At 73.0% G+C, this 55,385-nt stretch carries 55 protein-coding genes and 1 pseudogene (2 of these 56 only partly in view); 38 read left to right on the forward strand and 18 right to left on the reverse strand.

Annotated elements, in window-relative coordinates:
- Nucleotides 1-335 carry the 3' portion of a hypothetical protein gene (locus ACT01A_RS19380; RefSeq protein WP_445148739.1) on the forward strand. The gene continues 238 nt to the left of window position 1, outside the view, so the window shows 335 of its 573 coding nt (coding positions 239-573); the start codon falls outside the window, past its left edge; it ends in the stop codon at nt 333-335.
- The gene (locus tag ACT01A_RS19385) at nt 332-736 is read left to right on the forward strand and encodes a plastocyanin/azurin family copper-binding protein (protein WP_445148740.1); all 405 of its coding nucleotides are present in this window, start codon (nt 332-334) and stop codon (nt 734-736) included. The genes ACT01A_RS19380 and ACT01A_RS19385 overlap by 4 nt, the downstream gene beginning before the upstream one ends.
- Here the strand turns inward: ACT01A_RS19385 and ACT01A_RS19390 are convergent, their stop codons facing one another.
- From ACT01A_RS19390 to ACT01A_RS19400, 3 genes are read right to left on the reverse strand one after another with little or no spacing between them, the layout of a single operon-like run.
- On the reverse strand, nt 737-1,156 hold the full coding sequence (locus ACT01A_RS19390) for a cupin domain-containing protein (protein WP_445148741.1): 420 nt from the start codon (nt 1,154-1,156) through the stop codon (nt 737-739).
- Nucleotides 1,153-2,082, reverse strand: coding sequence for an SAM-dependent methyltransferase (locus ACT01A_RS19395; RefSeq protein WP_445148742.1), 930 nt, complete (start codon nt 2,080-2,082; stop codon nt 1,153-1,155). The genes ACT01A_RS19390 and ACT01A_RS19395 overlap by 4 nt, the downstream gene beginning before the upstream one ends.
- Before the next feature lie 27 nt (nt 2,083-2,109).
- On the reverse strand, nt 2,110-2,700 hold the full coding sequence (locus tag ACT01A_RS19400) for a calcium-binding protein (RefSeq protein ID WP_445148743.1): 591 nt from the start codon (nt 2,698-2,700) through the stop codon (nt 2,110-2,112).
- A 139-nt stretch (nt 2,701-2,839) separates the two neighbouring features.
- On the opposite strand from ACT01A_RS19400, the gene ACT01A_RS19405 reads away from it, so the two are divergent.
- Nucleotides 2,840-3,688, forward strand: coding sequence for a hypothetical protein (locus ACT01A_RS19405; RefSeq protein WP_445148744.1), 849 nt, complete (start codon nt 2,840-2,842; stop codon nt 3,686-3,688).
- Here the strand turns inward: ACT01A_RS19405 and ACT01A_RS19410 are convergent.
- The 4 genes from ACT01A_RS19410 to ACT01A_RS19425 are packed head-to-tail and all read right to left on the reverse strand — an operon-like array spanning nt 3,651 to nt 7,899.
- The gene (locus ACT01A_RS19410) at nt 3,651-4,100 is read right to left on the reverse strand and encodes an SRPBCC family protein (RefSeq protein ID WP_445148745.1); all 450 of its coding nucleotides are present in this window, start codon (nt 4,098-4,100) and stop codon (nt 3,651-3,653) included. The genes ACT01A_RS19405 and ACT01A_RS19410 overlap by 38 nt on opposite strands.
- 11 nt (nt 4,101-4,111) lie before the next feature.
- The gene (locus tag ACT01A_RS19415) at nt 4,112-4,957 is read right to left on the reverse strand and encodes a MaoC/PaaZ C-terminal domain-containing protein (RefSeq protein ID WP_445148746.1); all 846 of its coding nucleotides are present in this window, start codon (nt 4,955-4,957) and stop codon (nt 4,112-4,114) included.
- A 4-nt stretch (nt 4,958-4,961) separates the two neighbouring features.
- Nucleotides 4,962-6,611: an FAD-binding dehydrogenase gene (locus ACT01A_RS19420; protein WP_445148747.1), complete on the reverse strand. Its 1,650-nt coding sequence runs from the start codon at nt 6,609-6,611 to the stop codon at nt 4,962-4,964.
- 52 nt (nt 6,612-6,663) lie between these two features.
- Nucleotides 6,664-7,899 carry an MFS transporter gene (locus tag ACT01A_RS19425; RefSeq protein WP_445148748.1) on the reverse strand — a complete coding sequence of 412 codons (1,236 nt, stop codon included), beginning with the start codon at nt 7,897-7,899 and terminating at the stop codon, nt 6,664-6,666.
- 85 nt (nt 7,900-7,984) lie between these two features.
- Between ACT01A_RS19425 and ACT01A_RS19430 the strand changes: the two genes are divergently transcribed.
- The 10 genes and pseudogenes from ACT01A_RS19430 (at nt 7,985) to ACT01A_RS19475 (ending at nt 20,194) form a co-directional block, all read left to right on the forward strand.
- Complete coding sequence (locus tag ACT01A_RS19430; RefSeq protein WP_445148749.1) at nt 7,985-8,890, forward strand: LysR family transcriptional regulator; 906 nt, start codon at nt 7,985-7,987, stop codon at nt 8,888-8,890.
- Between the two features lie 12 nt (nt 8,891-8,902).
- Nucleotides 8,903-10,088: pseudogene (locus ACT01A_RS19435) on the forward strand (low temperature requirement protein A).
- Between the two features lie 85 nt (nt 10,089-10,173).
- Nucleotides 10,174-13,089, forward strand: coding sequence for a hypothetical protein (locus tag ACT01A_RS19440; protein WP_445148750.1), 2,916 nt, complete (start codon nt 10,174-10,176; stop codon nt 13,087-13,089).
- Between the two features lie 4 nt (nt 13,090-13,093).
- Nucleotides 13,094-15,487 carry an ATP-binding protein gene (locus ACT01A_RS19445; protein WP_445148751.1) on the forward strand — a complete coding sequence of 798 codons (2,394 nt, stop codon included), beginning with the start codon at nt 13,094-13,096 and terminating at the stop codon, nt 15,485-15,487.
- A 9-nt stretch (nt 15,488-15,496) separates the two neighbouring features.
- Nucleotides 15,497-16,174 (forward strand): response regulator transcription factor, encoded by a 678-nt coding sequence (locus tag ACT01A_RS19450; protein ID WP_445148752.1) that lies wholly within the window; start codon nt 15,497-15,499, stop codon nt 16,172-16,174.
- Nucleotides 16,175-16,258: 84 nt separating this feature from the next.
- Nucleotides 16,259-17,515, forward strand: coding sequence for a S8 family serine peptidase (locus ACT01A_RS19455; RefSeq protein WP_445148753.1), 1,257 nt, complete (start codon nt 16,259-16,261; stop codon nt 17,513-17,515).
- 86 nt (nt 17,516-17,601) lie between these two features.
- The gene (locus ACT01A_RS19460; protein ID WP_445148754.1) at nt 17,602-18,264 is read left to right on the forward strand and encodes a response regulator; all 663 of its coding nucleotides are present in this window, start codon (nt 17,602-17,604) and stop codon (nt 18,262-18,264) included.
- Nucleotides 18,265-18,369: 105 nt separating this feature from the next.
- Nucleotides 18,370-18,933 (forward strand): TasA family protein, encoded by a 564-nt coding sequence (locus tag ACT01A_RS19465; protein ID WP_445148755.1) that lies wholly within the window; start codon nt 18,370-18,372, stop codon nt 18,931-18,933.
- 35 nt (nt 18,934-18,968) lie between these two features.
- Nucleotides 18,969-19,478 carry a signal peptidase I gene (locus ACT01A_RS19470; protein ID WP_445148756.1) on the forward strand — a complete coding sequence of 170 codons (510 nt, stop codon included), beginning with the start codon at nt 18,969-18,971 and terminating at the stop codon, nt 19,476-19,478.
- Nucleotides 19,460-20,194: a hypothetical protein gene (locus tag ACT01A_RS19475; RefSeq protein WP_445148757.1), complete on the forward strand. Its 735-nt coding sequence runs from the start codon at nt 19,460-19,462 to the stop codon at nt 20,192-20,194. The genes ACT01A_RS19470 and ACT01A_RS19475 overlap by 19 nt, the downstream gene beginning before the upstream one ends.
- On the opposite strand, the gene ACT01A_RS19480 is transcribed toward ACT01A_RS19475, so the two are convergent.
- Entirely contained in the window at nt 20,187-20,492 is a 306-nt protein-coding gene (locus tag ACT01A_RS19480) for a hypothetical protein (protein WP_445148758.1), read from the reverse strand. The two genes, ACT01A_RS19475 and ACT01A_RS19480, sit on opposite strands and share 8 nt — an antisense overlap.
- 167 nt (nt 20,493-20,659) lie before the next feature.
- Here ACT01A_RS19480 and ACT01A_RS19485 point away from each other — a divergent pair, with 167 nt between their 5' ends.
- A complete protein-coding gene (locus ACT01A_RS19485; RefSeq protein WP_445148759.1) occupies nt 20,660-21,139 on the forward strand; it encodes a hypothetical protein in 480 nt (159 codons plus the stop codon).
- Here the strand turns inward: ACT01A_RS19485 and ACT01A_RS19490 are convergent.
- Nucleotides 21,123-22,298, reverse strand: a complete 1,176-nt coding sequence (locus ACT01A_RS19490) for an MFS transporter (protein ID WP_445148760.1) — start codon at nt 22,296-22,298, stop codon at nt 21,123-21,125. The two genes, ACT01A_RS19485 and ACT01A_RS19490, sit on opposite strands and share 17 nt — an antisense overlap.
- Before the next feature lie 4 nt (nt 22,299-22,302).
- On the reverse strand, nt 22,303-22,917 hold the full coding sequence (locus ACT01A_RS19495) for a TetR/AcrR family transcriptional regulator (protein WP_445148761.1): 615 nt from the start codon (nt 22,915-22,917) through the stop codon (nt 22,303-22,305).
- A 177-nt stretch (nt 22,918-23,094) separates the two neighbouring features.
- On the opposite strand from ACT01A_RS19495, the gene hutH reads away from it, so the two are divergent.
- From hutH to ACT01A_RS19515, 4 genes are all read left to right on the forward strand, one after another.
- On the forward strand, nt 23,095-24,630 hold the full coding sequence (hutH, locus tag ACT01A_RS19500; RefSeq protein ID WP_445148762.1) for a histidine ammonia-lyase: 1,536 nt from the start codon (nt 23,095-23,097) through the stop codon (nt 24,628-24,630).
- Between the two features lie 51 nt (nt 24,631-24,681).
- Nucleotides 24,682-25,269, forward strand: a complete 588-nt coding sequence (locus ACT01A_RS19505) for a hypothetical protein (RefSeq protein WP_445148763.1) — start codon at nt 24,682-24,684, stop codon at nt 25,267-25,269.
- 76 nt (nt 25,270-25,345) lie between these two features.
- The gene (locus tag ACT01A_RS19510) at nt 25,346-27,346 is read left to right on the forward strand and encodes a glycosyltransferase family 39 protein (RefSeq protein ID WP_445148764.1); all 2,001 of its coding nucleotides are present in this window, start codon (nt 25,346-25,348) and stop codon (nt 27,344-27,346) included.
- Nucleotides 27,347-27,379: 33 nt separating this feature from the next.
- Nucleotides 27,380-27,820, forward strand: coding sequence for a GFA family protein (locus ACT01A_RS19515; protein ID WP_445148765.1), 441 nt, complete (start codon nt 27,380-27,382; stop codon nt 27,818-27,820).
- Nucleotides 27,821-27,832: 12 nt separating this feature from the next.
- Here ACT01A_RS19515 and ACT01A_RS19520 read toward each other — a convergent pair whose 3' ends face one another.
- Nucleotides 27,833-28,948, reverse strand: a complete 1,116-nt coding sequence (locus ACT01A_RS19520; protein WP_445148766.1) for a CaiB/BaiF CoA transferase family protein — start codon at nt 28,946-28,948, stop codon at nt 27,833-27,835.
- A 91-nt stretch (nt 28,949-29,039) separates the two neighbouring features.
- Between ACT01A_RS19520 and ACT01A_RS19525 the strand changes: the two genes are divergently transcribed.
- The 4 genes from ACT01A_RS19525 to ACT01A_RS19540 all read left to right on the forward strand — a co-directional run bounded on the left by ACT01A_RS19525 (nt 29,040) and on the right by ACT01A_RS19540 (nt 31,530).
- Complete coding sequence (locus tag ACT01A_RS19525; protein ID WP_445148767.1) at nt 29,040-30,230, forward strand: acyl-CoA dehydrogenase family protein; 1,191 nt, start codon at nt 29,040-29,042, stop codon at nt 30,228-30,230.
- Nucleotides 30,227-30,874, forward strand: coding sequence for a GntR family transcriptional regulator (locus ACT01A_RS19530; protein ID WP_445148768.1), 648 nt, complete (start codon nt 30,227-30,229; stop codon nt 30,872-30,874). Before ACT01A_RS19525 ends, ACT01A_RS19530 begins: the two co-directional genes overlap by 4 nt.
- Before the next feature lie 72 nt (nt 30,875-30,946).
- On the forward strand, nt 30,947-31,192 hold the full coding sequence (locus tag ACT01A_RS19535) for a hypothetical protein (RefSeq protein WP_445148769.1): 246 nt from the start codon (nt 30,947-30,949) through the stop codon (nt 31,190-31,192).
- Nucleotides 31,189-31,530, forward strand: coding sequence for a hypothetical protein (locus ACT01A_RS19540; protein ID WP_445148770.1), 342 nt, complete (start codon nt 31,189-31,191; stop codon nt 31,528-31,530). Before ACT01A_RS19535 ends, ACT01A_RS19540 begins: the two co-directional genes overlap by 4 nt.
- A 68-nt stretch (nt 31,531-31,598) precedes the next feature.
- On the opposite strand, the gene ACT01A_RS19545 is transcribed toward ACT01A_RS19540, so the two are convergent.
- Entirely contained in the window at nt 31,599-32,807 is a 1,209-nt protein-coding gene (locus tag ACT01A_RS19545) for an MFS transporter (protein WP_445148771.1), read from the reverse strand.
- Nucleotides 32,808-32,887: 80 nt separating this feature from the next.
- On the opposite strand from ACT01A_RS19545, the gene ACT01A_RS19550 reads away from it, so the two are divergent.
- Nucleotides 32,888-33,793: a LysR family transcriptional regulator gene (locus ACT01A_RS19550; RefSeq protein ID WP_445148772.1), complete on the forward strand. Its 906-nt coding sequence runs from the start codon at nt 32,888-32,890 to the stop codon at nt 33,791-33,793.
- Nucleotides 33,794-33,808: 15 nt separating this feature from the next.
- Nucleotides 33,809-34,858 (forward strand): PAS domain-containing sensor histidine kinase, encoded by a 1,050-nt coding sequence (locus ACT01A_RS19555; protein ID WP_445148773.1) that lies wholly within the window; start codon nt 33,809-33,811, stop codon nt 34,856-34,858.
- Here ACT01A_RS19555 and ACT01A_RS19560 read toward each other — a convergent pair.
- The 5 genes from ACT01A_RS19560 to ACT01A_RS19580 form a co-directional block, all read right to left on the reverse strand.
- Nucleotides 34,855-35,502 (reverse strand): response regulator transcription factor, encoded by a 648-nt coding sequence (locus ACT01A_RS19560; protein ID WP_445152849.1) that lies wholly within the window; start codon nt 35,500-35,502, stop codon nt 34,855-34,857. The genes ACT01A_RS19555 and ACT01A_RS19560 overlap by 4 nt on opposite strands.
- A gap of 19 nt (nt 35,503-35,521) precedes the next feature.
- The gene (locus tag ACT01A_RS19565; RefSeq protein WP_445148774.1) at nt 35,522-35,839 is read right to left on the reverse strand and encodes a response regulator; all 318 of its coding nucleotides are present in this window, start codon (nt 35,837-35,839) and stop codon (nt 35,522-35,524) included.
- A 6-nt stretch (nt 35,840-35,845) separates the two neighbouring features.
- Nucleotides 35,846-36,202, reverse strand: a complete 357-nt coding sequence (locus ACT01A_RS19570) for a hypothetical protein (RefSeq protein WP_445148775.1) — start codon at nt 36,200-36,202, stop codon at nt 35,846-35,848.
- A 62-nt stretch (nt 36,203-36,264) separates the two neighbouring features.
- Nucleotides 36,265-37,494, reverse strand: coding sequence for an enterochelin esterase (gene fes / locus ACT01A_RS19575; RefSeq protein ID WP_445148776.1), 1,230 nt, complete (start codon nt 37,492-37,494; stop codon nt 36,265-36,267).
- The gene (locus tag ACT01A_RS19580; RefSeq protein ID WP_445148777.1) at nt 37,491-38,507 is read right to left on the reverse strand and encodes an iron-siderophore ABC transporter substrate-binding protein; all 1,017 of its coding nucleotides are present in this window, start codon (nt 38,505-38,507) and stop codon (nt 37,491-37,493) included. Before ACT01A_RS19580 ends, fes begins: the two co-directional genes overlap by 4 nt.
- 150 nt (nt 38,508-38,657) lie before the next feature.
- On the opposite strand from ACT01A_RS19580, the gene ACT01A_RS19585 reads away from it, so the two are divergent.
- The 10 genes from ACT01A_RS19585 to ACT01A_RS19630 are packed head-to-tail and all read left to right on the forward strand — an operon-like array spanning nt 38,658 to nt 49,729.
- Nucleotides 38,658-39,032 (forward strand): hypothetical protein, encoded by a 375-nt coding sequence (locus ACT01A_RS19585; RefSeq protein WP_445148778.1) that lies wholly within the window; start codon nt 38,658-38,660, stop codon nt 39,030-39,032.
- On the forward strand, nt 39,029-39,769 hold the full coding sequence (locus ACT01A_RS19590) for a hypothetical protein (protein ID WP_445148779.1): 741 nt from the start codon (nt 39,029-39,031) through the stop codon (nt 39,767-39,769). The genes ACT01A_RS19585 and ACT01A_RS19590 overlap by 4 nt, the downstream gene beginning before the upstream one ends.
- A complete protein-coding gene (locus tag ACT01A_RS19595) occupies nt 39,770-40,576 on the forward strand; it encodes a hypothetical protein (RefSeq protein WP_445148780.1) in 807 nt (268 codons plus the stop codon).
- The gene (locus tag ACT01A_RS19600; RefSeq protein ID WP_445148781.1) at nt 40,576-41,376 is read left to right on the forward strand and encodes a siderophore-interacting protein; all 801 of its coding nucleotides are present in this window, start codon (nt 40,576-40,578) and stop codon (nt 41,374-41,376) included. The genes ACT01A_RS19595 and ACT01A_RS19600 overlap by 1 nt, the downstream gene beginning before the upstream one ends.
- Nucleotides 41,373-42,122: a 2,3-dihydro-2,3-dihydroxybenzoate dehydrogenase gene (dhbA, locus tag ACT01A_RS19605; RefSeq protein WP_445148782.1), complete on the forward strand. Its 750-nt coding sequence runs from the start codon at nt 41,373-41,375 to the stop codon at nt 42,120-42,122. The genes ACT01A_RS19600 and dhbA overlap by 4 nt, the downstream gene beginning before the upstream one ends.
- Before the next feature lie 3 nt (nt 42,123-42,125).
- Nucleotides 42,126-43,349, forward strand: a complete 1,224-nt coding sequence (locus ACT01A_RS19610; protein WP_445148783.1) for an isochorismate synthase — start codon at nt 42,126-42,128, stop codon at nt 43,347-43,349.
- The gene (locus ACT01A_RS19615) at nt 43,346-44,968 is read left to right on the forward strand and encodes a (2,3-dihydroxybenzoyl)adenylate synthase (RefSeq protein ID WP_445148784.1); all 1,623 of its coding nucleotides are present in this window, start codon (nt 43,346-43,348) and stop codon (nt 44,966-44,968) included. The genes ACT01A_RS19610 and ACT01A_RS19615 overlap by 4 nt, the downstream gene beginning before the upstream one ends.
- Nucleotides 44,965-45,846, forward strand: a complete 882-nt coding sequence (locus tag ACT01A_RS19620; protein ID WP_445148785.1) for an isochorismatase family protein — start codon at nt 44,965-44,967, stop codon at nt 45,844-45,846. Before ACT01A_RS19615 ends, ACT01A_RS19620 begins: the two co-directional genes overlap by 4 nt.
- Nucleotides 45,843-49,562 (forward strand): amino acid adenylation domain-containing protein, encoded by a 3,720-nt coding sequence (locus tag ACT01A_RS19625; RefSeq protein WP_445148786.1) that lies wholly within the window; start codon nt 45,843-45,845, stop codon nt 49,560-49,562. The genes ACT01A_RS19620 and ACT01A_RS19625 overlap by 4 nt, the downstream gene beginning before the upstream one ends.
- Nucleotides 49,559-49,729 (forward strand): MbtH family protein, encoded by a 171-nt coding sequence (locus ACT01A_RS19630; RefSeq protein WP_445148787.1) that lies wholly within the window; start codon nt 49,559-49,561, stop codon nt 49,727-49,729. The genes ACT01A_RS19625 and ACT01A_RS19630 overlap by 4 nt, the downstream gene beginning before the upstream one ends.
- On the opposite strand, the gene ACT01A_RS19635 is transcribed toward ACT01A_RS19630, so the two are convergent.
- A complete protein-coding gene (locus ACT01A_RS19635; protein ID WP_445148788.1) occupies nt 49,722-50,429 on the reverse strand; it encodes a 4'-phosphopantetheinyl transferase superfamily protein in 708 nt (235 codons plus the stop codon). The two genes, ACT01A_RS19630 and ACT01A_RS19635, sit on opposite strands and share 8 nt — an antisense overlap.
- Before the next feature lie 99 nt (nt 50,430-50,528).
- On the opposite strand from ACT01A_RS19635, the gene ACT01A_RS19640 reads away from it, so the two are divergent.
- From ACT01A_RS19640 to ACT01A_RS19655, 4 genes are all read left to right on the forward strand, one after another.
- Nucleotides 50,529-51,455, forward strand: coding sequence for a hypothetical protein (locus ACT01A_RS19640; protein WP_445148789.1), 927 nt, complete (start codon nt 50,529-50,531; stop codon nt 51,453-51,455).
- A gap of 22 nt (nt 51,456-51,477) precedes the next feature.
- The gene (locus tag ACT01A_RS19645) at nt 51,478-52,515 is read left to right on the forward strand and encodes an LLM class flavin-dependent oxidoreductase (RefSeq protein WP_445148790.1); all 1,038 of its coding nucleotides are present in this window, start codon (nt 51,478-51,480) and stop codon (nt 52,513-52,515) included.
- A 63-nt stretch (nt 52,516-52,578) separates the two neighbouring features.
- Complete coding sequence (locus tag ACT01A_RS19650; protein WP_445148791.1) at nt 52,579-54,255, forward strand: FAD-dependent oxidoreductase; 1,677 nt, start codon at nt 52,579-52,581, stop codon at nt 54,253-54,255.
- On the forward strand, nt 54,252-55,385 hold the 5' portion of the coding sequence (locus ACT01A_RS19655) for a sensor histidine kinase (RefSeq protein ID WP_445148792.1). It continues 324 nt past the right edge of the window; the window shows 1,134 of its 1,458 coding nt (coding positions 1-1,134); it begins with the start codon at nt 54,252-54,254; its stop codon lies off the right edge, out of view. The genes ACT01A_RS19650 and ACT01A_RS19655 overlap by 4 nt, the downstream gene beginning before the upstream one ends.

The following is a 55,385-nucleotide window of genomic DNA, read 5'->3' on the forward strand; positions in this document are numbered from 1 at the left end:
ACGCCGACAAGTACATCAACCGCCACCTGGCCGAGGTCGCCGACGGCAAGACCTACTCCGAGGTCAGCACGCTGGCGATGGCCAACCCCAAGGACGAGACGCTGGCCGGGCAGAAGGCCACGCTGTTCCAGGGTGAGACGCTGCGCGGCCTGCTGCTGAGCGTGTGGGGCTGGAGCGTCGTGGCGACCGTCGCCACGATCGCCGGGATCGTCCTGATCGGCATCGGCGGTGTGCTGGCGCTCCTCCCGTTGGCCGCGGCCTCCATGGCCCGTCGGCAGCGGACCGCGGACGAGGACGGGAAGGTTCCCGCCGCCGCGGTGTCCGGCATGGCATGAACCCACTCAGAACCTCTGCGGCGGCGGCCCTCTCGGCCGCCGCCGTCCTCGTGGCCGCGCCGGCAACCGACGCGGCCACGTCGCTGTCCGCGAAGCTCTCGGACTTCAAGGTGACGCCGGCCAAGTCGTCGGTGACCCACGGTCGCGTGACGTTCCGCGTCAAGAACAGCGCCGGCATGGAGCACGAGCTGGTGGTGATCAAGACCTCCAAGAAGGCGGCCAACCTGCCGACGTCGTCGTCGGGCAAGGCCTCCGAGAAGGGCTCGGTCGGTGAGGTCGAGCTGGCGGGTGGCAAGACCAAGTCCTTGACGCTGAACCTCAAGAAGGGGCACTACGCGTTGATCTGCAACATCGGCGGCCACTACAAGGCCGGGATGCACGCGGACCTGACGGTGAAGTAGCTAGCGCTTCTGGGAGGCGTCGGGCGACGCCTCCCAGAACGCGTCGATCTTGTTGCCGCCGTCGCCGTCGGACTGCCGCGAGATCGCCCAGAGGTCGACGGGCTCGTCGCCCTCGTTGCGGTGCGAGCGCGGGGTGGAGGCGGCCACGCGCACCGCGGCAGGCGCGGTGACCTGCTCGACTGCGTCGCCGAAGCGCATCGTCAGCGTGCCGCGCGTGACCAGGTAGAGCTCCTCCAGGTCGTCGTGCGTGTGGCCGGTGCCCTGCTCGAAGTCTGAGTGCGGCGGGATCCGGATCAGCGTCGCGGCGAGCTGCTGCGCGCCGAGCGCGTCGGTGAGCGGACGGAACTCGCCCGGCACGTCGGAGCCGGCGTAGGCGTCCTGGGCGTCGTCGGGGTTCACGATGGCGTAGGAGTCGCTCATGCTTGGGCTCTTTCCGATCGCTCGAAGACGTACACGGCGGGCTCGGCCTCGGGCGGCAGGACGAGCTTTGAGAGCGCGTCGTCGCGCTGCATCGAGAACGCGGTCTGGGCGCGGTAGTCGGCGAAGTTCCCGGCGGCCTGCTCGGAGCGTGAGCCGATCATGATGTAGGTCTCGACGCTCGGCGTCTTGAACACCCACTTCTCAAACGGGTTGCCCGCGGGCGGCCAGGAGCAGAGGACGACCTGCGGCGCGCGCTCGCGCAGCGCGGCCTGGGCGTCCTGTTGGATGACGTCGGACTGCGCGGCGCCCTTGCGCGTCTTCTGCCAGGAGTAGTCGTCGGTGGCGACGACGTCGGTCCCCGCGGCACGCAGGAAACGCGCCAGCGTGCCGTCGCCGGCGGCGATCTCCACGCACGACCGGTCGCTGATCCGCTCGGCCAGCGCGTTGACCAAGGCCTTGGAGTAGAAGCAGTAGATCCCGCGCGGCTCGACCAAGGGCATCAGGTAGGACTTCTGACGCACGAGCGGCCAGACGAGCCGGAACGCGGCCATCGAGACCGGCTTGCGCTCCAGCCCGCTGCCCGCGAACAGCAGCCGCTGGGTCAGCCAGCCGGAGACCAGGCCGAAGCGCAGCGTGCCGGATGCGACGCCGGTGGCGGCGGCGACGCCCATCTGGCGCAGCGCGGCGGCGGCCAGGCGCTGGCGGGCCAGCGCGGAGACCGCGGCGCGCTCGTCGCGCGCCGCCGCCGGCTGGGCGATGCGGGCGGCGTAGGCCTGGACGGCGCCGACGTCGTCGGACTCCACGACCGCGGCCAGCTCGCGCTGGACCTGCGCCCACTCGGCCGGGAACGCGGCGCGCACCTCGGCCAGGGGCGGATCGCCCGCCAGCCAGGCGCGCTGCTCAGAGGGGCGACGACGCTGGGCCACCGCCCCATCCTGCCACGGCGGGCGCTTCTAGTATCCGAGCGTCTTGTGCGAGATCGTGTCGCAGTTGGTGATCTTGTAGCTCTTCTGCGCGCGGCGCGAGACGTACAAGATGTCCTTGCCGCCGCCGCAGTCGATGATGCCTTTGCCGTAGTGGGCCTTGATGTAGTCGTTGCCGCCGTTGGCGCGGACGATGTTCGTGCCGTGCGAGGCGTAGATGAAGTCGCGCCCGGCGCCGCCGTTGAGGCGGTCGGTCTGCGCGGTCGGCTGGCCGGAAGGCTTGTAGTCGCCCCAGATCACGTCGCCCTGCCCGCCGGCGTAGATGGTGTCGTTGCCGTGGCCGCCGAGCAGCTCGTTGTGGCCGCGGCGCGCGACGGTGCCGGAGGCGTGGGCGCACTTGCGGTTCTTGTGCAGGCCGTCGCAGGAGTAGGTCGGATCGGTGCCGGCGAACAGGTCGTTGCCCGGACGGGCGTCGATCGGCCGGCTCTGGTCCTGCTTGTTCATGATCAGGACGCCGGTGATCTTCGGCCAGCCTTCGTGGCTGGTGTTGGCGAGGGCCGTGCCGGGCGCGGCAAATGCGAGCACGGCGAATACGGGCAGGGTGAAGCGATGCAGGGACATGGTGTGGGGAGCCGCGGGCGGTAGGGAATGGAGAGAGCCGCGGCGGTCGCCTACCGTGGTAGGTCGATGCATGGGGTTACCGTCCAACGACGCAGCGGAACGCCCCTTGTCAGCGGCTCAACGCAGGGTGTCTGAGCGCGTGCGCCGAACCCTCGCCATCGTTAGCGCGGTCTTGGCATGCGTCCTGCCGTCGATGGCGGTCATGTCGTTCTGGGCCTACGGCAACGCGACCGACACCGACCGCTTCATGAAGACCGCCGCGCCGCTGGCCTCCGACGCGGCCGTGCAGGATGCGGTCGCCGACGAGCTGGTCGCGGCCGCCAGCGCGCGCCTGGCGTCGGCCGGGCTGCCGGGCGGGACCGACGCCTACCGCGCCCGGATCCGCGAGCTCGCCGACCGACTGGTGACCAGCAGCGCCTACCGCAAGGCGTGGCTGCGGATCCAGCGCACGGCGCACAGCAAGCTCGCCACGCGGCTGACCGGCGACGTCACCGCGCCGCTGTCGCTCGACCTCGCACCGCTGGCCGACCAGCTCCGCACGCGGGTGAGCGCCGCGGGCCTGGGCGTCGTCGCCGACGCGATCGCCGACCCCGCGCCGGTCGTCCTGCTCGACCGCCAGCAGGTCGCCGACGCCCACGACCTGGTGGACAACGTGCGCGTCGCGCGCGGCATCGCGATCCCGGGCGCGGTGCTGGCGCTGATCGGGGTCCTGCTGACCGCCGCGTCGCTGCCGCGCGGCCTGATCCGCGCGGGGCTGTGCGTGGGGATCTCGACGCTGCTGCTGATCGGCACGCTGGCCGTCGGCCGCAGCGTGCTCGATGACGCCGGCAGCGACGGCAAACTGCGCGTCGCGGTCTGGGAGGTCCTGACCGACCCCTTGCACAACTGGGTTGTCGGCGGCGTCATCGCCGCGGTCGCTCTAGTGGCGATCGGGACGGCCGCCAGCGCGGTCAGCCCGCGGCGAGCGCGTCCAGCGCGCGGCGCATGAACCCGCGCCACGCGAAGCGCACCACCGGCGCGAGCAGCAGCGCAGCCGGGAGCGACCGCGCCGCGAACGTGTAGGTCCAGCGGACCTCGCCGCTCTCCTCGAAGACCCAGACGCCCCGCGCCTCGCGCGCCAGGAACCGCACCGGGTTCGTGAAGCCGCTGACCGTGTAGCCGAACATCTGCGGCGCCTGCACCGCCGTCACCTGCTCGGTCGCGCTGCTGCCGTCCGACAGGTGCACCGTCCGCGAGGACCCGACGACATCCCACGGTCCCGTCTGCCCGCTCGTCCCGGTCACCGCCGGCACCGGCCCGTACTTGCCGAGGATGTCCTCCAACCTGACCGGGATGAACCGCGCCCACAGCGCATCCCGCGGCTCGTCGATGCGGCGGGAGACCGTGGTGGAGACGTCCATGCGCCGAGAGCCTAAGCGGTCGGGCCGTAGGTCGCGACGGCGTCGTCGAGGACGACGTCGTCGAGGACGCGAACGCGGGCGCGGGTGGTGCCCTCGGTGGTGTGGAAGGCCTCGGCGTGGAGGGTGTCGCCCGGGAAGACGGGACGGGTGAAGCGGCCGGAGAGGGAGGTGAGGCGGCGGTGGGTGCCGGCGGCGCGGTCAAGGGCGTGGCCGAGGGCGCCGAGGGTGCAGAGGCCGTGGAGGAAGGGGCGCGGCTGGCCGGCGGCGCGAGCGAGCTCTGGGTCGATGTGGACCGGGTTGCGGTCGCCGGTCAACCGGTGCAGCGCGGCCTGCTCGGGCGAGGTCGCGATCGTCGCGCGCAGGTCGGGCGAAGGGCCGACCGGAAGCGGTTCGTGCGTCGGTCTCGTGCCGCGCTCGCCGCCGAAGCCGCCGGCGCCGGCGACCCACCACGAGGAGCGGGCGACGGCGAGCGGACCGCCATCGGAGCCGTCGTCCACGACGTCCTCGACGTCGACGATCGCCGCGCTGCCCTTGTCCCACACGCCGGTCACGGTCCTCGTGACGGTCGCGCGGCCCTCCGGCACCGGCACGCGCCGCAGCTCGATCGCCTGCGAGGCGTGCAGCAAGGCCTTCAGGTCGATCTCCAGCGCCGCGACCATCGGCAACAGCGCGAGCGTCGTCGCCGCCAGCGGGAACGGCGCGCTGACGGCGGGGCCGTCGCGCTCGTACAGGTAGGCCAGATCGCCGGGCAGCCGCGCCCCGACGCTCAAGGCGTACAAGATGACATCGCGGTCGGTCCACGACCACTCGATCGGATCGAGGGCGTGGCCGACCAGGGCGGGGCCGATGGCAGGCACCCGCCTATCCTTGCGCGGCAGCCCTCCCGGCGGTGCGCCCGCTGAACAGGCAGCCGCCCAGGAACGTGCCCTCCAGCGAGCGGTAGCCGTGCATCCCGCCGCCGCCGAAGCCCGCGACCTCGCCTGCCGCGTACAACCCGCCCAGCGGCTTGCCGTCATCACCGAGCACGCGCGCGCTCAGGTCCGTCTCCAGCCCGCCGAGCGACTTGCGCGTGAGGATGTTCAGCCGCACCGCGATCAGCGGCCCGGCCTTGGGATCCAAGAGCCGGTGCGGCGTGGCGACGCGCGCGAGGCGGTCGGGCAGGTAGCGACGCGCCTCGCGGATCGCCGCGACCTGCATGTCCTTCGTGTACTTGTTGGTCAGCTCCCGGTCACGGGCGACGACCTCGCGCTCGACCTGCGCGAACGGCAGCTCGACGTCGGGCTCGAGCTTCTGCATCCCCTCGACCAGGCGCTCCAACGTCGGCTCGACGACGAAGTCCGCGCCATGACGCAGGAACGCGTCGACCGGTCCGGGCGCGCCCGAGCCGACCCGCGTCTTGAACACCGCCTTGACCGACTTGGAGGTGATGTCCGGGTTCTGCTCGGAGCCCGACAGCGCGAACTCCTTCTCCACGATCTTCTGGGTCAGCACGAACCACGTGTGGTCGTGGCCGGTCTTCATGATGTGGTCGAGCGTGCCGAGCGTGTCGTAGCCCGGGAACAGCGGCACCGGCAGGCGGCGGCCGGTCGCGTCCAGCCACAGCGACGACGGCCCCGGCAGGATCCGGATGCCGTGCATCGGCCAGATCGGGTCCCAGTTCTGCAGGCCCTCGACGTAGTGCCACATGCGGTCGGGGTTGATCGAGGACGCGCCCGCGTCCTGGGCGATCCGCAACATGCGCCCGTCGACGTGCGCGGGCACGCCGGAGATCATCCGCTTCGGCGGCGTCCCGAGGCGCTGGGGCCAGTTTTCACGCACCATCTCGTGGTTGCCGCCGATGCCGCCGGTGGTGAGGATCACCGCGGGCGCCTCGAAGGAGAACTCACCGACGACCTCGCGTGAGGACGATTCGCCGCGGCCGACGCTGCTGGGGGCAAGGACCGCGCCCGAGACGCCCTCGACGTTCCCTGCCGTCACCGTCAGCGCGTCGACGCGATGGCGGAAGCGCAGGTCGACCAGGCCGCGCGCGGCGCCGTCGCGGACGATCGCGACGAACGGCGCGATCACGCCCGGACCCGTGCCCCACGTGACGTGGAAGCGCGGCACTGAGTTGCCGTGGCCGATCGCGCCGTAGCCGCCGCGCTCGGCCCAGCCGGGGTTGGGCAGGAAGCGGACGCCGTGCTTGTGCAGCCACGAGCGCTTCTCGCCGGCCGCGAACTGCACGTAGGCCTCGGCCCAGCGCGCCGGCCACAGGTCCTCGGGCCGGTCGAAGCCGGCCGTGCCCTGCCAGTCCTGCCAGGCCAGGTCGTAGGAGTCCTTGACGCCCATCCGCCGCTGCTCGGGCGAGTCGACGAGGAAGATGCCCCCGAAGGACCAGAACGCCTGGCCGCCGAGTGACGCCTCCGGCTCCTGGTCGACGAGGATCACGCGCTTGCCCGCCTGAACCAGCTCCGCGGTGGCGACGAGGCCGGCGAGACCGCCGCCGACCACGATCGCGTCGACGGCGCTCACTTGCTGCACACTCTCTGCGAATACATGCGATCGCAGAGTTTATTCGAGCGGCTCAGGCCGTGACGAGCTCCTGGCGCGTCGCCGCGTCGCGATCGTCGCTCGACAGCATCCGGCGGACGATCGCCGCGATCGCGATCACCTCGATGATCGCAAATCCGAGCAGCGTGTCGCGCGGGCTGGCGAACTGAAGGGCGACGCCCGCGCCGACGACCGGCACCGACAGCCCGACGTAGCCCGCCAGGAAGACGCCGGCCAGCGCCTCGGCGCGCTGGTGGGGCTCGGTGATGGCGATCACGGTGCCGACCGAGCCCTTGAAGACCGCGCCCGCGCCGCCGCCGGTCAGCGCGCCGCCGGCCAGGAAGAGCGCGTAGCTCGGGCTCGGCAGCCAGACGGCCAGCGCCGTGAGCGCCAGCCCGGCGACCATCAGGACGCTGCCCGCGGTCAGCAGCCGCCGCGGCGTCGCGGTGGCCAGCGAGACCTGCGCGACGACGCCCGCGGCGAACAGCGCGAACACGGTCACGCCCGCGAGCAGGTGCGAGGTCTCGTGCAGCGTGCCGACCAGGAACGTGGCGCTCAGCCCGGTGAAGAGGCCGAGCGCGCCGAAGGCGACGAACGCGCCCCAGGCGGCGTTGAAGAACTGGCCGCGCGCCGCCTCGGGCACCGACACGCGCTGGACGCGGTAGGCCGGCAGCGGGTCGAGGCGCTCGCGGGTCTCGGGCGTCAGGGCGACCACGGCGACCGCGACGACCAAGGCCACCAAGAAGACGAGGTAGGGGACGGTGAGCGGCGATCCGGCCCACTGCGCCAGCGCGCCGGAGACCAGCGGCCCGAGGCCGAGGCCGCCGAGGTTGACGCCGGTGGCGATCAGCTGGGCGCGCATCGGAGAGGCGCCCGGCCGCCCGACGAGGTGCAGTTCGGTCAGCCACGCGGTGGCCGTCGCGGCGACCACGCCGACCGACAGCCCGTTGACGATCCGCGCGAGCACCAGGCCCGGCACGTCGCGCCAGAGCAGGAAGACGATCGTGCTCACGATCGAGATCGCGACCGCGGGCAGCAGCACGCGGCGGCGGCCGTGCCAGTCGCTGACGTGCCCGGCGAGCAGGAGCGCGGCAACCACGCCAATCGCGTAGGCGCCGTAGATCAAGGTGATGGTGAACGACGAGAAGCCGTCGCGCTGCTGGTAGATCCCGTACAGCGGCGAGGGGACGGTGGAGAACGCCATCACCGTCAGGAAGGCGAAGGCCACGGACCAGAAGCCGAGCCGATGGCGAAGGGGGGAGAGGGGCATGAACCCATGGTGCGCCCACGGTTGATCATCCGCAACGCTGATCTGTGCTATCGGTCATCTATCCTGGTGATGACCGCAAACGCCCATGGATCTACGCCATCTCGAGACCTTCGTCGCCGTCGCGGAGGAGTCCAGCTTCTCCCGCGCCGCTGACCGCCTGCACGTCGTCCAATCGGCGGTCTCGGCGACCGTCCGCAACCTGGAGCGCGAGTGGGGCGTCACGCTCTTTCACCGCACCACCCACCGTGTCGAGCTGAGCCCAGAGGGTCGGGCGCTGCTCGGCGAGGCACGCGCCGCACTGGCCGCGGCCGCGGCGGTCGGCCACGCGGTCGACGAGGTCCGCGGCGGCCTGCGCGGCACGCTGCGCCTGGGGATCATGCAGGCGACCCAGGGCCAGGGCGGCCTCAGCGTCGCGGCGACGATCGCGGCGTTCCGCGCGGAACATCCGGGCGTCTCGGTGCAGGTCCGCCAGGGCGGCAGCGCCGAGCAGGCCGAGCGCGTTCGCACGGGCGAGTTGGACCTCACGTTCCTGGGCCTGCCCGACGACGCGCTGCCCGGCCTCGACCTGACCGTGCTCGCCGAGCCCGAGCTGCTGCTCGCCTGCCACCCCGAACATCGCCTCGCCGCGCGCAAGTCAGTCGAGCTGAAGGACCTCGCCGACGAGCCGTTTTGCGACCTCCCGCCCTCCTGGGGCATCCGCATCGCCAACGAGCGCGCCTTCGCCGCCGCCGGCCTGCCGCACCCGTTGGCCTATGAGATCAACGACCTGGCGACGATCACCGACTTCGTCACCCACGGCCTGGCCGTCGCGATCATGCCCTCGTTCATGATCGCGCCCGGCCGGCCGGTGGCGCTCGTCCCGATCCGGCGCGGCGCACCGCGGTTCGTGGTCTCGATCGCCACGCCCACCCGCCGTCCCGCGGGCCCGGCCGCCCGCGCGTTCGTCGCGATGGCGCAACGCCACGCCTACACCGCGCCGCCCGACGAATAGCCTGTCGGCGGCATGAGCCGGTTCGCACGCCCAGGCGGCGAGGTCGAGCAGCGCACCACGTCGCTGGAGCTGTTCTACGATCTGGTCTTCGTCTTCGCCATCACGCAGATCAGCCACCACCTGCTCGAGCACCTGAGCTGGGAGGGCGCCGGGCAGTCGGCCTTGCTGCTGCTCGTGGTCTGGTGGTCGTGGAACTACACGGCGTGGGTCACCAACGAGCTGGACCCCGAGTCGCCGGTCGTGCGGTTGGTGATGATCTTGCTCATGCTCGCTTCGCTGATGATGGCGGTGGCGATCCCGCACGCCTTCGGCGACGACGCGCTGCTGTTCGTCGCCTCCTACCTGGCGATCCAGGTCGGGCGGCACGCGTTTCTGGCTTTCGTCGCGTGGCCGCGTGGGTCTGTGGAGCGCGAGCGGGCGGCGCGGATCCTGACGTGGTTCGTGCTGGCTGGAGTCTTCTGGGTCGCGGGCGCGCTTGTAGACGGCGGCGCCGCGCGGACCGTCCTGTGGCTGATCGCGTTGTTGGTGGACTACGGCGCGCCGTTGGGCACGTACTGGGTGCCCGGCCGGCGGCGCCTGCCGCTCTCGACGTGGATGGTCGAGACCGCGCACTTCAGCGAGCGCTTCGGGTTGTTCATCATCATCGCGCTGGGCGAGTCGATCGTCGTGACCGGCGCGACGGCCTCCGAGCTCGGGTTGACCGGCAAAACCGCGCTCGCATTTCGCGACCGCGTTCCTGGGCTCGGCGGCGCTGTGGTGGCTGTACTTCACCGTGGTGGCAGCGCACGCCGAGCAGCGACTGCACGCCGCGATCGAAGAGCGGACCGCGATCGCGCGCGACGCCTACACCTACCTGCACGTCGTGCTGGTCGCGGCGATCGTGCTGTCGGCGGTCGGCGACGAGCTGGTGATCGCCCACCCGACCGAGCCACTGGAGAGCTCCGCGGAGGTCGCCGCGGTCGTTGGCGGCCCCGCGCTGTACCTCTTCGCGCACGTGCTCTTCCGCCTGCGGATGACCGGCGCCACCAGCCTGCGCCGACCAGCGGGCGCTGTGGCCTGCGTGCTCCTCGGCGTCCTGTTCCCGGGTGCCGACGCGCTCGTCCTGGCGCTGCTGGTCCTCGCGGTCCTGGTGGTGGTGATCGCCGGCGACCAGCGCTCCACGTACCGCCGCGCGGCCGCCGCCGCCCAAGCGGCTTAGCCGCGCGGCCACTTGACGCGAGCCGTCGCGCGAGCCGACCGAGCGATCCCGAAGGCGGGTGGGCGGGCCGACCCACTGAGCGTAGTTGACCGCCTTTCGAAAGGACTCGTCCGTGCGTCGCTTCGCCGCCATCCTGGCCGCGCTCTGCTCCATCTTCGTCGCCGCCCCGGCCGCGACCGCAGCGCCCATCAGCTTCCCCGCCGACCCCGGCTTCTCCGGCTCCTCCTGGACGCCGACCGCCGCCTGCGGGCTGCTCTGCACCGTCTCGGGCCTCCAGCCCAGCACCGGCGGCAACCCCGGCGGCTACGCGCGCGCCGAGTACGCCACGGTCGCCAACGTCCTCGGCCTGGCCGGTGGCTACGTCGACTTCACGTCGGCCGCGTTCTCGTGGACGGGCGACAGCCCGCAGTCCGCGACGCTGCACTTCGACCGCAAGACGTCGATCGCGACGCTGCTCTCGCTCAACGGCACGGTTGGCACGACCGTCGGGCTGGTCGACAGCACGGCCGGCACAACGACCACGATCAAGTCCCTCACCTACTCGTCCAACGTCGCGACGTGGACCGGGATGGACGTGACGGTGCCGCCGTCGCTGCTGGTCGCCGGCCACTCCTACAAGTTGGCGTTCCACACCACCTTCAACGCCGCGGTCGCCGTCTTGGGCGGCGCCTGGGTCGGCTTCGACAACGTCTCGCTGAGCGCCACGCGCGCCTCCGCGTCGGTCTCCGGCGTGGTCGTCGGCACGCCGTCGCAGACCGCGGTCTCGATCGGCGCCACGCTGAACACCGCCGGCGTCGACGGGACCTACCACGTCGAGTACGGCCACACGACGGCCTACGGCCTGTCGACGTCGGACCAGGTTCTGCTGGGCTCCGCTAGCCCCGGCCCGATCGGCGTCAACCTGTCCGGCCTGACGGCAGGCACGACCTACCACGCGCGCCTGGTTGTCACGACCGACGCCGGGACGACCTACGGCCCCGACGTGTCGTTCACGACCGCCGCCTCCGGCGGGCCGGTCACGCCGCCGACGCCGTCGGTCGGCACGGTCACCGCTGACGTCAAGGGCGCCCGTGCGGTCGACCTGTCCGCGGTCGTCGGCCTCAACGGCATCGCCGGCGCCCAGTACCGCTTCGAGTACGGCGCCACCACGAGCTACGGCGCCAACACGTCGCTGACCGCGGTCCCGGCCGCCGGATCCAACGGCTGGTCGGCCCTGGCCGCGTCGCTGTCGAGCCTCGCGCCCGGCAGCACCTACCACGTGCGCGTCGCGGTCCTGGACGGCAGCACCTGGACCTACGGCAACGACATCACGTTCACGACCGCCCCGGCCCAGGCGCCGACGGTCGGTGCGACGGCCGTCACCGCCAGCGACACCACCGCGCAGGTCGCCGCCGACGTCACGCCCAACAGCGCCGACACGCAGTGGGTCGTCGAGTACGGCCCGACCAACACCTATGGGTCGTCCTCGACGCCGGTCACGCTGCCCGCCGGCAGCACCCCGACGCGCGCGGTCTACGACATCACCGGCCTGACGCCCGACTCCGACTACCACGTGCGGATCAAGGCGACCAGCGCCGACGGCACCACCTACGGCGCCGACACGGTCATCCACACCGCCGCCGATCCGAACCAGGTCGTCACGGTCCCCACGGTCGGCACGACGATCGCGGTGCCGACGTCCCGCGCGGCTGCCCTGTCGGCGGTCGTCGACCTCAACGGCCTTAGCGGCGCGGACTACCGCTTTGAGTTCGGCACCACCACGGCCTACGGGTCGGCCACGCCGGTCACCGCGGTTCCGGCCGCGGGCGCCGGCGGCACGAGCGCGCTGATCGCGTCGCTGTCGGGCCTGACGCCCGGCGGGACCTACCACGTGCGTGCTTCGGTGCGGGTCAACGGGACCTGGACCAACGGCCCCGACGTGACGTTCACGGCCAACCCGGCCGTGGCCCCGCTGATCGCCAACGTCGTCGCGACCCAGACCGCGACGACCGCCCGCCTGACCGCGGACGTCACGGCGCACAGCGCCGCCACGCAGTGGCACCTCGAGTACGGCTCGACCAACGCCTACGGGTCGGTCTCCTCGGCGCTCACACTGCCCGCGGGCAGCGGCGCCGTCCCGGTGTCGGTCACGCTCGCTGGCCTGACGCCTGACAGCGACGTGCACTACCGCTTCGTCGCCACCAGCGTCGACGGCAGCGCCACCACCGCCGACCGCGTCATCCACACCGATGCCGACGGCGGCGGGACCGAGGCCGAAGGCATCGACGGCGGCGGCGACACGACGAGCAACGGTGGCAGCGCGGTCACCATGACGACGCCCGTCACGCCCGCGCTCGCCGCGACCCCCGCGCCGGCGGCCAAGCCGGCCGCGGTGGCCGCCCCGGCCTGCCGCGCGGTCACGATCCTCGGCCGCTCGCGCGGCATGAAGGTCACGATGGAGCGCTTCGTCACCGACGGCGCGCCGCTGGCGATCACGGCCGGCGTCAAGGCCAAGAACGCCACGCGCGTCACGATCGACGGCAAGCGCGTCAAGGTCAAGACCAAGGGCCGCGCGGTCCGCCTGGCCGCCGCGCAGCTGAAGGCCGGCCGCCACGTGATCGTCGTCGGCACCGGCAAGCGCGCCGCGCGCCTGCGGATCTCGGTCGGCACGTGCAAGGCCGCGCTCGGCGTTCGCGCCGCTGGTGGCCGCGCCCGCGTCGTCCTGGCCGTGGTGCCCGGCACGACCGCCGCGACGTTCACGCTGCCCAAGGCCTACATCAAGGCCCTGGCGGCGGGCACGGTCTCGGTGCGCTCCGACAGCCGGACCGCGACCGCGAAGATCGCCAAGCGCACCAAGCGCAACGCGTCGACGGTCACGATCACGGGCCTGCCGCGCAACGTCACCGAGGTCCGGCTGACGCTCACGACGAAGGCGCGCCTGAAGGCCGCCGGCGTCACCGCCACCGCCACCAGCGGGACGAAGATCGCTCGCCTGAAGGCGCGCACGGTTGGGATCCGCTAGCCCGATGGCCACGATCGCCCCTTCGGCCCGCCGCGCCGTCGTCGACTCGATCGACGCGGAGGTCCTCACGGACCTCGCAGAGCTCGCTGCTCTGGCGGGCGGCGCGCCGTGGGGCGGCGTGTTCTTGATGGACTCGGACGGCGCACGCCGCGGCTGCGAGCACGGCGACGTGTTCCCGCTCGGCCTGCCGCCGTTCGAGGGCACGCCGTGCGGGTTGGTGCTCGACGCCGGCGCGCCGGTCGTGATCGCCGACGCCGAGGTCGACGGCCGCTTCAACGACCTCGCCGACCTCACCGGTCTGTGGTCCTACGCGGGCGTGCCGGTCGTCGAGGACGGCGCGCTGATCGGCACCGCGTGCGTCGCCTGGAAGGCGCCGCTTGAGGGGCCGGTCGACGACGTCGTCTCCGCGCTGGAGCGGATTGCCAGCCAGGTGCCGCGGCGCCTGGAACTGCATCGCACGCAGGCGGCCCTGCGCACGATCGTCGCCACGCTGCCGGACGGCCTGCTGCTGCAAGACGCCGACGGCACCACGTTGATGACCAACCCGGCGTTTTCGCGGATGCTGGAGCTGCCCGGACCCGAGCAGCTGGAGGGCCTGGACCGCGACACGATGCGCGAGCTGATCGCACGCTCGCCGGTTGGCGCCCAGCGGCTGCTGGAGCGCAGCGCCGAGGTCTACGCCAGCGGGCACGCGATCGTCGGCCTCGACATCGAGCTCGACAACGGCCGCACGCTCGAGTGGGACTTCCTGCCGGTCGAGGGCGCGGGCGGCGACGCCCGCCGCGTCTGGCACATCCGCGACGTCACCGCCCGCCGCGCCGCCGAGCGCCGGGCGGCGTTCAGCGAGCAGCGCTTCCAGACGCTCGCCGACGCGGGCTCGCCGACCACCGCGGTCTACCAGCTCGGGCCTGACGGTCAGCCGGTTTTCCTGGACGAGCTCTCCCGCGAGCTGTTCAACGTGGCCAACATCGGACCCGACGACGCCCCGGACACCTGGACGCGCACGCTGCACCCCGACGACGTCGACCGCGTCGCGGCCAACTGGGCCGGCTGCTTCGAGCGCCAGGCGCACTACTCCGACCAGTACCGCGTGTTCTCCAACGGCCGCATCCGGCACATCGTCGCCGAGGGCGCGCCGATCCATGACGCCGACGGCGCGTTCGCCGGGTTCGTCGGCACGCTGCACGACGTCACCGACCAGCTCGAGTCAGCGCGTGCCCGCGCGCACTCCGAGCAGCTCGCCCGGCACGAGCACCAACGCCTCTCCGACCTGGTCGCCGGCTCGCCCGAGCCGATCCTCTCGATCGGCCCCGACGGCCGGATCGCCGGGATGAACCCGGCCGCGCTGCAGACGTTCGGGATGACCCGCCAGGAGGCGGTCGGCAAGCCGCTGACCGACCTGGTCGCGGGCGCCGACCGCGCGTTCCTGCGCTCCGCGGTCGAAGAAGCGCTGGAGGGCGGCGAGCGCCCGGCGGCGCTGGAGGTCCTGGCCTGCGGCGCGCGGCCGCGGATGTTCTTGTCGCAGTTGGTGTTGATCCCGATGCGGCGGATGCCCGTCGAGGAGCGCAACGCGGTCGTGCTGACCGCGATCTTCCGCGACGTCTCCGACCAGCACCGCGCGCAGCTGGAGCACCTCAAGCGGCTGGAGACCGAGCGGACCGCCCGACAGGCCGCTGAGGATGCCCAAGCGGTGCTCGAGGAGCGCCTGGAGGAGCTGCACGCGGTCACGCGCGCGAAGGACACGTTCGTGTCGATGATCTCGCACGAGCTGCGCACGCCGCTGACCGCGATCCGCGCGTTCGCCGGGTTCCTCGACGACGACGGCCTGGGCGACGAGTCGCCGGTCGCGGTGATCGAGCGCAACGTCGAGCGGCTGGAGCGGATCGTCGGCGACCTCCTGGAGGTCAAGGCCGGGATCGACCCCGCCGTGCTGCACCTGGAGGAGTTCGACCTGCGGCGCCTGGCGCGCCACGAGGTCGCCTCGCACGCGCCCTCGGCGCAGGAGACGGGCGTGGTGCTGACCGCGCTCGACGGCCCGCCGGTGATGGTCTGCGGCGACGCGGGCCGGATCGGCCAGGTGATCGGCACGCTGGTCGACAACGCTTTGAAGTTCACACCGGCCGGCGAGCAGGTCGTGGTCGACGCCCAGGCGCGCGATGGCGCGGTCGTCCTGGAGGTGCGCGACACCGGCTGCGGGATCGCTCCGGAGGAGCTGCCGCGGGTCTTCGAGCGTTTCTACCAGGGCTCCGCCGGGCGCTCGCTGGCGAAGGGCAGCGGTCTCGGGCTGAGCATCGCCTTGCTGATCGCCGACGCCCACGGTGGGCAGATGGACGTCAGCAGCCGCCCGGGGGAGGGCACGACGTTCACCATGACCTTGCCCCCGGCCTTCGAGGAGTGAGGTCCTGACATGGCACGGATCCTGGTCATCGACGACGAGCCTGACGTCGCGCTCGGGCTGCGGCTGCTGTTGCAGCGCGCGGGGCACGAGGTCGCGGTCGCACGCGACGGTCGCGAAGGGCTGCGGTCGTTCTTCGGCACGCCCGCCGAGCTGGTGCTGCTGGACGTCTCCATGCCGGTGATGGACGGGTGGGAGACGCTCGGCCGCCTGCGCGACGTGACCGAGGCCCCGATCCTGATGCTGACCGCCCGCGGGTTGGAGCTGGAGAAGGTGCGCGGCCTGCGCGGCGGCGCCGACGACTACCAGACCAAGCCGTACTCCAACCAGGAGCTGCTGGCGCGCGTCGACGCGCTGCTGCGCCGCTCGGCGGTCGAGGAGGACGAGATCGAGGTCTACGTCGACGGCCGCGTGTCGATGGACTTCGCGCGCCACGTGGCGGAGGTCGACGGCCGCGAGGTCCTGCTGAGCCCGTTGGAGTTCCGGCTGCTGGCGGCGTTCGTGCGCCACCGCGGGCGCGTGCTGTCGCACGAGCAGCTCCTGGAGCTGGCTTGGCGCGACCCGCTGGCCGCCTCGCGCGACACGCTGAAGACCTACGTGCGCTACCTGCGCCGCAAGCTGGACTGGAGCGACGGCGAAAGCCCGATCGAGTCCGTGCGCGGCGTCGGCTACCGGTACGTGGCGCAGTAGACGCTCGCCGCGGGCGGCGGCCTCTCACCGTTCTCTCACCGAACGGCACCCCGATGTCTCACTTGGTGATCCGATGCCATAGGCATGAAGGTCACCACCCGCCTCGTCCTCGTCATCGCCCTGGCCCTGCTGGCCATGGGTGGGGTGGGTGCCGGTTCCGCGAGCGCCGCGAGCGGGCAGGGCGCGCAGTGGGCCCTGAGCACCGCCGACGTCACCGGCGCGTGGGACCTGGCCGGCGCGGGCGGCGCCGCGGTGCTGGTCGGGTCGGTCGACTCGGGCGTGAACCTCGCCAACGCGGAGGTCGCGGGGGCGACGCTCTGGACCAACGCCGCTGAGGCAAATGGCGCGGCGGGCGTCGACGACGACGGCAACGGCTGCGTCGACGACCTCCACGGCTGCGACTTCGTCAACCACGACGGCGACGCGACCGACGATCACGGCCACGGCACCGCGACGGCCGGCGAGGTCGTCTCCGGCTTCAACGGCGTCTACGCGGGCGTCGCCCCGGCCTCGAAGCTGATCGTCGCCAAGGTCCTCAACGCCCAGGGCGCCGGCACCACCGCCCAGTTGGCCGCCGGCCTGGACTACGTCGCCGACGCCGGCGCGAAGGTCGTCATCGTCTCGGTCGGCGGCGTGAAGTCCGAGCTGGTCCACAACGCGATCACCGAGCACCCCGGGACGCTGTTCGTCGTCGCGGCCGGCAACGCGGGCGGCGACGTCGACGGCGCCAGCGCCGCCGCCACCGGGTCCTACCCCTGCAGCGACCCGGCGCCCAACGTCCTCTGCGTGGGCGCGTCAACCAAGAGCGACACGCTGGCCTCGATCTCGAACTACGGCGCGACGAGCGTCGACCTGGCCGCCCCGGGCCAGGGCATCGCCGCCCCGACGCTGAACGGCACCTCGACCGGCTGGACCGGCACGAGCTTCGCGGCCCCGATCGTGGCGGGCGTCGCCGCGCTGGCGTTCGCGTCGCAGCCCGGCGCGACCGTCGCGGCGGTCAAGACGGCGATCCTGTCCTCGGTCGACCGCGCCGACGCGCTGGCCGGCCGCGTCGCGACCGGCGGCCGCCTGAACGCCTACCGCGCGCTGCGCGCCCTGCGCGGTGACGACCCGGGGCAGACGGCGGCGTCTCCCGCGGCGACCGCCACGCCGGTTGCTGCTGCTCCCGCCGCGGCCGCGGCCGCCACGCCCGCCGCCGCCGCGCCCGCCGCGAAGGCCACGACCTTCAAGAAGGCCGCCGCCAAGGCCAAGAAGACCGCGAAGGCCAAGGCGAACAAGAAGGCCAAGGCGAAGAAGGCGGCCAAGGCGAAGCGAGGACATCGCGGGAGAACTCGTAACTGAAAATGTGCTCAATGAGGTAGGTCAGTAACCGTGGAGGCGAGAATCTGACGCAGCGTCGCTCTACGATGCGTGATACTTAGCGATAGATGGACACGCCAGGGGAGCAAAACGGAACGACGCCCTACAAGGTCGTCGTCGTAGATGACCATCCGGTGTACCTGGACGCGCTCAGCCGAGCGCTCGACCAGGCCAGTGACCTCTCGCTTGCAGGCACCGCCAGCGACGGCGTCGAGGCGATCGAGCTCATCGAGCGGGTGCAGCCGGACGTGGCGGTGCTCGACGTGGAGCTGCCGGGCCGCAGCGGGCCGGCGGTCGCCGCCGAGCTCGTCGCACGACAGGTGCCGACGCGGGTGCTGTTCCTGTCGGCCCACCGCGACGGGGCGACGGTCTACGACGCGCTGGCCACCGGCGGCTTCGGCTACGTCACCAAGGACGCGTCGATGCGGCAGATCCAGGAGGCGGTGCGGCGGGTCGCCTCCGGCGTGCGCAGCCTCGGTCCCGACGTCGAGCACCAGATCATCGAGGAGATCCAGGCCCGGGCCGAGCGCAACACGCTCGATCTGACCGAGCGCGAGCGCGCGGTGCTCGAGCTGGCGGTCAAGGGCCTGACGGTCATCGCGATGGGCAAGCACCTGCACCTCAGCCCCGCGACGGTGAAGGTCCACCTGTCCACGTTGTACGCCAAGCTCGGCGTCTCGGACCGCGCGAGCGCGGTCGCCGAGGCGCTGCGCCGCGGCCTGGTGACCTAAGCCGCAGCTAGCCGCACGGCTCAGCCGCGCGGCGACGGAGGTCTGGCCGGCGCGCGAGCCGCGTGCTGGTTCAGCGCACTGGACGCAAAGCCGACCCAGTGAGGGATGTCACGCATCCTCTCGCTCAAGGTCCTGGCCTCGATCGCCTCGCTCAGCGTCTTCGGCGCGGTGGGCGCGTGGGGCACGTACTCGGCCTTCACCGACACCACCGGCACGACCGGCTCGACGTTCTCCTCCGGCACGGTCCGCGTCACCGACGACGACGCCGGCAGCGCGCTGTTCGGCCTCACCGGGCTGATCCCCGGGGTCTCGGCGACCAAGTGCATCAACGTGACCAACGCGGGCGACGTGGCGTTCTCGAACGTCGCGCTCAGCGCCACGGCCACCGGCACGCTCGGCGGTGCCCTACAGGTCGTCATCGACAAGGGCACCGGCGCCACCGGCGGCGCGAGCAACAGCTGCACCAACTTCGTCCAGGGCACCGCCGGGCTGATCACCGGCCTGCTCAACGCGCTGCCGACCGTCGGCAGCCCGCAGAACGATGGCTCGGCCTGGAACCCCGGTGACACGCGCAGCTACCGGGTTAAGGTCACGCTCGATCCGCTCGCGGCCAACAGCTTCCAGGGCAAGACCGCGGGTCTCGACCTCACGTGGACCGCGTCCAGCTAGCACTTGGGTACGTGCCCCGCGCGGCGCGGCGCCTGATGACGATCGCCCTTCTGGCGGCGATCGTGATCGGGCCCGCGTTCGCGCTGGTCGCACACCAGCGCGGCTGGCAGCCGCTGGTCGAGCGCACCGGCTCGATGGCGCCGGCGATCACGCCCGGCGACCTCGTGCTCGTCGAGCGCGCTCGCGCCGACGCCGCCCGCCCGGGCGAGGTCATCACCTTCGCCGACCCGCACGTCGACGGCCGCACGCTCACGCACCGCGTCGTCTCGGTCCGGCGCGAGGCCGGCCACCTACGGATCGTCACGCGCGGCGACGCCAACCGCGGGAGCGAGGCCTGGACGATCGCGCCCAACGGCACGGTCGGCCGCCTGCGCGCGCAGGTCGCGCTGCCGGACATCGCCTCGGCGCTGTTGGACCGCTCACCGGCGCGCGGCGTCGTCCTCGCGCTGCTGTCCCTGCTCTCCTGCGCGCTGGTGCTGTGCCGGATCTGGCGGAGCCCCGCCGCGACCTCGACCGAGCCCGGGGCGTGCGTGCTCGCGCGCTGATCGCGGCCGCCGCTGCGGCGGCGACCGTCGCGGTCGGCGGCATCGTCGGCGTCGCGGGCGCCGCGTTCACCAACGCGGGCGCGTCGACGTCTGCGACCTTCGCGGCCGCCGCGGAGTTTCCGCCGCTGCTGCGCCAGCTCCCGTCCGTCCTCGGCGCGCCGCAGACCGGCTCCGTGATGCACGCGACCGCCGGGACGTTCTCACCGGCGCCGTCGACCATCACCTACACCTGGCTGCGCTGCGACGCGGCCGGCGCCAACTGCGTGGCCAACGGCGGCACCGGCGCCGACTACACGCCGGTGCTGGCCGACGTCGGCAAGACGCTGCGGGTGGACTCGACGCCGGTCAACGGCGCGCGGGCCGGCGCGGTCGTTCGCTCTGAGGCGTCGACCGCGGTCTCGCTCGCCGGCACCGCGCCCAGCCTCCTGGCGCCGATCGTCAACAACACGCCAACGATCGGTGGAACCGCGACCGTCGGGCAGACGCTGACCAGCGCGACCGGCACGTGGGTCCAGCTCCTGGGCAGCGTGCTCTACCAATGGCAGCGCTGCGACGCGACCGGCGCGAGCTGCACCGCGATCGCCGGCGCGACCAACGCGAGCTACAGCTTGGTCGCCGCCGACCGCGGCGTACGCGTGTCGCTGCGCGTCACCGTCACCGTCCTGGGCCTCGTCAGCACCACCGCGATCACGGACACGACGGGCCTCATCAGCTGACCGCCGCAGCGGCCGCCGCCGGCTCGTCGGTGAACGCGAAGTGGTCGCCGTGGCGGAGCCCGACGAGGCTCTCCAGGCGCTCGGAGAACGCGATGAAGTCGTTGGGATGGCGCGCCGCGGCAGGGCGGGCGAGCGCGACGTCGCCGGCCGCGAACGCCAGGCCGGCGCTCGTCAGCGTGACGTCGTGGATGCGGACGGGCAGCCACCCGTCGTCGGTGAAGGCAGGCTCCAGGTCGGGCCTCAACCGCGAGGCCCGGGCGACCAGTTCGGTGGGGCAGAGGAAGACCATGCCCGACACGGTGTCAGCGTCGGGAGCGCAACTCGCCCCGGCAGACCCGTGTTCGGGAGGTGTGGGAAGCCTCACCGTCGCGGTCGGGTTCTTGCCGCACTGGACGAAAGACTCAGGCAGCGCTTACGCGACAGGTGTACATTCGGCCCCTGGTCAGCGGAGGAGGAGGAGACCTGGTGATCAACGTCAAGGCGCCCGAGAGAGGCTCGGTCGTCGAACGCTCCGATCGTGGGAACGCCGGGGTGCTAGTGGTCGCGATGGACGACGCCGGGCTGGCGGAAGCGCTGCCCATCGCTTACGCGCGCGCGGCGTCGCTCGGCGCCCGGGTCACGGTTTGCGGGCCGGCGAAGATGCCGTTCTGGTGGGCGGTCGCGGCTAGCGGCTGGATGATGATGCCGCGGCCGTGGGCGGAAGACTCGCGGATCCGCGCCGAGCTGATCCTGCGCGACAAGGTCTGCGCGCTGACCGACGATGCTGAGTGCCGCGTCGTCTGCCGTCACGGCCGGGCGGAGTCCTGGCTCGGGCGCGTGCTCGGCACCGACCGCTACTCGACCGTGCTCGTCGGCGCCGGCAAGCTGTCCGGCCGGCGGACGAAGCGGCTCGCAGCGATCGCGGGCGCTGAGCGGATGTTCGCGGTGCTCAGCCCGCTGCGCTAGACGCCCGGACCGCAGCGCAACCGATCAGGAAGGCAGCGCCCGCCAGCACGAACGCGGCGGGCGCGCCGAACCCGCTGGCGGCGGCGCCGGCCAGCGCGGAGCCGAGCGCGATCCCGGCGGTGATCGCCGAGGTCTCCAGCGTGAACGCCTCGGTCAGCGCGCCCGCCGGCGCGACCTCGCCCATGCGGCTGTAGACGATGCCGAACAGCGGCGCGACCGCGGCGCCCGCCAGCGTGATCCCGACGCCGACGAGGACCATCGACGGCAGTGCGCCGATCAGCGCGGTCGTGACGCCGAGGATCATCAGCAGCCACGGCATCGCCGCGGCCTGGTCGCGATGGTGGGCGTTGCGTGTCCAGAGGATGCCGCCGACGAAGCTGCCCACGCCCCAGACCGCGAACAGGATCCCGGACGCGCCGCGCGCGCCGTGGTGCTCGGCGGTCGTGACCAGTCCGAGCTCCGTTGCGCCGAAGGCGACGCCCATCAGCGCGGAGACCAGCAACAGCAGGCGCACGCCGCCCGAGCGCCAGGCGCGCTCCTGCGGGGGCGCGTCGTGCGCGGCCGGCTCATCGGCGCCGCCAAAGCGCCGTGTCTCGGGGAGCATCGCGAAGAGCACGGCGACCAGGCCGGTCATCGCGGCGGTGACGGTGAGCGCGGCGGCGGCGCCGACCCCGGAGGCCAGGCCGATCAGCAGCAGCGGGCCGCTGAGGAACGCGAGCTCCTGTAGCGAGGCGTCGAGCGTGACCAGCGCGGAGAAGCCCGGGCCGTCGAGCATCCGGCGCCAGAGCACCCGCACGCACGAGCCGACCGGCGGCTGCACGGCGCCGATCAGCGCGGCGACGCCGATGAACGCGGGCGCGGGCGCGCCGGCGGGGATGATGGCGAAAAGCGCGGTGACCGCGACCACCGCGGCGGCGGTGACCAAGAGGACCGCCGCCTGCCCGGCGCGGTCGATGATCCGGCCGACGAACGGCGAGCCGATCGCCATGCCCAGCGCGCAGGCGCCGGAGCAGGCGCCGGCCAAGGTGTAGGAGTGGCCGAGGTGGCGGATCTGAAGGACGAGCAGCAGGCCGATCGCGCTCAGCGGGACACGGCTGAGCAGCGCGAGGGCGAGCGTTCGCGGGACCCCAGGGGCCCTAACGGCGGCGGCAGGGGACACGCGATCACCCGGCCAGCGCGGCGATCAGCCGCTTCAGTCGCGCGGTGACGAGCCGGTCGTCGAACGGGCCGGTGGCCACGAGCTGGTGGCCGATGAGCCCGTCGATGACCGAGCCGAGCAGGTCCGCGTCGTCGTCGGTCGCAGGTGCGCCCGCGTTGACGAGGATCGCCTGGATGCAGTTGGAGTACGCGTCGAGCCAGCGCTGAGCGACGTCGCGCAGCTCGGGCCGGCGCACGGCCTCCAGCCACAGCGCGCAGTCGACGATCGCGCACTCGCGACGCGTCGTGCACGCGTCCTGGACGACCTGCGTCAGGTGCTTGGGGAGCGTCGCGATCGTCCACTCCCGCGACGCCTCGCGCAGCCGCTCCCAGTAGGCGATGTCGCGCTCGGCCGCGTGCTCGAGTGCTGCCCGGACCATGTCCTCCTTGGAGGCGAACCAGTACGTCGTGGCCGCCAGCGGCAACCCGGCCTCGGCCGCGACCGCACGATGCGTCAGCCCATCCGGACCGACCCGCGCGATCAGCGCCAGCGCCGCCTCCGTGAGCGCAGCCCGACGCGCCTCGCCGCGCGGGGCGCGGCGAGCATCGGCACGGCCGGGGACAGCGGCAGCAGCGGACATCGGTACGAATGTACCAAAACCGGTACGGATGTACCGAACCTCCGTCCACGCCGGCGCCGCTCAGCACTGAGTCGCGCGTAACCCGCGCATATCGCGGGTTACGCGCGACCCATCGCCGTGTCTCGCATCCGAGACGCCCAGGTTTGCGGCGCGGGCGGGCGCGTACGCTCGGTCGCGATGAGCACCGTCGAGTTGAGTGGGACGGGCGTGCGCCCGCAGGACGTCGTCGCCGTCGCGCGCGCGAGCGCGCGGGTGGAGTTGGGCGAGGAGGCGCGAGAGACGATGGCCGCCAGCGCCGCGGTCGTCGCCGGTTTGCTCGACGCGCCGGAGCCGTCCTACGGCGTCTCGACCGGGTTCGGCTCGCTGGCCAACGTCGTCATCCCGGCCGACCGGCGCGAGGAGCTTCAGCGTGCGCTGGTTCGCTCGCACGCGGCGGGCCTCGGCGCGCCGGTCGAGCGCGAGGTCGTCCGCGCGATGATGCTGCTGCGCGCTCGCACGCTGGCGATGGGTCGCAGCGGCGCGCGGCCGGTCGTCGCCGAGACGATCCTCGCGCTGCTCAACGCCGGCATCACGCCGGTCGTGCGCGAGCACGGGTCGCTCGGCGCGTCCGGCGACCTCGCGCCGCTGGCGCACTGCGCGCTGGCGCTGCTCGGCGAGGGCGAGGTCGTCGACGCCACCAACAACACCGTCCCCGCGCGTGAGGCGCTCGACGCCGCCGGCATCGCGCCGCTCACGCTCCAGGCCAAGGAGGGCCTCGCGCTGATCAACGGCACCGACGGCATGTTGGGGATGTTGGTCATGGCGCTCGCCGACCTCGACAACCTGCTCAAGGTCGCCGACATCACGACCGCGATGTCGGTCGAGGCGCTGCTGGGCACCGACCGCGTCTTCGCCGCCGACCTTGTCGACCTGCGCCCCCAGCCCGGGCAGGCCGCGTCGGCCGAGAACCTGCGGACGATCCTTGCCGGGTCGCCGATCGTCGCCTCCCACCGCCACGACGACGACCGCGTCCAGGACGCCTACAGCCTGCGCTGCGCGCCGATGGTCGCCGGCGCCGCCCGCGACACGGTCGACCACGCCCGCACCGTCGCGCTCAACGAGCTCCAGTCAGCGATCGACAACCCCATGGTGTTGCCTGATGGCCGCGTCGAGTCGTGCGGGAACTTCCACGGCGCGCCGGTCGGGTTCGTCCTGGACTTCCTGGCGATCGCCGCGGCCGAGGTCGGCGCGATCGCCGAGCGCCGCACCGACCGGATGCTCGACCCTGCCCGCTCGCACGGCCTGCCGCCGTTCCTCACGCAGGACGCCGGGGTCAACTCGGGCTTCATGATCGCCCAGTACACGCAGGCCGCGATGGTCGCCGAGAACCGGCGCCTGGCCGCGCCCGCGTCGGTCGACTCGCTGCCGACCTCCGCGATGCAGGAGGACCACGTCTCGATGGGCTGGGGCGCCGCGCGCAAGCTGCGCGTCGCGATCGCCAACCTGACGCGGATCCTCGCGGTCGAGCTGACCTGCGCCGCGCACGGCATCGACCTGCGCGCGCCGCTGCAGCCCGCCGCCGGGACCGCGGCGGCGCTCGCCGCCCTGCGCGAGCGCGTCGACGGCCCGGGCGACGACCGCTACCTCTCGCCGGACCTGCGGGCCGCCGAGGAGCTCGTCGGCGACGGCACGATCGCCGCGGCGGTGCAGGAGGTCGTGGGCGAACTTAAGTAGTCCTTCGCCGGCGCTCAGATTGCGCAGAGGGAGTCGCCCCACCCTGCGCGCATGCCCCGACTCCCCTCGCGCGGCACGACCGGCGCTGCCGCCGCCTTCGTGACCTCGCTCGTCCTGACCCTTCCCGTTGGCAATGCCTACGCCAACGGCCTCTCCGGGGCCGCCGCGGCTGCGGTGACGCCCACGATCACCGCCGCCTCCGCGACGACCACGAAGGGCACCCGCGCGACGATCAAGGCCGACGGCACCGCGACCGTTCCCGAGGACGCGCCGAAGGTCGTCAAGCGCCTGATCGCCGCCGCCAACGAGATCATCGGCAAGCCCTACGAGTGGGGCGGCGGCCACGGCACGGTCGTTGATGATGGCTATGACTGCTCGGGCGCGGTCAGCTACGCGCTGATCGGCGCGGGCCTGTTGGACTCCCCGCTGGCCTCGACCGGCCTGATGACCGCGCTCGGCGAGGGCCAGGGCAGATGGATCAACGTGTACGCCTCGGCTGAACATGCGTACTTGGAGGTCGCGGACATCCGGCTCGACACGTCCTCGGTCGGCGACGCCTCGGGCCTCAGCGGCGTGCGCTGGCGCCCGGTGATCGGCCAGCGCGCGGGCTTCACCGTGCGCCACGGCGACGTGTCGTAGCCAGAGCTGCGAGCGCCACAGGAGGTTCCCAGGAACCTCCCACGGCGCTCACCGGGGCGCGGTCGATGCTCAACGCATGGCCACCACGACCGCACGACCTCCCTTGCTTCCGCGCTCCGGCCCTTGGACACGGGCCCGCTCCGCGGCGCTGCGCTCCAGCGCCGCCGACCCCGCCTGGGCGCGCCCCGCCCTGCTCGGCGTGCTTCTGCTCGCCGCCGTCCTGTGCTTCTGGGACATCACGATCAGCGGCAACTCCAACACCTACTACGCGGCCGCCGTGAAGTCTGCGAGCGTCGACTGGAAGGCCTGGTTCTTCGGGTCGCTGGACCCCGGCAGCTTCATCACGGTGGACAAGCCGCCGCTGTCGCTGTGGATGATGGGTCTCTCGGCGCGGATCTTCGGCTACTCCAGCGCCTCGATGCTGCTGCCCGACGCGATCTGCACCGTCGCCGCCGTCGGCCTCCTCTACGCGACGGTCAAGCGCGCGTTCGGCCCCGCGGCCGGCATCGCCGGCGCCCTGGCGCTGGCGACGACGCCGATCACGATCGCGATCGCCCGCGTCAACAACCCCGACGCGCTGCTGATCCTGTTGTTGGTGGCCTCGGTCTACTTCACGCAGAAGGCGATCGACTCGGGCAAGACCAAGCACTTGGCTTGGGCCGGCGCGATGGTCGGCCTGGCGTTCATGACCAAGATGCTCCAGGGCTGGATGGTCGTCCCCGCGCTGGCCGGCGCCTACCTCTTGGCGGGCCAGCCCGCGCTGGGCAAGCGCATCGGCCAGCTCGCGGTCGCGGGCGTGACGATGGTCGTGGTCAGCGTCGCCTGGCCGGTGGCCGTGACGCTGTGGCCGGGCAGCAAGCCCTACATTGGCGGCTCGACCGACGGCTCGGTCTGGAACCTGATCTTCGGCTACAACGGCTTCGGCCGCCTGACCGGCAACGAGAACGGCATGGGCGGCGGCGGGGGCGCGAGCTTCGGCGGACTGCCCGGGATCTGGCGGCTGTTCAACGAGCAGGTCGGCGGCCAGATCGCCTGGCTGCTGCCGCTGGCGGCGGTGTCGCTCGTCACCGGTCTGTGGCTGACGCGCCGCGCGCCCCGGACCGACAAGCAGCGCGCCGGCCTGGTGCTGTTCGGGCTGTGGGCGCTCGTCCACTTCCTGATCTTCAGCACCGCCAAGGGCACGTTCCACCCTTACTACACGAGCGCGCTGGCGCCCGCGGTTGCCGCGCTCTCCGGCATCGGCGTGATCATGATGGCCAAGTGGGCGATCCGCTCCTGGGCCGGTGCCGCGGTCCTGGCCGCGACGATCGCCGGGACCGCCTGGCTGGCCGTCGACCTGCTGGACCGCACCGCGGACTTCGCGCCGTGGCTGCGGGTCGCGATCCCGGTCGCCGCGGTGGCCGCCGTCGCGTCGATCGCCGCGGTGCGCGCCGGCGGGCGGAAGTTCGTCGCCGTCGCCGCGATCACCGGCGCCTTCGCCCTCGGCGCGGCGCCCGCCTCCTACGCGATCGCGAACGTCGGCCACTCGCTCAATGGCAACAACGTCCTCGCCGGCCCGTCGAGCGTCAGCTCGGGCGGCTTCGGCGGTGGCGGTGGGGGCGGCGGCATGCGCGGCGGCACCCCGCCGAGCGGCACGCGGCCGAGCGGGGGCACCGCGCCGAGCGGCTCCTCCACGGCCCGCCCCTCCGGCGGCGGTGGCATGGGCGGCGGCGGCATGGGCGGCGGTGCCTCCGTCGACTCCATGCTCATCAGCTACCTCGAGCAGAATCAGGGCTCGGCGAAGTACCTCGTCGCCGTGAGCGGCGCGCAGTCCTCGGCGCCGATCATCCTGCAGACCGGCAAGGCGGTCGTGACGATCGGCGGCTTCACGGGCTCGGACAACGCGCCGACCGTCAGCCAGCTCGCCAAGATGGTCAAGAACGGCGAGTTGAAGTACGTGTTGATCTCCGGGAACGGTGGCGGCGGCCCCGGCGGCGGCTCCTCATCGGCGATCAGCGAGTGGGTCCAGTCCCACGGCACGGCCGTCACCTCGGTGACGAGCACCTCTGGGACGCTCTACGCGGTCTCGGCCTCCTAGCCACAGGCACTTGGCGGCGGGAGAATGCGGACCATGACCGGTCCCTCTCCCGCCGCCGCCGCTCCTGTGCGCGGCGGCTGCCTCTGCGGCGGCGTCCGCTACGAGGTCACCGCGCCCTTCCTGCGCGCGAACTTCTGCCACTGCTCGCGCTGTCGCAAGCACACCGGCGCCGCGGCCTCTACGCAGGGTCGCGTCCCGCGCGAGGCCTTCGCGCTCCTCGCCGGACAAGACCTCATCCGCGCCTACCGACCCGACCAAGGCATGGTGAAGGCCTTCTGCGCGGCCTGTGGGTCAAGCCTCTTCGGCGGCTCTTGGCCCGACGGCCGCGAGGTCTCGATCCGGCTCGGCACGCTCGACGACGACCCGGGCATCAGCCCGCAGTTCCACAACTTCGTCGCCGACGCGCCGCCGTGGCTGCCGGTTCCCGACGACGGCTTGGAGCGCTACGACGGCGCCAAGCCGATCAAGGCCTAGTCCTACGACCGCTCAGCCCGCGGGCAGGTCCGGCGGCGCGGTCCGATAGCGCGCCGGCGTCGCGCTAAGGCCGATCGGGTTGCGCGTCAGCCGCGCGACCGTCCCGTCCTCGCGCGCCACCTCGACCACCGGACCCAGCCCCAGCGCCTCGGCGAACGCGAACGCGCCCGCGACGTCGTTGACCACGCCCGCCGGCACGCGCGCGGCGGTCAGCGCGTCCACCCACTCGGTCGCCGGCCGGGTGGCCAACGCCGCAATCAGCGCCTCGCGCAGCGCGTCCCGGTGCTCCACGCGCGCCGCGTTGGTGGCAAACCGCGGATCCGCCCCCAACCCGACCACCTCGCACAACGCCCCGAACTGCCGGTCGTTGCCCACCGCCAGCACGAGCTCGCCCGAGCCGGTCGGGTACAGCTCGTACGGCGCGATCGACGGGTGCGCGTTGCCCATCCGCCTGCCGACGGCGTCGGCCAAGGTGTAGGCACTGCCTTGGTTGACCAGCGCGGCGAGCAAGCACGACAACAAGTCGACCTCAACGCGCTGTCCGGATCCGGTGCGCTCGCGGTGGCGCAGCGCGGCCAGGATCCCGACCGACGCGAACAGCCCGGTGATCACGTCGACCAACGCGACGCCGACCTTCTGCGGCTCGCCGTCGCGCTCGCCGGTGATCGACATCAGGCCGCCAAGCGCCTGCACGAGCAGGTCGTAGCCCGGCAGCGCCGCGCCCGCCCCGCCAGAGCCAAAGCCGGTGATCGAGCAGTACACCAACTCGGGCCGCTGCGCCGCGAGCGCTTCGTAGCCCAGCCCCAGCTTGTCCATCACGCCCGGCCGGAAGTTCTCGACCACGACGTCGGCGCGCGCGACCAGCTCGCGGACGCGGGCGGCGTCGTCAGGAACGGCCAGATCGAGCGCCACGCTCGACTTGTTGCGGTTGACCGACTGGAAGTACGTCGGCTGCCCGCGTTCGTCGAAGGGCGGCCCCCACGCGCGCGTGTCGTCGCCTACGCCTGGCCGCTCGACCTTGATCACCTCCGCGCCCAAGTCCGCCAGCACCATCGTCGCCAGCGGGCCCGCGAGCACGCGCGAGAAGTCCACGATCACCAGGTCGTCGAGTGCGGCCGCGTCGGTCATGTGCAAGGATCTTAGATCTTCGAAGATTCGTGCGCTGCGCCCCGGAGCGGGGTGGCCGGCGCCGCCCCGACCGCAGGAGAGCCCCACCGCCATGTCGTCCACCGCCGCCGCCCCGCCCGAGATCAAGCCCCAGGACTTCCTCAACGTCGACCACCTCCTCTCCGACGAGGAGCGCGACATGCGCGACAGCGTGCGCGCGTTCGTCAACAAGGAGGTCGTCCCGTACGTCGGCGACTGGTTCGAGGAGGGGCGGGTCCCGGTCGCAGAGCTCGCGCCCAAGCTCGGCAAGCTCGGCGTCCTGGGCATGCACCTGACCGGCTACGGCTGCGCGGGGGCTTCGGCCACCGCTTATGGCCTCGCGTGCCTGGAGCTGGAGGCCGGCGACTCGGGGATCCGCTCGCTCGTCTCCGTCCAAGGCTCGCTGGCGATGTTCGCGATCTGGCGCTGGGGCAGCGAGGAGCAGAAGCAGGAGTGGCTGCCGCGGATGGCCGCCGGCGAGGCGATCGGCTGCTTCGGCCTGACCGAGCCCGACGCGGGCTCTGACCCCGCCGCGATGCGCACGACCGCCCGCCGTGACGGCGACGACTGGATCCTGCACGGCTCGAAGATGTGGATCACCAACGGCTCGATCTCCGACGTCGCCGTGGTCTGGGCCCGCACCGACGAAGGCATCAAGGGGTTCTTGGTCCCGAAGGGCACCAAGGGCTTCACGACCCAGGACATCCACAAGAAGATGTCCTTGCGCGCGAGCGTCACCAGCGAGCTGCTGCTCGACGACGTCCGCCTTCCAGACAGCGCCCGCCTCCCGGAGGTCAGCAGCCTCCGTGGCCCGCTCTCCTGCCTCAACGAGGCGCGCTTCGGGATCGTCTTCGGCGCGATCGGCGCGGCGCGCGCCTGCTACGAGGCCGCGCTGGACTACGCGCTCTCCCGCGAGGCCTTCGGCCGCCCGATCGCCGCCACCCAGATCCAGCAGTCCAAGCTGGCCCAGATGGCGCTGGACGTCAACCAGGGCACGCTGCTGGCGCTGCACCTCGGCCGTATGAAGGACGACAACCTGCTGCGCAACGAGCACGTCTCCATGGGCAAGCTCGGCAACGTCGACGCCGCACTGCGCGTCGCCCGCAGCGCGCGCCAGGTGCTCGGCGCCAACGGCGTCACGCTCGAGTACCCCGTCATCCGCCACATGAACAACTTGGAGTCGGTCGTGACCTACGAGGGCACCGCCGACGTCCACGCGCTCGTCGTCGGCGGCGCCGTCACCGGGATCCAGGCTTTCCGTTGAGCCCGGTCGCGACCGCGCAGCAGCACGCCGTCGAGGCCCTCCGCGGGCTGATCGTCGGCGGCGCGCTGCGGCCCGGCGCGCGCGTCAACCAGGAGGACCTGGCCGCCGACCTCGGCCTCAGCGTCGCGCCGATCCGCGAGGCGCTGCGCGTCCTGGAGCAGGAGGGGCAGCTCACCTACCTGCCCCGCCGCGGCTACTTCGTCACCGAGCTGAACGTCGCCGACCTGACCGAGATCTACGAGCTGCGCGCGGTCCTCGAAGAGCGCGCCGCCCGCCATGCGCTGCCGGTGCTGGACGACGAGGCGCTGGAGCGCGTCCGCGAGGCCGCGCGCGAGTGCGTCGAGGCGGCCGACAGCGGCGACGTCGCCGCCGAGCTGGCCGCCAACCGCCGCTTCCACTTCGGCCTGCTCGACGCGCCCGGCCAGCCGCACGCGCTGCGGGTGATCCGGTTGTTGTGGGACTCGACCGAGGCCTACCGCGCGATGTACTACAACTCGCCCGAGGAGCGCCGCGCGTCGCTCGACGCGCACGACGCGATCCTGGACGCCGCGCAGCGCCGCGACGCCGACACGCTGGTCGCCGAGCTGCACGCGCACCGCGAGCGGGCGCTGGACGTCCTGCGCACCATCCTCGCCCGATCCTGAGAAAACGCCGATAGCGCCTGACAACGCGCCCGGCGCGGCGTCGTCCCTGCAACCCCAACCAGGAGGAAGCAGATGGACCTCACCCGCCGACCCCTCGCCGTGGCCGCCGCCACCGGCCTGATCGCGCTCTCGGGCGCAGGCGCCGCCTACGCCTGCGGCGGCAGCGGCTCCGACACCGCCGGGACCTACCCCGGCCAGACGGACACCGCGGCGAGCTACCCGAGCGACACGACGACCACCACGAGCACGACGGCGACCAGCGCGGCCAAGAAGAAGGCCGCGACGCGTCACCGCACGAAGCACGCCAAGCGCTCGTGAGCCTGCGACGCGGCGCCGCCGCCCTCGTCTCCGCGCTGGTCCTGGCGGCGAGCGGCGGCGCCGTGGTCGCCGCCGCCGAGGCCGAGGCCGCCACGGTCTCCACCACCAGCTCCAACTGGGCCGGCTTCACCGCCGCCAAGGCCGTGACCACGAGCGGCCACACCGGCACGATCACCGACGACGCGTGGACCACGGTCGCCATCACGCTGCGCTCCCGCGCGCGCGGCGGACCCGGCGTTCTGCGCAGCCGCGAGGACTTCGGCAACGCGGCCAGCGGCGGCGCCGCCCCTGGCGCGCTGGACGAGACGGGCTCGGCGTTCGACGTCGCCTTCGGCTAAGTCTTTTCGAGCAACCTCCTAGGCGGCCTGACCCGCAGTGCCGGGTGCGTTGACCGGGATATTCCCGGTCAACGCACCGCTCGCTGCGCGGAAAGTGCGAGGGGTGGGGTGCGACGCAGCCGCAAGGACACCAAGAACGCCGCGGCGAGCATCAGGCCGGCGATCGCCAGCACGCCGTTCCAGTGGTCCATCGTCCACGCGGTCCCGGCCAGCGGCCCGGCGATCGAGGATCCCGCGTAGTAGGCCAACAAGTACAAAGCGCTCGCCTGCCCCGCGGCACCCGCGGCGCGGCGACCGACCCACGACGACGCGACCGAGTGGCCGGCGAAGAACCCCGCGGTCAGCGTCGCGATGCCGATCACGATCAGCGGCAGCGACGGCGTCGCGGTCAGCGCCAGGCCGCCAAGCGTCAGCAGCACGCCCAAAGGCAGCACGGTGCGACGTCCGAAGCGATCGGCCAGTCGGCCGGCGGAGGCCGACGACGCGCTGCCCACCGGGTAGACCAGGAACACCAACGACAACACCGCGGGGGAGAGGTGAAACGGCTCGGCGGCCAAGCGGAAGCCGAGGCCGTTGTAGACCGCGACGAACGTCCCCATCAACAACGCGCCCATGGCGTTCAGGCGCAGCAGCCCCGGATCCGACAGCGGTGCACGCAGCCGCGCCAGCGCATCCCGGCCCCGCGACGGCCGCGCCACGAAGTGCTTGGACTCGGGCAAGAGCAACAACAACGTCGCGGCGCAGACCACGCCCATGATGCCCACGCCGCCGACCGCCACGCGCCAGCCACCGACGTCGGTCAGCCCGCCCGCCAGCAGCCGTCCGACCATCCCGCCGATCGCGTTGCCGCCGATGTAGAGGCCGACCGCGCCGCCCAAGGCGTCCGGGTGGACCTCCTCGGTCAGGTATGCCATCGCGACCGCGGGCAGCCCGGCCAGGGCCAAGCCCTCCAGCGCGCGCACCGCCAGCAGCAGCTCGAACGACGGCGCCAAGGCGCTCAACAAGCCCAAAGACGACGACAACACCAAGGACCAGCCCATCACCCTGGTCCGCCCGACCGCGTCGCTCAGCCACGCCGCGGGCAGCAGCCCGATCCCGACCGCGCCGGTCGTCACGGCCAGCGTCAGCGCCGACATCGCGGGGGAGACGTGGAAGTCGCGCGCGAGCACTGGCAGCAGCGCCTGCGTCGAGTACAACAACGCGAACGTGCCCAGCCCCGCGGCAAAGAGCGCGGCGGCGAGGCGGCGGAATCCAGGGTCTCCTGCGCGATATCCCATCTCCCTCTCAGGATCGGCGTCTACGCCTGATTCGTCCAATGCATCTTTCGCAGGTGACCGATGCGTCATGATCATGAGCCATGAACGCCGACGAGCTCCGCTGGTTCGCCGCGCTGGCCGAGCGCGAGCACATGACGTCCGTCGCCCGCGAGCTGCACATCAGCCAGCCCGCGCTCTCGCGCGCGATCACACGCCTCGAGCAGCAGCTCGGCGTTCCGCTCTTCGACCGTCGTGGTCGCGTCCTGCACCTCAACCACCACGGCCGCCGCTACCTGCCCTACGCACGCCGCGCGCTCGAGCAGCTGGACGCGGGCGCCGCCGCGCTGGCCGACGTCGCCGACGCCGAGCACGGCGAGGTCCGGCTGTGGTTCTCGCACACGCTCGGCTCGTGGCTGGTGCCCGCGCTGGTCGGCGCCTATCGCGACGCGCATCCCGCGGTCCGCTTCCGGCTGACCCAGCGCGGGACCGTCGGCCTGATCGGCGCCTTTGACGACGGTGCCGCCGACGTCATCCTCATGGGCCCGCGGCCCGCCGCGCGCTCGCACCTGGCCTGGCACCACTTGATCACCGAGCCCGTTCTGCTCGCGGTCCCGCCGCACCATCGCCTCGCGACGCGCAAGTCGGTCAAGTTGGAGGAGATCGCCGACGAGCCGTTCATCGCGATGGCGCCCGGCAACGCGCTGCGCCGCCTGGCCGACGACCTCTGCCGCGCCGCCGGCTTCGAGCCGCGCATCGCCTTCGAGGGCGACGAGATCGCGACGCTGCGCGGGCTGATCGCCGCTGGCCTCGGCGTCGGCCTCGTCACCCCGCAGCGCGTCGCCGCCGAGGCGGTCCAGACCGCGACGCCGCACCTGCGCGTCCGCGACGACGGCTGCGAGCGCCCGCTCGGCTTGGTCTGGGATCCTGAGCGGCCGGCCACGCCGGTCGTCGCCGCCTTCCGCGACTTCGTGGTCGAGCACGGCCGCGCCCTCGCGACCGCGCTCTAGGTAGCGTGACGTCGCATGGACGTCACCGAGCGCCTCGGGTCCGGCGCGGCCGCGGTTCTCGCCGCGTTCGTGGAGTCGATCGCCGACGCGATCTACGCGGTCGACGCCGACGGCCGCGTGCAGTTCGTCAACCGCGCGGGGCTGGCGCTGCTCGGCTACGAGGATGAGGCGCAGCTGCTCGGCCAGCCGTCGCACGCGACGATCCACCACCACCGCCCCGACGGCACGCCGTTCCCCGAGGACGAGTGCCCGCTGCTGGCGCCGCGGCGCACCGGTCAGGTCGTGCGTGTCGAGGAGGACTGGTTCATCCGCGCCGATGGCGCGTTCGTGCCGGTCGCCTACTCGTCGGCGCCGGTGCCGACCGCCGACGGGCGCCGCGGCGCGGTCGTCGTCTTCCAGGACGTGACCGAGCGCCTCGCCGCCCAAGAGGCGCTCGTGCGCGAGCGGGCGGTGCGCGCGTCGCGGGCGCGGATCGTGGAGGCGACGCTCGCCGAGCGCCAGCGGCTGGGCCGCGACCTGCACGACGGCGCGCAGCAGCGGCTGGTCAACATCGCGCTAGGCGTACAACTCGCCGCCCGGACGGTCGAGGACGCCGAGGCCAAGGCCTTGCTCGACGGCGCCCTGGCCGAGACCCAGGCCGCGATCGCCGACCTGCGCGAGCTGGCCGCCGGCCTGCACCCGTCGGTGTTGACCCACCGCGGGCTGCGCGGCGCGCTGGAGTCGCTGACCGCCCGCGCGCCGGTGCCGGTCACGCTCGAGGTCCCCGACGCGCGCTTCGCGTCGACCGTCGAGGCCACCGCCTACTTCGTCGCCGCCGAGGCGTTGGCCAACGTCGCCAAGCACGCAGGCGCGTCCGAGGCCCACGTCCGGATCGCTCCGGGCGAGGACCACACGCTGGTCGTCGAGGTCACCGACGACGGTCGCGGCGGGGCAACGGTCGGCGGCCGCACGGGCTCCTCCGGCCTCTCGGGTCTCGCCGACCGCGTCGCCGCGCTGGACGGCGCGCTCACCGTCCACTCGCCGCCCGGCGGCGGCACGCGCCTGCACGCGGTCCTGCCGCTCTAAGAGGCCTTCAACAACGCGAGCACGGCCAGCACGCGCCGGTGCTCGCTCGGCTCGTGGCCGAGCTGCAGCTTGGTGAAGATCCGCGTGACGTGCTTCTCGACCGCGGTCACCGTGACGTTCAAGGCATCCGCTATGCCTTGGTTGGACTTGCCCTCGGCCATCAGCGTCAGCACGTCGCGCTCGCGCGGGCTCAGCGCGTCCAGCGGGTCGTCCTTGCGCCGGCGGCCGACCATCAGCGCGACGATCTCGGGATCCAGCGCCGAGCCGCCGCCCGCCACGCGCGCCACCGCGTCGGCGAACGCGTCGAGGTCGGCGACGCGGTCCTTGAGCAGGTAGCCGACGCCGGTCGCGTCGTCGCCGATCAGGTCCAGCGCGTAGCGCTCGTCGGAGAACTGCGAGAGCACGAGCACGCCGGTCTCCGGATGGTCGCGGCGGATCGCGATCGCCGCGCGCAGCCCGTCGTCGGTCTGGTCGGGCGGCATCTGGACGTCGACGATCGCGACGTCCGGTCGGTGCGCGGCGACCTTGCGGATCAGGTCGGGAGCGTCGCCGGCCTCGCCGACGACCTCCATCCCGGCGTCGGTCAGCAGGCGCGCCAGCCCGGCGCGCAGAAGCACCTGGTCCTCGGCGATGACCACCCGCAGACGCGCCACGGGCGCCAGGCTAGTGCAGCAGGGCGTCGAGGAAGTCCACGGTCCCGAGGCGCTCCTTGGGCAGCGCGCCGGTTCCGGGGTCGGTCGAGACGAGGACCACCTGCGGCGCGCTGGGCAGCTCGGCGAGCGCGCGGCGCACCGCAAAGCCGTCGTCGGCGCCGAGGTGGACGTCGAGCAGGACGCCGTCGGGGGTCAGCGCGGCGGCGAGGCGCAGCGTCTCGGCGCCGCTGGCCGCCTCCCCGGCAACCTGATGACCTTGCTCCTCCAGCACGCGCGCGGCCAGCGCACGGAACGCCGCGCTGTCGTCGGCGATCAGGACCCGGGCCATGGCGGGCTAGGCCGCGATCTTCGAGTGGCGGCGCTGCTCGACCAGCACGTGCATCGCGCTGGCCACGTCGGGCTGGCCGTCCGGCGGGACCCAGCCGGCCGGGACCTCGTCGGGCCACATGCCGTAGCGGTCCAGGAACATGCGCCGGGCCTCCTCGACGTCGCGGTCGGCGTCGCCTTCGATCCCCATGCGCATGAACTTGTTCATCAGGTAGATCGCGCCGCCCGCGCCGAACAGACCGGCCAGCGCGTCGGGGCCGTAGCCGCCGGCACCGGCCACGATCAGGATGACCACGCCCGCCAGGCAGACGACCGCCGGGACGACGTAGCGGAGCGAGAAGAGGAGGCGGCGCTCGGAGGACATGTCCACAGTGTCGCGCCGCGCGGGCCGGTTCTCGCTCCGGCGCGCGGCCCGGCGATGTCCGGTTAACCGGACATCAGCGCGATCAGGCCGTCGGCCAGGCCGCCCTGCCAGCAGATCGCGTCGTGGCCGCCGTGGTACTCGGAGTAGGACAGCGGCGCGCCGTGCAGCGCCAGGACGTCGCGCAGGTGGCGGTGGCGCGCGAGCAGCGCCCACTCCTGCAGGCCGACCTCGAGGTGGAAGCGGGTGTTCTGGACCACGTCGCCCTCGGCGCGCGCGTAGGCCTCGACGATCGCGCCGGCGCCCGCGTCGAAGTCGGTCTCCGACGGCCACCACAGCGACGCCGACTGCGACAGCACGCGCCCGAAGCGCCCCGGCGCGTGCAGCGCGGCGAACAGCGCGGTCAACCCGCCGAGGCTGCGGCCGGCCAGCGTCGTGCGCTGCGGCGCGATGTCGCGCGCGGCCCATGGCAGCAGCTCGTCGGCGACGAACGCGACGAACGCCTCGCTGCACGCGAGCTCCCGCCAGCGCGTCGCGTTGTCGACGGTCGAGGGCATGACCGCGATCGTCGGCGGGATCGCGCCCTCGGCGATCAAGTTGTCCAGGATGGTCGCGGCCGGCAGGCGCGTGGCCCAGTCCTCGCCGTCGAGCAACACCACCACGTCGGTCGCGGCACGCGTCGGCTCATAGATCCAGACGTCGCGCTCGTTGTCGAGGATGTCGCTGGCGAAGCGGTGCCGGGTGACCGTGCCGCGGGCGATTCCCGGGCGCGGCGCCACATAGGGCTGGGGCGGCGCGGCGTCCAACTCGACAACCGAGTGCGGCGCGTCGCCGTAACGCGAGCCGAAGGTCTTCGAGTTGTAGGGGTCGGAGACGGCGCGAGCGGCGGCGGCGCCCCAGCGCGAGGGCGGGCCGGTGATCTCATCGTCGTTACCCGAGCCATCGTCTGGCGCCAGCTGGTAGGTCGCCCGCCAGTCAGCGCGCAGCCGGAACGAGCGATGCCAGACGTCGGTCCCGTCTAGGTGCTCCAGCGTCGATGCCTCCCACACGCTCGGGTCCGTCAGCTTGTTGGCCAACAACACCACCTCGCGCGTCGCCTCGCTCCCGCGCCACACGAACGTCACCGTGCGGTGGTCGGGCTCGCCGTCGCGGGGCTCGACCAACGGCGTCCCGCTCGCTGCGACCTGCGCCCAGAACGCCTCGACGTCACCGTCATCGCCGGCGCGCAGCGCCTCGATCCGCGGGCTGCGGACGACCTCGGGCGGCGGGTACTTGGCGATCCGCGGCGGCCTCACGAAGCCGCGCCCAGCGCGCGGGCGACGTCGTCGACGACGACGCGCTCGGCGATCGGCCCGCCCGCGCTCGTCCACGCCGAGCCGTCGACCGGTACGACGTGGCCCGCGCGCACGGCCTTCAGCCGCGTGAAGCCCGGTGTCTCGCGCGCGTTCTTCAACGCCTCGCGCGCGGCCTTCAGGTCGGCCGAGCCCTCGGCCACGCCGCCGACCGCCCCCGTGCCCAGCGCGCCGAGGAACATCCAGTCGCCGTCGATCTGCTGCAGGTTCTCCAGGCTGATCGGCACCGAGTGGCCGGGACCGGTCTTGTCCTGGGAGGTGGGCCGCGTCAACCCCAGGTCCTTGAGCACGCGCCCGACGGCGAGCTCGTTCATCAGCACCGACGGCAGGCCGATGCCGCCCCAGCGCACGACGCTGATCCGCGCGCCGGCGTTGGCGCCGAGCGCGGCGCGGACCTCTGCGACGCGGCGGTCGAACTCGTCGAGAAGGTGCGCGCCCTCCTTCTGGCGGTTGAGCGCCGCGGCCTCCGCCTCAAACGCCGTGCGCCAGTCGGCGGCGGTCTTCGACACGTACACCGTGGGCGCCAGATGGCGCAGCTTGTCGATGACCGACCCATCCTGTGTCGCGGTGCCGTCGACGAGGATCAGGTCGGGCTTCAGCGCCGCGACGTGCTCGATGTTGGGCTGGCCGAGCACGCCGACGTTCGTGATCCCGCGCGCCTGCTTGGCGAGGTAGGACGAGACGCCGCCCTGGCCGCGGCCGCTCGTCGTGGCGATCGGGCGCAGGCCCAGCGAGAGCGCGCCGTCGAGCGTCGGCTCGCTGAGCGTGACGACCCGCCGCGGGTAGTTGGGGACCTTGACCTTCGCGCCCTTCGCGTCGGTGATCGTCCGGCTGCCGCTCGGGCCGCTGTCGTCGCTGGGGCTACTGGAGCCGCAGGCGGTAACCGCGAGCGTCGCCGTGCCAACCAGCAGCGCGGCGAGGACGTTTCGAAGTCGAGCGAGGGGGAGAGGGTGCACTGCGCAATTCCTTGTTAGGGTGCCCTACGTTAGGTTAGCCTAATGGCCCTATACGGGGCCCCTCGCCCTACCTCACGCTTCGCTATGACTTCTCCAACACTCGCACTCCGCGAGCGGTCTTCGCATGCCCGCGGGGCCCTCGTCGTCCTCATGCTGACCGCGGCCGTCGCCGCGGCGGTCACGCTGCTGGCGCCCCGCGCGGGCGCCGTCCCGCCCGGCGGCCCAGTCTCCTCTCACAACGGCGCGAAGGTCAAGCTCGATCGCCGCTCTGTCAAGGCCGGGGGCCGCATCAGGGTGACGGGGACGGGCTGGAAGGCGAGGGGCTCGCGCGTCCAGGACGGCGCGCAGGTCACCGTCAAGATCGACGACCGCGACATCCTCGCGATCTTCCCGATCAAGAACAAGAAGTTCTCCGGCTGGGTGCGGATCCCCAAGCAGGTCAAGAAGGGCACGCACTGGCTGCGCTTCCTGGCCTCCGAGCCGGCGACCAGCGTCAAGAGCAAGACCTTCAAGGTGACCAGGTGAAGCGCGGGCTCGTCGCGCTGGGTGCGCTCGCCGCTGCCGTATCGGGGTCCGTAGCGGCCGTCGCCGTCGCGATCCCGCCGACCGGTCCGGCCGAGAACCCCGGCAACCCGCCGGCGACGGTCACGATCGTCACGCCGTCGGTGAGCGCCGCCGGCGGCAAGGTGTCGTTCAGCGGCACCGGGTTCCTCAACAGCGCCGGGAAGCCGCAGAAGGTGTACGTCAAGCTCGACGACCACGGTGACAACGGCATCGGCCCGTACCTCGCGGCGGCCGACGGCACGTTGAAGGGGTCGGTCGCGCTGAGCGACCCCGAGGCGCCTGCCGACATCGCTGATGCGAGCAAGGCCCACTGGTTGCGCTTCCTGGCGGGCCCGTCGGGCAAGTACCCCGACAACGGCCCGGCGCGAAGCCTGAAGGCGACGTTCACGGTGGTCGCGCCGCCGGTGCGCGCCACCGGCACCGCCCTGCGCGCGGTCTCCGGGCGGATCGCGCTGCGGCTCGCCGCGAGCTCTGCCACGGGTGCGCGCGGCACCGCGACCCTCCGGCGTTCCGGCGTCACGCTCGCGCGCGGCTCCTTCGCGCTCGCCGACCGCAAGACCCACACCGTCCGCATCGCGCTGACCGCCTACGGCCGCCGCGCGCTGAAGGCCGGCCGGACGCTGACCGCACGCCTCGTGCTGACGCCCGCGTCGGGCGCCGCGCTCACCACCGCCGTCACCGTGAAGGGCGCCAAGTAAATGCCGCGTCTGCGCCCGCTGCTCGTCGCACCGCTCGCGCTCGCCGCGGGCGGGCTGACCGCCACCGCGCTGGCCGTCCCGCCCGGCGGCCCGGTCGAGAACCCGCTGGGGGCGACCGTCACGCTCGCGCAGACCACGGTCCCCGCGACCGGAGCGGTGACCGTGAGCGCGACCGGCTACGACCCCTCCGAGCACGTCTCCCTGAAGCTCGACGACGGTCAAGTCAAGGACAAAGCCAACAGCGACGTCCTCACGACGGCCGACGCGGCCGCCGACGGCACGTTCACCGCGACCGTCGACCTGGCGAAGGCCGCGACGCCCTTGGCCGGCGGCACGCACAACGTGCGCCTGCTCTCCAGCGCCGCCGCGGGCGCGCGCTCGATCCACGTCGACTTCACGGTTCCGGGCTCGGCCACTACGACGACCACGCCGACGACGGCCGGCACCACCACTTCGACCACGCCGACGACGCCGACCACGACGACCGGCACCCCGGTCCCCGCGGTCGCGCCCTCGCTGGCCTCCACCGCGCTGCGCGCGTCCGGCGGCAAGGTCGCGCTGCGCCTGCGCGGCGGCAGCGCCGGGCTGAAGGGCACGGCGTCGCTGCGCACGACGAGCGGCGTCACGCTCGCGCGCGCCGTCAAGGCCACCATCCCGGCCAAGGCCACCAAGACGGTCCGCTTGACGCTCACCGCCGCCGGCAAGGCGCAGGTCCGCCGCCACGCGCGCCTCACCGTCGTCGTGAAGGTCACCGGCACCGCCGCCAAGACCATCAAGAAGATCCTGATCCTGAAGCGAGCCGCCTGATGCCCGCCGTCGAGCGCGTCCGCCACGAACTGCGCCTGCGCCTGCTGGAGGTCGCCTCCGTCCAAGACCTAACGCCGCACCTGCGCCGGATCGTCCTGAAGGGCGACCTCGACGGCTTCGCCTCCGCGTCGCCCGACGACCACGTCAAGCTGATCTTCCCGCGGCCGGGTGAGGACGCGGTCGTCCTGCCGGAGCTGGGCGTCAACGGGATCGCGCGGGACGCCGACGCGCCGCCGACGCGCGACTACACGCCGCGCGCGTTCGACGTCGCCGCCGGGACGTTGACCATCGACATGGTCGTCCATGGAGAAGGTCCCGCCGCATCGTGGGCCGCGACCGCGAAGCCGGGCGCCCAGCTCGGCCAAGCCGGACCGCGCGGCTCGCGCGTCGCCTCGGACGACTTCGACTGGTGGCTGCTCGCCAGCGACGAGTCCGGCCTGCCCGCGATCGCCCGTCGCCTGGAGGAGCTGCCGGCGCAGGCGCGCGCGATCGTCCTGCTGGAGGTCGGCTCCGCCGCCGACGAGCTGCGCCTGGACACCTCGGCCGACGTCCGCCTCGCGTGGCTGCATCGCGACGGTGCGCCGGCCGGCTCGACGACGCTGCTGGAGGACGCGATCCGCGACCTCGCACTGCCGGTCGGCGACGGCTTCGCCTGGGCCGCGTGCGAGGCGGGCGCCGCGCGGCGCATCCGCGCGCACCTGCGCGAAGACCGCGGCCTGCCCAAGGCCTACACCAAGATCACCGGCTACTGGCGCGCCGGCGCCGCCGACCACCACGACCCACCGGAGGACGACGGGTGAGCGCCGACGCCCCCGCCGTCGCGGTCGTCACCGGCGCCGCGGGCGGGATCGGCGCGGCTGTCGTGCGCGCGCTGGCCGCCTCGGGCATCGCCGTTGCCGCCGCCGACCTGCAAGCGCCCGCGCTCGAGCACGCCGCGCTCGCGCTGGCCTGTGATGTCACCGACCCGCGCGCGGTCGAGGCGCTGCTCGACGCCGCGGAGGCCCAGCTCGGTCCCGTCACCGTCGCGGTCTCGGTTGCGGGCGTGCTGCACGCCGCCTCCTACGACCAGACCACCGACGACGCTTGGCGGCACACGTTCGCGGTCAACGCCGACGGGCCGTTCCACCTCGTCCGGGCGGCAGGCCGGCGGATGGCCGCGCGCGGCCACGGCGCGATCGTCGTCGTCGGCTCCAACGCGGCCAGCGTGCCGCGCGCCGGGATGGCCGCCTACGCCGCCTCGAAGGCCGCGGCCACGATGCTCACCCGATGTGTAGGACTTGAGCTGGCACCGCAGGGCGTGCGGTGCAACGTCGTGTCACCTGGGTCGACCGACACGGCCATGCAGGACGCGCTGTGGGCCGATGGATCGGCACGCCGCCGGGCGCTGGAGGGCGATCTCGCCAGCTTCCGCGTCGGCATCCCGCTCGCACGGATCGCCGACCCCGAGGACGTCGCCGACGCGGTCGCGTTCCTGGTCTCCGACCGCGCGCGGCACATCACGATGCACGACCTCCTCGTCGACGGCGGGGCGACCCTCAAGGCATAGAACATGAATCCCCACGACCTGCTCACCGACTACGAGCCCGGCGAGGCGAGCCTCCTCGCGGGCGGGATGCGCACCATGTTGGCCCGCGGCGTCCACGCGACCGTGCCGATCACGGCGCGGCGCGACCAGCTGACGACGCTGCCCGAACGGGCGGCGCGGCTGCTCGACGAGACCGTCGCCGACGGCCACGCGGCGGCGGTCGTGGTCGGCGCGGTGCCGTTTGACCGGCGCGAGCGCTCGCGCCTGGTCGTGCCCGAGCGCCTCGACGTCACCGGGCCGCTGTTGCTGTGGCCGCACGACACGGTCACCGTGCTCGACCCGCGCGACGCGGCCCGGCTGCGCGCCGTGCCTGAGCCGCAGGCCTACGCCAACGCGGTGCGCTCCGCGCTGCGGCGGCTGCAGGCCGGGACGCTGCGCAAGATCGTGTTGGCGCGCGGGCTGGAGCTGGACGCGGGCGGGCCGGTCGACGCTCGCGCCGTCGTGCGCAACCTCGCGGCGGCGGACCCGCGGGCGTTCACGTTTGCCATCGACCTGCCGGTCGGGCGCGGCGAGGCTGGTCCCCGGACGCTCGTGGGCGCGTCGCCCGAGCTGCTGATCCGCCGCATGGGCCTGGAGGTCGTCGCGCATCCGATGGCCGGCTCGGTGCCGCGCCATCCGGATCCGACTGAGGACGCGCGCCGCGCCGCCGAGTTGTTGAAGTCCGTCAAGGACCGCGACGAGCACGCGGTCGTGGTCGACGCGGTGCGCGACGCGCTCTCGCCCGTCTGCTCCGTGCTCGACGTCCCCGGTGGGCCGGAGCTGCACCGCACCGCGACGATGTGGCACCTCGCCACGCGCGTCCGCGGGCGGCTGGTGGACGAGTCGTTCTCGTCGCTCTCGCTGCTCGCCGCGCTGCACCCGACGCCCGCGGTCTGCGGCACGCCGCGCGACGCCGCACGTGACGCGATCTCGCACCTGGAGGCGCTGCCGCGCGGGTTCTACTCCGGCGCCGTCGGTTGGCAGGACGCGTCGGGCGACGGCGAGTGGACGGTCACGATCCGCTGCGGCGAGGTCCAGGGTGAGCGCGTGACGATGTGGGCGGGCGCCGGCGTCGTCGCGGCCTCGGACCCGCAGTCCGAGCTGGACGAGACCACCGCCAAGTGCGGGACGATGCTTGACGCGCTCGGCCTGCGCGAGCGGGCGCTGGAGCTCGTGCCCGAGGACGAGCGCGAAGGCGCCGCGGCATGACCACGCCGCCGCTGCGTCCCTCCCCGACGTGGCCCGACGACGTCGCCGAGCGTTACCGCGACGCCGGGCTGTGGACCGGCGAGACCTTCGGCGCGTTCCTGGCCGACCGGGCGTCGCGCTTCGCCTCCCGGGTCGCGGTGATCGCGGGCGACGAGCGGCGCACGTACGCCGAGCTGGACGAGCGCGCCACGCAGCTCGGCGAGGGCTTCGCGGACCTCGGGATCACGCCCGGCGATCGCGTGGTCGTCCAGCTACCCAATGTCATCGAGTACGTCGAGGTCCTGTTCGGGCTTTGGCGCGCGGGCGCGTTGCCGGTGTTCGCGCTCCCGGCGCACCGGCGGACCGAGTTGGTGGCCTTCGCCGAGACCGCGGAGGCGGTGGCGATCATCACGGTGCAGCGGCACGCGGGGTTCGACCACGGCGCGCTGGCGCGCGAGGTCGCCGAGACGGTGGAGTCGATCCGGCACGTCCTGCTCCCGGCCGACCTCGACGCCCTGCGCCGTCCGTCGCATCGGGTGCTGTGGGAGCCGCGGTCGTCGTCGGTCGCGTTCCTTCAGCTCAGCGGCGGGACGACCGGGACGCCGAAGCTGATCCCGCGCACGCACGACGACTACCTGTACTCGGTGCGCGAGAGCGCGGCGATCTGCGGGCTGTCGCCGGAGACCGTGTACCTGTGCGCCTTGCCCGCGGCCCACAACTTCCCGATGTCCTCGCCCGGGATCCTCGGCGTCCTGCACGCGGGCGGCACGGTGGTCCTCGCGCCCTCGCCCGATCCGGCGACCTGCTTGGCGCTGATCGCGCGCGAGCGGGTGACGATCACGGCGTTGGTCCCGCCGTTGGCGCTCGCGTGGCTCGACGCGCGGCGGCCAGAGCACGACCTGTCGTCCTTGGAGCTCCTCCAGGTCGGCGGCGCGAAGCTGACGCCGGAGGTCGCGCAGCGCGTGCAGCCCGTGCTCGGCTGCGCGCTGCAACAGGTGTTCGGGATGGCGGAGGGGTTGGTCAACTACACGCGGTTGGACGATCCGCAGGACGTGGTGCTCGCCACCCAGGGCCGTCCGATCTCCGAGCTCGACGAGATCCGCGTGGTCGACGAGGACGGCGCAGACGTCGCGCCCGGCGAGTTGGGGCACTTGCTCACCCGCGGGCCGTACACGATCCGCGGGTACTACGCCGACGCCGATCCCGCGTCGTTCACGCCCGACGGCTTCTATCGCACCGGCGACGTCGTCCGGTGCCTGGCGTCCGGTCACTTGGTGGTCGAGGGCCGCGCCAAGGACCAGATCAACCGCGGCGGCGAGAAGATCGCGCCCGACGAGGTCGAGGACCACCTGGTGGCGCACCCGAGCGTTCACGACGCGGCGGTCATCGGCGTCCCGGACGACCGCTTCGGCGAGCGCTCGTGTGCGGTGATCGTCGCGCGCGTCGGCTGCGAGCCGCCGACCGGCGCCGAGGTCCGGCGCTTCCTGCGCGAGCGCGGCGTGGCCGCGTTCAAGGTGCCCGACCGAGTTGAAGTGGTCGAGGCGTTCCCCCAGACCGGCGTCGGCAAGGTCAGCCGGCGCGACCTGCGCGCGGCGGTCGCCGCGTCGCTGATCGACGTCAAGGAGCCCGAGCCCGCATGAGCCTCCCGCGCATCAACCCCTATGCGTTGCCTTCTGCCGCCGCGCTGCCGTCCAACCGCGTGGCTTGGCGGCCAGATCCGTCGCGCTGCGCGCTGCTGATCCACGACATGCAGGACCACTTCCTGCGCGCGTTTGACCGCGACGCCTCGCCGATCCCCGAGATGATGTCCAACATCTCCGCGCTGGCCGACCGCTGCCGCGCGCTCGGCATCCCGGTGGTCTACAGCGCGCAGCCAGGCGGGCAGACACTGGAGCAGCGCGGGTTGTTGCAGGACTTCTGGGGCGACGGGATCGCGGCAGGGCCCGAGGGCCAGGCGATCATCCCCGAGCTGGCGCCCGGCCCTGACGACGTCGTGCTGACGAAGTGGCGCTACAGCGCGTTCGTGCGGACCGAGTTGGACGAGCTGCTGCGTGTGCGCGGGCGCGACCAGCTGCTGATCGTCGGGATCTACGGCCACATCGGCTGCCTGATGACCGCCTGCCACGCGTTCATGCAGGAGGTCCAGCCGTTCCTGCTGGCCGACGCGATCGCCGACTTCTCCGCCGACGACCACGTCCGCGCGCTGGAGTGGGCCGCCGCCCGCTGCGCGGTCGTGACGACCACCGCGGCGACGCTCGACGACCTAGCGCCTGCGCGCACGCTGACCCGCGCGCGCGTCGCGGGCGACATCCTGGGCGTGTTGGAGGACGCACCCGCCGTCCTGCTCAGCGGCGACGACCTGATGGACTTGGGGCTCGACTCCATCGCCGTCATGGGGTTGTTGACGACCTGGCGCGAGGCCGGCGCCGACGTGAGCTTCGAGGACCTCGCCGAGGTCGAGCCGACCCTCGATGCCTGGTGGTCGGTGATCGGGTCCCGCGTGCCGGTCACGGCGTGACCCACCGCCGCCTGACCTCTGCCCAACGCGGCATCTGGTTCGCGCAGTCCCTCGACCCATCGAGCCCGGCGTTCGTCACCGCGGACGTCATCGAGATCGAGGCCGGCTCCGTCGACGCGGCGGCGCTGGCCGCCGCGATCCACTCTGCGCTCTCCGCCGCCGAGGGCTTGTGCATGCGCTTGGGCTCCGACAGCGACGGCGAGCCCTTCCAAGAGCCTGTCGCCGAGCCGCTCCCGCACGTCGAGATCCTCGACGTCCCGTCGGAGGCTGACGCCGAGGCGTGGATGGCCGCCGACCGCTCGCGTCCCTTCGACCTCGCCGCCGGTCCGCTCTGTCGCCAGGTCATCCTCCGCCTCCCCGACGGCAGGTTGTGGTGGCACCAGGCCATCCACCACCTCGCCACCGACGCCTACGCCACCTCGCTCCTCCTGCGCCGCACCGCCGCCCACCTCGCCGGCGAGACCCCACCACCCTTCGGCGACCTCTCCGCCCTCGGCGACCTCGACGCCGACTACGCGGAGAGCGACAAGCGCACGACCGACGCCGCCTTCTGGAAGGACGCGCTCGCCGGCCTGACCGAAGCCCCGACCATCGCCGCCGCCACTCTGCCCGCCACCGCCACTTCCCCGCCCTGGCGCCCGCCGCATCGCCACGCGGTGATCCTCGCCACCCCGCCCGACGCGCCGCGCGCGCTGGCGCTGATCGCCGTCTACCTCCATCGCCTCACCGGCGCGGACGACATCGTGCTCGGCATCCCGTGGATGGGCCGGCTGGGCTCTCCGGCGGCGCGCGTCCCCGCGTGCTGGATCAACGTCCTCCCGCTGCGCCTGCCAGTCGCCCCGCACCGCACCGTTGCCGAGCTAGCCAACGACGCCGCGACCACGTTGAAGGCCTCCGGTCGCCACGGCCGCTACCGCTACGAGGACCTGCGGCGCGACGTCGGCCTTGACCGTCGCCTCGTCGGACCGCTGGTCAACGTCAAGCCGTTCACGCGCGCGATCGAGCTGGGCGGCCGGCCCGCGACCGTCCGCAACCTCGCGGCCGGGCCGGTCGAGGACCTCACGATCACGCTCTCCGGCGACCGTCTCATCCTGGAGGCCGACCCGGCGCGCTACAGCGACACCGACGTCCGCGCGCACCTCGATCGCCTCGCGCGCTTGCTCGCCACCGACGAGGACGGCCCGTCCGGCCGGATCGCGGTCGTCGCGCCCGCCGCCGAGCTCGCCGCCGCCCGCGGCCCACGCCGCCCCGCCGCCGACCCGGACGCGACGCTCTGGTCCCAGCTCGCCGCCCAGGCGCAACGCACGCCGCAGGACGTCGCGGTTCTCGCCGCCGACGCGACGCTCACCTACGCCGAGCTGCACCGCCGAGCCGAGGCGCTCGCCGCACGTCTGGCCGCTCGCGGTGCGGCGCCAGGGGAAGTTGTAGGTGTCGCCCTCGACCGCTCTGCCGAGTTGATGGTCTCGCTCCTGGCCGTCCTGTGCACCGGCGCCGCCTACCTGCCGCTGGAGCCCGACGCCCCCGCCGACCGCACCGCCGCGATGCGCGAGGACGCCCGCCCGGTCTGCGTCATCGGCGACGAGCCGCTGCCCGACGCCACCACGTCTCCCGGCGCCGGGCCGGAGCCCTCCGACCTCGCCTACGTCCTCTACACCTCGGGCTCGACCGGCCGGCCCAAGGGCGTCGAGATCTCCCACCGCGCGATCGTCAACCGCCTGGCCTGGATGCAGGACGCTTTCGGCATCGGCCCGGGCTCACGCGTCCTGCTCAAGACGCCGCTCGGGTTCGACGTCTCGGTCTGGGAGCTGTTCTGGCCGCTGATCACCGGCGCGACGCTCGTGGTCGCCACCCCCGGCGCCCACCGCGACCCCGAGGCGCTGGCGCAGACCATCCGCGACAACAACATCGACACCATGCACTTCGTGCCGTCGATGCTCTCCGCGTTCGTCGCTGAGCCTGCCGCGGCACCATGCGCGGCGTCGTTGCAGCGCGTCATCACCTCCGGCGAAGCGCTCACGCCGGACCTCGCTCAACGGTTCTTCGCCGTGCTCCCCGGCGTCGAGTTGCACAACCTCTACGGCCCCACCGAGGCCGCCGTCGACGTTACGCACTGGGCCTGCTCGCCCGGCGACGTGACGATCCCGATCGGTTTCCCGGTCCCGAACACCGACGCCTACGTGTTGGACGCCGCGCTGCGCCCCTGCGCCATCGGCGCGCCCGGCGAGCTCTACCTCACAGGCGTCCAGCTCGCCGACGGCTACCGCGGTCGTCCCGCGCTGACCGCCGAGCGCTTTGTCGCCGACCCGTTCGGCCCGCCTGGCTCGCGCATGTACCGGACCGGGGACGTCGCGCGCCGTCGCCCCGACGGCGCACTGGAGTACCTGGGCCGCGGCGACCAGCAGGTGAAGGTCCGCGGCGTGCGGATCGAGCCGGGCGAGGTCGAGGCCGCGCTGACACGCCACCCGGCGGTCGCGCAGGCAGCGGTGATCGCGCGCGAGGACCGGCTTGGCGACGTCCGGTTGGTGGCCTACGTCGTGCTCGATGAGCGCGCCCCCGCCGAGCCCGCGGCGCTGCGCCGGCACGCGGCCGCGCTGCTGCCCGACGCGATGGTCCCGAGCGCCGTGGTCATCATGGAGGCCTTGCCGGTCTCGCCGAGCGGCAAGCTCGACCGCCGGGCCTTGCCGGCGCCGCCGGCGGCTGCGGGCACCGGGACCGGCCGCGCACCCGCCGACCCGCACGAGGAGGCGTTGTGCGGGTTGTTCGCCGATGCGCTGGGCGTGGAGCGCGTCGGCGCCGACGACAGCCTCTTCGACCTCGGCGGCCACTCGCTGCTGGCCGCGCGGCTCGCCGGCCGGATCCGCGAGACGCTCGGCGCCGACATCACCATCGGCGCGCTGTTCGCCTCCTCGACGCCGGCCGCGCTGGCCGCCCGCCTGCGCGATGGCGCCGCCGACGCGCTGGAGCCGGTGCTGACGCTGCGCGCTGCGAAAGAAGGCGCGCCCGTCTTCTGCATCCACCCGGCCGGCGGCCTGGGCTGGTGCTACGCGCCGCTCGCCGCCCAACTCCCCGATCGCCCGATGATTGCCTTGCAGGCCGACGCGGACGCCGCCGACCCGACGATCGAGGCGCTGGCCGCGCGCTACGTCGACCGCGTTCGCGCCGTCCAACCATCCGGCCCCTACACATTGTTGGGGTGGTCGGTCGGCGGCGTGATCGCGCACGCGATGGCGGTCGAGCTGCAAGACGCGGGGGAGGTCGTCGAACAGTTGGTGTTGTTGGACGCTTACCCCGGCGATCAGTGGCGCCACCTCGCGCCGCCGACCGAGCAGGAGGCGCTGCGGGCGCTGCTGCTGATGGGTGGCGCCGAGGAGGATTCCGCCGCCTCGCTCGACGAGGCATTGGAGATCCTCGCCGCCCGCGGCAGCGCGCTCGCCTCGTTGCCCGCGGCCGCGCTGGCGAACGTCGTGCGCACCGTCGCGCACACGGCGGGCCTCATGCGCGCCGCCTCGCACCGCGTCTTCGACGGCGACATGGCGCTCTTCGTCGCCGCCGCACCGCGTGCCGAGGACTGGCTCACGTCCCGCGCCTGGGAGCCCTACGTCAACGGGACGATCGAGGCCATCAACATGGACTGCATCCACCCGCAGCTCGTCCATCCGGCGGCCGCGGCGCGCATCGCCGATCACCTCGCCCGCACCGAGGCCGCCCTGGCATGATCTCGCCCTTTGACGATGACGCCTCCGAGTTCTTGGTGTTGTCGAACGCCAGCGGCGACCTCTGCCTCTGGCCCGCCTGGGCCGACGTCCCACCCGGCTGGGCCGTCGCCCACGGCCCGTCCGAGCGCCTCGCCTGCCTAGGCTGGATCGAGTCCTCCGTCAGCTGAGCAGCGCGCTGCCGTCCAGCGCGGTCAATGAGACCGGCTCTGGCGCGAGCACCGCCACCGCGCCGACGTGCCCATCGTCGGGCGCGACCTTCGCGATCGCCGTCGCGCCGATCAGCTCCGGGCGCCCCACGTAGGCGAGCAGCCGTGGTCGCTCGGCAACGGGCGCGAGGACGACCTCCCGCGGATCGACCCGGCCGAACCCGTCTCCGGTCGCCTTGACGAGCGCCTCCTTGCGCGTCCACGTCGCCAGCAGCTCCTCCGCCGTCCGGACCTCGTCCCGCTCGGCGGGCGCCAGCACCTGCTCGGCGAGCGAAGGGTCGAACGGACGCCCGAGCGGCTCGACGTCCACGCCCACCGCCGCGACCGCGCACACCGCGACGCCCACCCACGCGCCGCCGTGCGCGACCGACACATACAACTCGCCGCCGCCGCCGCCGCCGCCCTCCACGACGGGCGGCCTACCACGGCGCCGCACCACACGCGCGTCCGCGCCACCGTGGATCCGCGCCAGCGCATCCGCTAGGACCGCGCCCGTCGCGTGCCGGCGCCGATCCTCCTCCAGGCGCAGCGCGTCAAGCCGCGCGCGCACGCCCGCGTCAAGCAGCGCCGTGTCCGGCATCACCGGCCGCGCCCAGACGACCTGGCACCCACGCGGCCCGAGCGCTGGCCACTCCATCGCTGGGTCCTCACCCGCGCGCACGCACGAGACCGTACCGCTCTGCGCAGCCCCGGCGGCGACTCCGTGCCGGTCCTGTGCCGTTGGCCCGTGCCCGGCTCCGCGCGCCGGAATGTGCATCGCATGAACCACCACCGCTTCGTCCTCAACGGCCCGCCCGACCACGTCGACGCCCTCGCGCGCGCCCTGCTCGACGCGGGCGCCGAGCCCGTGCCCGGCTCCGACCCGCCGTGCCTGACCTGGGCCACGCCGGAGCCTTTGCCGCTGCCGTCGCTCGGCGCCGACCATCCGCGCGTGAACGTCGGCGTCGAGCGCTTCACCCTCCTCGGCGAGACCGTCGAGTCGCTCGTGCTGCGCGGCGGCGCCGTGACGCTCCTGGAGCGCCGCCCCTTCGCGCCGGTCAACGACGACGACCCGCACCCGCTGCTGACCGACGCGACGCTGGCCGACTGCGCGCCGCTCCCGCCACCGTTGCTGCGCGCCGCCGCGCTGCGCGTCGCCGACCAGCCGCTCCAGCTCGGCCCGAACCCCACCTCCACCACGCTGGATGACGCGCTCCTGGTCGGCGCGGCGATCGGCCGCGCCTGCACCGCCGCGCTGGCCGCGCCGCTGGAGGACGTCGCCGCCGGGGAGGACGGCCTGCCGCTCGCCGTCCGCGAGGCCCTGGCCGCCCTGGCCGCGGTGGCGCTCTCCGCCGTCGTGGCCACGACCGACCCCGCCAGCTCCGGGGAGCTGGCCTTCGAGCGCGCCCACCAGCTCACCGAGGCGCACGCCGTCGCACGGGCCGAGCGCCTCTGGTCGCGCCCTGGCAACGCCGACTGGCCCGAGTGGTTGATGTACATCTTGCTCGGAGCCGCGTCGGTCGTCGAGGACTGCGCGGTCGCGCTGCACCAGCCACCGCCGCCCGTCCTCTCGCTCCATGCCGAGCACAGCGCCACACGCGAGGAGCGCCTCGGCCATGCGACGACGCGCCTGGTCGCGACCTGCCTGCAGGCGCTCGCGCTCTTCGATCCCGCGCCGTCCGGACCAAGTGGTTGCGCGCGCAACTAAACGCGCTACACTGAACCACATCATGGAACTCGGCCTCGCCACCTTCGCCGACCTGCCGGCCGGCATGAGCCCTCAGCAGCGGATGCGCAACCTCCTCGAGGAGGCCAAGCTCGCCGACGAGCTGGGGCTCGACGTCTTTGCGATCGGGGAGCACCACCGCCCCGACTACCTGATCTCCTCGCCCACGGTCGCCCTCGCCGCCGCCGCGGCGAGCACGGACAACATCCGCCTCTCCTCCGCCGTCACGGTCCTCAGCTCCGAGGATCCCGTCCGCGTCTTCCAGCAGTTCGCCGAGATCGACCTGATCTCCGGCGGCCGCGCTGAGGTCATGGCCGGTCGCGGCTCGTTCATCGAGTCCTTCCCGCTGTTCGGCAAGAGCCTGGACGACTACGACGACCTCTACCTCGAGAACCTCGAGCTGCTGCTCGCGCTGCGCGAGGGCAACCCGGTCAACTGGTCGGGGAAGTTCCGCGCGCCGTTGGAGAACGCCTCCATCTACCCGCGCCCCGTCCAGGACCCGCTGCCGGTTTGGGTCGCGGTCGGCGGCTCGCCGCAGTCGATCGTCCGCGCCGCCACGCTCGGCCTGCCGCTGACGATCGCGATCATCGGCGGTCAGCTCGACCGCTTCAAGCCGCTGGTCGAGCTCTACCGCGAGGCTTGGGAGGCCGTCGGCCACGACCCGGCCGACGCGCGCGTCGCGATCAACACCCATACCTACGTCGGCGCCGACGAGCACGAGGCCGACCAGCGCTTCGCGCCCGGTTACCTGGAGTCGATGAACCGCATCGGCCGCGAGCGCGGCTGGCCGCCGTCCGGCCTGCCGGAGTTCCAGGCGCTGCGCTCGCCTCACGGTGCGCTGCACGCCGGCTCGCCCGAGCAGGTCGCCGAGAAGATCCTCTACGGCCACGAGCTGTTCGGCAACCAGCGCTACCTCGGCCACATCTCGCTCGGCTCGGTCGACCACGCCGACGTCCTGAAGGCGATGGAGCGCTTCGGGACCGAGGTCGCGCCGGTCGTCCGCGCCGAGGTCGCCCGTCGTCAGGCGCCCGCCACCGCCTGACCGGGCATCCCTCCACGCCCGCCCGCTGGCGGGCGTGGACGGACATGAGAAGCTGCCTGCCAGATGTCTTCGGAAGCCCCGTCCCCTGAACGCACCCGTCGTCCCGCGATAGTCGCCGTCGACGACGAGCCCGCCGTCCTGGCCGCCGTCGCTCGTGACCTGCGCCGCGAGTTCGGCGAGCGCTACCGCGTCCTGCGCGCCGCCTCCGGGGAGGAGGCGCTGGAGGTCGTCAAGGAGCTCGTCACGCGCGGCGACCAGGTCGCGCTGCTGATCGCCGATCAGCGCATGCCCGGCCTCTCGGGCACCGAGTACCTCGTCGAAGCCCGCAAGCTCGCGCCCGACGCCAAGCGCGTCCTGCTGACCGCCTACGCCGACACCGACGCCGCGATCAAGGCCATCAACGAGGTCGCGCTCGACTACTACCTGCTCAAGCCCTGGGACCCGCCTGAGGAGGAGCTGTATCCGGTCGTCTCCGATCTCCTGGAGACCTGGGAGTCCGGCGCCGCGCTGGAGTCCGGCGGCGTGCGCGTCATCGGCCACCGCTTCTCCAAGCCCGCCCACGACCTGCGCGACTTCCTCGCCCGCAACCGCGTTCCCGGTCGCTGGCTGGACATCGAGCGCGACGGCGAGGCCCGTGAGCTGCTGAAGGTCGCCGGGGTCGACGACGCCGGCCTGCCGGTCGCGCTGCTGGAGGACGGCTCGGTCCTGGAGCGCCCGACCGTCCTGGAGCTGGCCGAGCGCCTCGGCGTCGCCGCCCAGCCCGCGACCGACCACTACGACCTGGTCATCGTCGGCGGCGGGCCCGCCGGGCTGGCCGCCGCGGTCTACGGCGCGAGCGAAGGCCTCTCCACCGTGATGGTCGAACGTGAGGCACCCGGCGGCCAGGCGGGCACGTCGTCGCGGATCGAGAACTACCTCGGCTTCCCGACCGGCTTGAGCGGCTCCGACCTCGCTCGTCGCGCCACCGACCAGGCCCGCCGCCTCGGCGCCGAGCTGCTCACGGTCCAGGACGCGGTCGCGCTGGAGGTCGAAGGCTCAGGCCGCCTCGTCCGCCTCTCCGGCGGCGGGGCGCTGTCGGCCAACACCGTGCTGATCGCCTCTGGCGTCTCCTACCGCAAGCTCGACACGCCCGGCTTCGACGAGCTGACCGGCGCCGGGATCTACTACGGCGCCGCGCTCAGCGAGGCCCGCTCCTGCGCCCAGCAGCGGGTGGTCATCATCGGCGCCGCGAACTCCGCCGGCCAGGCCGCGGTGCACTTCGCCAAGTTTGCGGCCCAGGTCACGATGCTCGTGCGTGGCGACTCGCTGGCCAAGTCGATGTCCAGCTACCTGATCGAGCAGATCGCGGAGCTGCCGAACATCGAGGTCCGGACCAACACCCAGGCCATCTCCGCCACCGAGGAGAACGGCCGCCTGAAGGAGCTGACGGTCCGCGGGCCGGACGGCACCGACCACCTCGAGCCCGTCGACGCCTGCTTCGTCTTCGTCGGCGCCGCGCCGCGCACGGCCTGGCTGGCCGACGTCGTCGCCCGCGACGACCACGGCTTCATCCTCGCGGGCGCCGACGCCCGCGCCGCTGGCTGGCCGCTCAAGCGCGACCCCTACATCTTGGAGACCTCGGTGCCCGGCGTCTTCGTCGCCGGCGACGTCCGCGCCCGGTCGATCAAGCGCGTCGCCAGCGCGGTGGGAGAGGGGTCGATGGCGGTGTCGCTGATCCACGAGTACTTGGCGGCGGCGTGAACCCCACGATCGCCGTCACCGGCGCCGACCTGGCGAGGATCGACCTCTTCGAAGGGCTCGACGAGGAGGCCCTGCAGCGCTGGGCCGACAAGACCTACGCCTTCACCGTGGGCGCCGACGTCCTGATCGCCGAGGCCGACACCTCGCCGCGTGGGCTGATCCTGCTGTTCGAGGGTCGCATGCGCATGTACAAGGCCGTCGACGAGCGCTACGAGCCGATCGGCCACCAGACCGCGCCGACCTGGATGCAGGCGATCTCCGCGCTGACCGAGTCGCCGATCGGCGTGCGGATCGTGTCCGAGACTGACTGCGTCGTCGGGCTCATCCCGCTGGACCAGTTCATCGACTTGGCGCTGACGCACCGCACGGTCCACCGCCGGATCATGCAGGCGATCGGCCCGGTCACCGCGCGCCTGTCGCAGATCGAGAACGACCGCGAGCGCCTCGCGTCGCTGGGCACGATGGCCGCCGGGCTGGCGCACGAGCTCAACAACCCGGCCGCGGCGGTCAAGCGCGCCGCCGCGCAGCTCGCGGACACGCTCGACGTCGTCATGCACGTCATCAAGGCGTTCGTCGAGGCGGGGATCGAGCGTGCTGACGCCGAGCGCCTGGTCGCGCTCCAGCAGCGCGCGGCGGAGGCGGCGGCCGACCGCCCGGCACTGTCGAGCGTCGACGCGGCCGACGCCGAGGACGAGATGCTCGACAAGCTTGAGGACCTCGGCGTCCACGAGGCTTGGCGCTTTGCCGAGACGCTGGCCGCCGCCGGCGTGGACGACGCATGGCTGCAAGAGGTCGCCGACCACGCCGGCAGCGCCACCACCAAGGCGCTGGCGTGGATCGCCGCGACGCTCACCGCGCGCGGCCTGGCCGAGGAGCTCCAGGAGTCCGCCTCGCGCATGTCCGATCTGGTCACCGCGATCAAGACCTACTCCTACATGGACCGCGGCGAGCTGGTCCACGTCGACCTGCGCGAGGGCATCGACGCCACGATCAAGGTGATGGGGCACAAGCTCAAGCACACCCAGATCGACGTTCACAAGGACTATGAGGACGACCTGCCGCGCCTCGGCGTCCGCGGGTCCGAGCTCAACCAGGTCTGGACCAACCTCATCGACAACGCGGTCGACGCG

The organism is Baekduia sp. Peel2402 (assembly GCF_052567285.1).

Excerpts from the sequence above, each read along its gene's own strand:
- ACT01A_RS19650 (WP_445148791.1), top strand. The coding sequence starts at position 52,579 with ATGTCTTCGGAAGCCCCGTCCCCTGAACGCACCCGTCGTCCCGCGATA.
- ACT01A_RS19520 (WP_445148766.1), bottom strand. The coding sequence starts at position 28,948 with ATGACCGACGCGGCCGCACTCGACGACCTGGTGATCGTGGACTTCTCG.
- ACT01A_RS19430 (WP_445148749.1), top strand. The coding sequence starts at position 7,985 with ATGGATCTACGCCATCTCGAGACCTTCGTCGCCGTCGCGGAGGAGTCC.
- ACT01A_RS19615 (WP_445148784.1), top strand. The coding sequence starts at position 43,346 with ATGACCACGCCGCCGCTGCGTCCCTCCCCGACGTGGCCCGACGACGTC.
- ACT01A_RS19470 (WP_445148756.1), top strand. The coding sequence starts at position 18,969 with ATGACGATCGCCCTTCTGGCGGCGATCGTGATCGGGCCCGCGTTCGCG.
- ACT01A_RS19425 (WP_445148748.1), bottom strand. The coding sequence starts at position 7,899 with ATGCCCCTCTCCCCCCTTCGCCATCGGCTCGGCTTCTGGTCCGTGGCC.
- ACT01A_RS19390 (WP_445148741.1), bottom strand. The coding sequence starts at position 1,156 with ATGAGCGACTCCTACGCCATCGTGAACCCCGACGACGCCCAGGACGCC.
- ACT01A_RS19495 (WP_445148761.1), bottom strand. The coding sequence starts at position 22,917 with ATGTCCGCTGCTGCCGCTGTCCCCGGCCGTGCCGATGCTCGCCGCGCC.
- ACT01A_RS19510 (WP_445148764.1), top strand. The coding sequence starts at position 25,346 with ATGGCCACCACGACCGCACGACCTCCCTTGCTTCCGCGCTCCGGCCCT.
- ACT01A_RS19630 (WP_445148787.1), top strand. The coding sequence starts at position 49,559 with ATGATCTCGCCCTTTGACGATGACGCCTCCGAGTTCTTGGTGTTGTCG.
- ACT01A_RS19620 (WP_445148785.1), top strand. The coding sequence starts at position 44,965 with ATGAGCCTCCCGCGCATCAACCCCTATGCGTTGCCTTCTGCCGCCGCG.
- ACT01A_RS19640 (WP_445148789.1), top strand. The coding sequence starts at position 50,529 with ATGAACCACCACCGCTTCGTCCTCAACGGCCCGCCCGACCACGTCGAC.
- ACT01A_RS19595 (WP_445148780.1), top strand. The coding sequence starts at position 39,770 with ATGCCGCGTCTGCGCCCGCTGCTCGTCGCACCGCTCGCGCTCGCCGCG.
- ACT01A_RS19570 (WP_445148775.1), bottom strand. The coding sequence starts at position 36,202 with ATGTCCTCCGAGCGCCGCCTCCTCTTCTCGCTCCGCTACGTCGTCCCG.
- ACT01A_RS19400 (WP_445148743.1), bottom strand. The coding sequence starts at position 2,700 with ATGTCCCTGCATCGCTTCACCCTGCCCGTATTCGCCGTGCTCGCATTT.
- ACT01A_RS19545 (WP_445148771.1), bottom strand. The coding sequence starts at position 32,807 with ATGGGATATCGCGCAGGAGACCCTGGATTCCGCCGCCTCGCCGCCGCG.
- ACT01A_RS19455 (WP_445148753.1), top strand. The coding sequence starts at position 16,259 with ATGAAGGTCACCACCCGCCTCGTCCTCGTCATCGCCCTGGCCCTGCTG.
- ACT01A_RS19525 (WP_445148767.1), top strand. The coding sequence starts at position 29,040 with ATGTCGTCCACCGCCGCCGCCCCGCCCGAGATCAAGCCCCAGGACTTC.
- ACT01A_RS19565 (WP_445148774.1), bottom strand. The coding sequence starts at position 35,839 with ATGGCCCGGGTCCTGATCGCCGACGACAGCGCGGCGTTCCGTGCGCTG.
- ACT01A_RS19450 (WP_445148752.1), top strand. The coding sequence starts at position 15,497 with ATGGCACGGATCCTGGTCATCGACGACGAGCCTGACGTCGCGCTCGGG.
- ACT01A_RS19555 (WP_445148773.1), top strand. The coding sequence starts at position 33,809 with ATGGACGTCACCGAGCGCCTCGGGTCCGGCGCGGCCGCGGTTCTCGCC.
- ACT01A_RS19460 (WP_445148754.1), top strand. The coding sequence starts at position 17,602 with ATGGACACGCCAGGGGAGCAAAACGGAACGACGCCCTACAAGGTCGTC.
- hutH (WP_445148762.1), top strand. The coding sequence starts at position 23,095 with ATGAGCACCGTCGAGTTGAGTGGGACGGGCGTGCGCCCGCAGGACGTC.
- ACT01A_RS19515 (WP_445148765.1), top strand. The coding sequence starts at position 27,380 with ATGACCGGTCCCTCTCCCGCCGCCGCCGCTCCTGTGCGCGGCGGCTGC.
- ACT01A_RS19645 (WP_445148790.1), top strand. The coding sequence starts at position 51,478 with ATGGAACTCGGCCTCGCCACCTTCGCCGACCTGCCGGCCGGCATGAGC.
- ACT01A_RS19505 (WP_445148763.1), top strand. The coding sequence starts at position 24,682 with ATGCCCCGACTCCCCTCGCGCGGCACGACCGGCGCTGCCGCCGCCTTC.
- ACT01A_RS19600 (WP_445148781.1), top strand. The coding sequence starts at position 40,576 with ATGCCCGCCGTCGAGCGCGTCCGCCACGAACTGCGCCTGCGCCTGCTG.
- ACT01A_RS19610 (WP_445148783.1), top strand. The coding sequence starts at position 42,126 with ATGAATCCCCACGACCTGCTCACCGACTACGAGCCCGGCGAGGCGAGC.
- ACT01A_RS19465 (WP_445148755.1), top strand. The coding sequence starts at position 18,370 with ATGTCACGCATCCTCTCGCTCAAGGTCCTGGCCTCGATCGCCTCGCTC.
- ACT01A_RS19410 (WP_445148745.1), bottom strand. The coding sequence starts at position 4,100 with ATGGACGTCTCCACCACGGTCTCCCGCCGCATCGACGAGCCGCGGGAT.
- ACT01A_RS19535 (WP_445148769.1), top strand. The coding sequence starts at position 30,947 with ATGGACCTCACCCGCCGACCCCTCGCCGTGGCCGCCGCCACCGGCCTG.
- ACT01A_RS19445 (WP_445148751.1), top strand. The coding sequence starts at position 13,094 with ATGGCCACGATCGCCCCTTCGGCCCGCCGCGCCGTCGTCGACTCGATC.
- ACT01A_RS19585 (WP_445148778.1), top strand. The coding sequence starts at position 38,658 with ATGCTGACCGCGGCCGTCGCCGCGGCGGTCACGCTGCTGGCGCCCCGC.
- ACT01A_RS19385 (WP_445148740.1), top strand. The coding sequence starts at position 332 with ATGAACCCACTCAGAACCTCTGCGGCGGCGGCCCTCTCGGCCGCCGCC.
- ACT01A_RS19550 (WP_445148772.1), top strand. The coding sequence starts at position 32,888 with ATGAACGCCGACGAGCTCCGCTGGTTCGCCGCGCTGGCCGAGCGCGAG.